Raw genomic sequence first — 45661 nt, forward strand, 5'->3', positions numbered from 1 at the left:
CCCGGGGCACTTTTAAGACTCTTCCAATTCACAAGAGCGTTATTAGCCGTCAGCATGACGGGTCGCCTGGCGTGCACGCCTTACCGCTGCATTCGTTGCGCCAGTCCGTGTGAGGAATGCCGTCAGCTTTGCAAATCGCGCCTTGGCGCGGCCCGCAAGCCAACGGTATCCATTCGATGCAGCAACCCATGAAAGTCCTCGTAATCGACAATGACAAGATCTCGGCCGAAGCACTGAGCCACACGCTTGCCGAGCAAGGCCAAATCGTCCACATTGCCACCGATGGCGTAAGCGGCCTTCGCATCGCAAAAACGTTTCCCTACGACCTGATCCTGCTGGATGTACAGCTACCGGTCATGGACGGTTTCACCGTGCTGCGGGAACTGCGCAAGGAAAGCAATGTGCCCGTGCTGATCGTCTCGGCCCGCGACGAGCTGCAAGCCCGCGTGCAAGGCTTGAGCGAAGGCGCGGACGACTACCTGGCCAAACCCTACGCCACGTGCGAGCTCGTTGCGCGGATGAAGGCCATCAGCCGGCGGTCCTCGCCCACCGACGACGCCGGCGCGCAACATGTCTTGCGCGTGGGCGACCTTGAACTTCAATTGCTAAGCCGCAAGGCCTTGCGCGAAGGTCAGCGCATCCGGCTCACGGCGATTGAATTCGCGCTGCTTGAACGACTGATGCGCAAGCACGGCGAAGTGCAATCCCGCATGAACCTGGCCGCGCATGTCTGGGGCATCAATTTCGACCGTGGCACCAACGCGATCGACGTTGCCGTGCGCAGGCTGCGCATGAAGATGGACGACCCCTTCAGCACGCGCCTGCTGCATACCGTGTGGGGCCTGGGTTACGTCATGGAACAGCGGGACCCGCCGAACTGACGCGCCTGGCGCGTCAGTTCGGCATCGGCTAGCCATCAACGCGCCATCACATCATCATGGCGCCGTGGTCTTCACGGGCCACGGCGCGCGGCCGAAGGTAGCGGCCCGTGCCCGGCTCGCCCTGCACGCGGCTGCCGTCATACACCAGTTCCCCGCGCCGCCACGTTCCAAACACATGCACGGTATAGGGCCGGCCAAACGTCTCGGTCTGCTGGGAGGCCGAACGGCCCGGCGCCAGCACGACGAAGTCCGCGTCCTTGCCGATATCGAACGACCCCTTGCGATCGTCCAGCAAGAAATGTTCGGCGGGCTTTTGCGACAACAAGCGCACCACCAGCGACGGCGACAGGCCGCGCGCTTCGCAACCCGACCACAGCGCGGGCAGAAGCAGGTCGGGCCCGTAGTCGACCGTGGGCGCCGGCCCGTCGCCGCCATCGTCGCTGCGCGCCTGATAGCCCGACGACACGAAAGTGCACATGTCAGTCGCCAAGCGCCGCCACAGCGCATCAACTTCCACGCGCGGACGCAGCAGCGGGTAGTCGTCCGCCGTGCCGCCAAACTGCTGCAACGCGTCTTCGGTGCTCATCATCAGGCTGCGCAGGCTGGTTTCAATGGTGACCCAGTGCCCGGCCTGGCGGTAACTGGCGCACAAGGCATAGCCCTGTTCGGACCACACGTCGGCGGCCTGCATGCGCACGCCGGCCGCCGCGCCCACGCGGCACAGCAATCGCGTCGTCAAGCCTTCGATCAGCGGCAGGTTGGCGCGGGCCAGCACTTCCCTGCCCGGCCTGCCGGCTTCCAGAAGCCGCCGCGCATTGCGGCTGGCGGTCAGACGCGCATGGTTGTGCATGCTGCACGCCAGCCCAAAGCGCGCAATGCCCTGAAAAGCCTGAAGCAAATCACTTTCGTGATGCGCAAATCGCTGCCGTTCGGCCTCGAACGTGGGGATGGAAAACGCGCAAACGCCGCCCCGCGCCAAGGCGTCCGCCGCGTCCAGGCCATGTTCGGTGTTGACGGTGCCGGCCACCGCCACATCCACATGCGCATCACGGCCGATGCGCGACACCATTGCGTCCAACTGCGCGCGGCTGGCTATCACTTCGGCATGTTCGTAGGGCATGTCCACCAGCGTCGTCACCCCGCCCGCCGCCGCCGCTCGGGACGCGCGGCCGATGCCGCAACCGTCTGCCCAGCCCCCTATATAAGTACGGCTATCAACGGCGCCCGGCAGCACCCACAGCCCGCGAGCATCCACCTGATCGCGCGCGGCGGGCGGGCTGTGGCTGCCCATTGCCGCAATCTTGCCGTCCACGATACCTAACCAACCGTCTTCCAGAATGCTATCGGCGCTGACCAGCGAACCGCGTATCACCATGTCGAAATCGCTCATTGTTTTCTTCTTGTCGTGAGAGCACACGCTGGCCCCGATCCCCGGGGACGCACGCATGCGTAGCGTTGATCGAACGCTGGCCTGCTCCCCGCGGAAGTGGGCCACCGGATACTACCGGGCAGGCGCCAGATCCTCCTTCCGGCGCCGCTTCGTCAGAACACTTGCCAATCGTCTTGAAGGTCGGCGCCGGCACCGGCCGCCTTGGGTCGTTGCAAGGCCACGCGGTGGCGCGGCGCGGGGGCCATGGCCTGAACCGGTTCGCGCGTGGCGGGCATGTCGATCACCACGCGCGGCGACACGGTGAAGATGGCGACGGTTTGCGCCAGGCCTTCGGCCTGATCGCGCAAGGCCCGCGCGGATGCCGCGGCCTGCTCGACCAGCAAGGCATTCTGCTGCGTGGCCTCGTCCATGCTGGACACCGCCAGGTTGACCTGGTCGATGCCTTGCGCCTGCTCGCTGGACGCGGCGGCGATTTCACCCATGATGTCGGTCACGCGGTGCACGGCGTTCTCGATTTCGCGCATGGTGGCCCCCGCAAGCTCCACCTGTTGCGCGCCCGCCTGAACCCGGCCCGCGGAATCGGCGATCAACTGTTTGATTTCACGGGCCGCCAACGCGCTGCGTTGCGCCAGCGCGCGCACTTCGCCGGCCACCACCGCAAAACCCTTGCCCTGGTCGCCGGCGCGAGCCGCCTCAACGGCGGCGTTTAGCGCCAGGATGTTGGTCTGGAAGGCAATGCCATCGATGACCGACACGATGTGCGTGATCTTGGCCGAACTGGCGCTGATGTCCTGCATGGTGCCGACCACGTCCGCCACCACGGCGGCGCCGCGCCCGGCCACTTGCGACGCGCCTTCGGCAAGCTGGTTGGCGCGCAGCGCGTTGTCGGCGTTTTCCTTGACGGTTACCGCCAGCCGACCCATCGATAAGGCCGTTTCTTCCAGGGTGGCGGCCTGCTGCTCGGTACGCGACGACAGCAACACATTGCCGTCCGCAATGTCGTGCGTACCCCGGCTGATCTGCTGCACGCCTTGGCGGACGGCGGCCACCGTCTTGGCCAGGCTGGCCTGCATGCGTTGCAGGCCAAGAAAAAGCTGACCGATTTCATTGTGGGATTTGATCTCGATAGGGTTGGTCAAATTGCCGTCGGCAATGCTCTGGAAGTGGGCCCCGGCACGCAGCAAGGGACGCAGCACCGACCGGCTGACAAACAGCGCGGCGCCAATGCTCTGCAACACGGCGGCGGCCAAGAGGGCCGCGATCAGGGTATTGGCACGCAGATGCTGGCTGGCCGCGGCAGCCACAAAGCCATTGGTTTGCGCATCCACATAGGCCAGGTAGTCGGCCACCTCGTGGTCAAAGGCCAGGTGGGCGCCCTGCACCGCATCCATTTGCAAGGCGAAGGCGCGCGCGTCCTGGTTGCGCATGGATTCAAACTGTTCAGAGGCCAGCGCGTCGTAGTGTTTGAACGCGGCCGCAACAGGCGCGGCTTTCTCTTGCAGCGCGGGCGCGCGGACCTCATTGGAGAAGGCCTCGAAGCGCGCGCGCGAACGGCGCCACAGATCTTCGGCGCGGGTGGCGTCGGCCTCGCTTTGCTGGGTGCGGCCGACCTGCCGGTTGATCATGGCGGCGTCCATCGCCAGCCGCGCGCGCAGCATCAGGGTGTAGGCCTCGTAGGCGGGCACGACACGCATCGAATAGGCTTCGTTGACCTGGCTCAGCTTGGCGTTGCTGGACCGCGTGTCCAGCCAGGCCGCGCCGTTGGCGGCCAACATGCCCATAAAGAACAGCGCGAGCAGAATGCCCAAACAGCTGCGGATTTTCAGATTGGTGAACATACGACCTCGACGGAATTCATGGCCCCTGGGGCTGCGGCCTGGCGCCAGCGGGAAACCGACGCGCTTGGCCGTCCATCGCACCCGCCTGGCCGGACGAAACGACTGTATCCCAGCACTCTGGACAAATCGTTAACAAATGAATGACATTTCCGTCACTGCTAAATCGAGGTCTGCGTGGTAATTCGCGTCCCTTGGTTTGCCGCTTAGACCGCTGCGTAGACCGCCGCGTAGACCGCCGCTTGGTCCACCCTTTGGTCCGCCTGTTCGCCCGCCCCCTTGGCCCGCGCCCGCGATCAAGGCATCGGGCATTTGGCCGATACCCGATGCCCCGGCCCCGGCACACCCTGGGACCTGCCCGCCGCAACGCGGTTTGGCTCCTACTGAACCCCCCATCTGGACCTAGCGTTCTGCCCCTATCCGGGCAAACTGGCACCAGGCCGCACCGGCACAAAGCCGGTCGCGTCGGGGCGCGGCCCACTCTCTCTCGGAGATCACCATGAACGCGATTTACCGCCTCATCCGCCGCTGCACCCTGGCCGGCCTTGCCGCCGCGCTACTGGCGGCGCCTGCCTACGCGCAGACCAAGCTGGTCGTCGGCTACCAGCTCATCGTCGGGCCCTTCCTGTCCGCCATCGCCGACGGCAGTTTCGACAAGGCCTTGAAAGACGCCGGCTACCAGGTCGACTGGCGCCAGTTCACCTCGGGCGGCGACATTTCCACGGCGCTGGCCTCGGGCAATGTGCCGGTGGGCGTGCTGGGTTCAACGGGCATTACCTCGGCCGCCACGCGCGGCGTGGACCTGCAACTGTTCTGGATCCTGGACAACATCGGCAAATCCGAGGCCCTGGTGGCGCGCAACGGCTCGGGCATCAACAGCACCGCCGACCTCAAGGGCAAGCGCGTGGCCACGCCGTTCGTATCGACGTCGCACTTCCACCTGCTGGTGGGCATGGACCAGGTCTGGAAGATCAACCCGCGCGACGTGCGCATCCTGAACATGCAGCCGCCGCAGATCGTGGCCGCCTGGCAGCGCGGCGACATCGACGCCGCCTACGTGTGGCCGCCCGCGTTGACGGAAATCGAAAAGACCGGCAAGGTCATTGCCGACTCCGAAGCCATCGGCCGCGCCAGCGTGCCCACGTTTGACGGCATCGTCGTGGACCGCGCCTGGGCTGCCAAGAACCCGAAGTTCATGGCCGCCTTCACCAGCGTGCTGGCCAAGTCTTACGCCGACTATCACGCCAATGGCGCCAAGTGGACGCCCGAGTCGCCCGAGGTCAAGGGCATTGTGCGGCTGATCGGCGGCAAACCGGACGACATCGTCAGCGCGCTCAAGCTGCTGGTGTTCCCGACCGCACAGGAACAGGCGTCGCCGACCTGGCTGGGCGGCGGCAAGGAATCGGGCGCGGTGCGGGCGCTGGACGCCAGCGCCAAGTTCCTGAAAGACCAGAAGCAGATCGACCGGGCGCTGACCGACTACAGCCCGCACGTTACGGACCAGTACGCGAAGGCCGCGGCCAAGTAGCCGCGCGGTCTTTGCCCTGCACGCCCGCCTTGCCGCGGGCGTGCCGTCATAAGGGGAATCCGCATGACCCAGCCATCCCAACCCGCCGCCTTGGCCTTGCGCGCGGACCACGTCGGCGTCACCTACCCCGGCATGCATGACAGCGGCCCGGTGGTGGCGCTGCACGACGTCAACCTGACCATCGAGCCCGGCGAATTCGTGGTGGCGCTGGGCGCGTCCGGCTGCGGCAAGACCACCTTGCTGAGCCTGCTTGCCGGGTTTCTGTCACCAACCGAAGGTGAGATCACGCTGGGCGGGCGGCCCATTACCGGGCCGGGCGCCGAGCGCGGTGTCGTGTTCCAGAAGCATGCGCTGCTGCCGTGGCTGAATGTGCTGGAGAACACCGAGTTCGGCCTGAAACTGCAAGGCGTGGACAAAGCCACACGGCGCGCCCGCGCCCGCCGCAACCTGGAGCTGGTGGGCCTGCAGGACTTTCACCGCCACATGATCTACCAGTTGTCCGGCGGCATGCAGCAGCGCGTGGGCATTGCCCGCGCCCTGACCTGCGACCCCGCCATGCTGCTGATGGACGAACCGATGGCGGCGCTGGACGCGCTGACGCGGGAAACCATCCAGGAGCTGCTGCTGGACATCTGGCGCCAGACCAACAAGATGTTTTTCTTCATTACCCATAGCGTGGAAGAGGCGCTGTTCCTGGGGTCGCGGCTGATCGTCATGTCGCCGCGCCCAGGCCGCATCACACACACCTTCACGCCGGACTTCAACCGGCGCTACCTGGAGACCCGCGATGGCCGCCGCATCAAATCCAGCCCCGACTTCATCGCCATGCGCGAGCAAGTCCTTGGCATCATCTACGGCGACGAGCTTGCCGCCCACGAGCCCGCTCATGCGTAAAGCGCGCGGCGGCCACAAGCCCGCGGCGCCCGGCAAGGTGTATGGCGCGCCGGGCGCGGGCTACAGCAGCCACATCAGCCTGATCACCACCATCGCGCTGATCGCGCTGTGGTTCCTGGCCACCAGCACGGGCTGGGTCAAGCCGCTGTTCCTGCCGTCGCCCTTTGCCGTCTACGACAAGTTCATCTCGGCCATGACCGACGGCGTGGCCAATTCCACGCTGGCCGAACACGCCATGGCCAGCCTGACGCGGGTGTTCTCGGCGTTCTTCCTGGCCTGCGTGACGGCCGTGCCCATCGGCATATTGATGGGCGTGAACCGCTACGCGCGCGGCATCTTCGACCCGCCCATCGAGTTCTACCGCCCGCTGCCGCCGCTGGCCTACCTGCCGCTCATCATCATCTGGTTCGGCATCGGCGAATTTCCGAAGATCCTGCTGATCTACCTGGCCATCTTCGCGCCGATGGCGATCGCGGCGCGCGCCGGGGTGCGGTCGGTATCCATCGAACAGATCCATGCGGCCTACGCCATGGGCGGCACGCGGATGCAGATCGTCTGGCACGTGATCCTGAAAGCGGCCATGCCCGAGATCTTCACGGGGCTGCGCATCGGGATCGGCGTGGGCTGGACCACGCTGGTGGCGGCGGAAATGGTGGCTGCCGACCGCGGCCTGGGCTTCATGGTGCTGAACGCCGCGCAGTTCCTGGCCAGCGACATCGTCATCATGGGCATCATCGTGATCGGCGTGTTCGCCTTCGCGTTCGATCTGCTGGTGCGCTACGTGGAAAAATTCGCCATTCCGTGGAAGGGGCGCGTCTAAACTGCCGGCAGGGCAATCCCCCATTCCGTCCCATTTTGGCGTCCTCTATTCTGGGGAGCGGATTGCGCGGCCCCCGTCTTGGGGGCCCGCGCCGCCTACACAAGGAGCCGTCATGTCCAGCCAGGCCGCGATGCAAAAGCCTGTGTTGTGGGACCGCTTGTTCGAACGCGAAAGCGCGCCCAACCTCAGCCTGCAAGGGCGGGTGCGGCAGATGCTGGTGTCGGCCATTCTCAGTGGCCACCTGCCGCCCGGCATGCCCGTGCCCTCCAGCCGCCAGTTGGCCGACCAACTGCGCATTGCGCGCAACACCGTCGTCTTCGCCTACCAGCAACTGGTCAGCGAGGGGTATCTGGTGTCACGCGAACGCAGCGGCCATTTTGTCTGCGATTCCGTCATGCAAGGGCATTCGGGGTCGGCCGGCGAAGCGGCGGCGGGCGTATCCCCTGCTGACCACCCGCAACAGATCCGCTGGGACGAACGGCTGCGCTTTCGCCCGTCGCGCCAGCGCAATATCAGCAAGCCGCAAGACTGGCAGAAGCAGCCCTACCCCTTCGTCTACGGGCAGTTCGACCCCGACCTGTTTCCCACGGCGGAATGGCGCGAGTGCTGCATCAAGGCACTGTCGGTGCTGGACATCCGCAGTTGGGCGCCCGACCTGATCACCCACGACGACCCCGCGCTGATCGAACAGATCCGCACGCAAGTGCTGCCGCGCCGGGGGGTGTGGGCCGACGCCGAAGAAATCGTCATCACCGTGGGCGCGCAGCATGCGCTGTATTTGCTGGCCGACCTGCTGGTCAACGAAGACACGGTGGTGGGCATGGAAGACCCCGGCTACCCCGATGCCCGCAACATCTTCGCCAGCCACACGCGCCATCTGCTGCCCATGCCCGTGGACGAAGGCGGCTTGTGCACGGGCACGCACCTGCTGGGCTGCGACTATGTCTTCGTGACGCCGGGCCATCAATGCCCCACCACCGTCACGCTGTCGATGGAACGCCGCGAAACCCTGCTGGCCCTGGCGCGCCAAGCCGACAGCATGATCATTGAAGACGATTTTGAAAGCGAAAGCCGCTGGGGCGAAGGCGCCATCCCGGCCTTGAAAAGCCTGGACCGCGATGGCCGCGTTATCTACGTGGGCAGCCTGGCGAAGTCGTTCGCGCCCGGCTTGCGCATCGGCTATATCGTCGCGCCACGCGAGCTGACGCGCGAACTGCGCGCGCTGCGCCGGCTGATGCTGCGCCATCCTTCAGCCTACATCCAGCGTGCGTTTTCGCTGTTTATTTCTCTGGGCCACCACCATTCGCTGCTGCGCAAACAATCGCAGGCCTACCAGAAGCGCGGCGCCGAACTGACCCAGGCGCTGGCCCGCCACCTGCCCGACTTCACCCCCACCCCCATCACCGGCTCGTCGTCCTGCTGGCTGCAAGGCCCCCCGTGGCTGAACGCCGCCGAATTATCAGAAGCCGCACTGGCCGAAGGCGTGGTGGTGGAACCCGGCGACGTCTTCTTCATGAACGGCGCCAACGCCCCCGGCAATGTCTTGCGCGTGGGCTTCACGTCGATCCGCCCGGAACTGATCGAACCGGGCATCGCGAAACTGGCGCAAGTGGTGCGCCGATTTCGGTTGCGGGCGGCAGCTTAGGGGGCAAAGACAGGCCCTACAAATGCTCATCCCGCAGGTGATACCAGCGGTACAGCAAGCCCTGCCCCAGCCGTCTGAACGGGGCGAACAGATGGCCGGGTAGCGGGGAGTCGTAGATGGGCAGGTTCCACGGGGCGCCGTCCTTGCCCATCATTCGCTGGGCAAGCCGCTTGCCGGCTTGCGCGGAGAACGCCACGCCGTTGCCGCCGTAGCCGAAGGCGTAATACACCGGTTGGGCGGGGTCGGGCTGGGTGACGCGCGGCATCATGTCGTGGCTGACGTCTACCCAGCCCCACCACGAATACGCCACTTCGACGTCACGTAGCGACGGGAATTTCCGGGCCAGGCCTTCGCGCAGCAGCGCCAGATGGCGCGGGTGTTGCGCGTCGGCGCCGTGCAGGGCGCTGCGGCTGCCGATCTGCATGCGGCCGTCGGGCAGCAGGCGGTAGTAGAAGCGCAGTGTGCGAGTGTCGGTGATGAAGACCGTGCTTTTCAGGCCGGCGGCGGCGCGTTCGGCGTCCGTCAGCACGCGCGTGACCATGGAGTTGGACAGCACCGGCATGATGCGGTTGTCCAGCAGCGGGTTCACGCCCTGCGCGGTGTAGCCACCCGTGGCGAAGGCCACGCGGCGGGCGCGCACCACGCCGGCGGGGGTGCGCAGCAGGATGGCGCCCTTGTCCCTGCGCCAGCTCAGCACCGGGCTGGACGGATGCACCCGCACGCCCAGCGCACGTGCTTGGCGCAAATAGCCGTACGCCAGTTTCAAGGGATGCACGCCCACGCCGTCGGGCTCGTGCATGGCGCCGACCGCCTCGTGGTCGTGGACGTAGCGCTCGCGCAGCTCGGCCTGGGTAAGCATCCTGGCGTCGTAGCCAAACACCTCGCGCATCACGCGCGCTTCGTTGGCCAGGAACGCCATTTTCTTCTGGCGATGGGCCGTGTACAGGTGCCCGCCCGGCTGCGCGTCGCAGTCCACCTGCGCGACCAGGCTTTTCCAATACTCGAAGCCTTCGCGGATTTCGGCGTCCAGGCGCTTGGCGGTATCCAACCCCCAACGGCTGATCCATTGCGACCGGTACAAGCGTCCTGACGCATTTTGCCCTTGGCCCCCGTTGCGGCTGGTGCAGCCCCACACGGCGCGGTTGGCTTCCAGCACCAGCGCGCGCACGCCGAAGTCGCGCGCCAGGGTCAGCGCCGCCGACAGACCGGTAAAGCCCGAGCCCACGATCACCACATCGGCATCGACGTCGCCCTGGATGGGGCCATCGTCTTCGGGCGGCGCGCCGGCCGTGGCGACCCAGTAGGTGGGCGCGTAGTCCTGCCCCTGCCCGGGTGGCGACACCAGCGGGTCGTAGGTGGGGTTGTAGGTGGCGTGGTGGGCCAGCCCTGGGACAGCGGCCCGCGCGGCGGCTTCCGGCGTCGGGCGTGAAGGTTCGAAGGACATTTGGGTATCCATGCGCGTCTCACGCGCGCGCGGGCAAGGCCGGGCGCTGCTTGCGGAACGCATTCTTCACGCGGATCTTGCCGTCCTGGAACGTGAAGATGTCGACCATGTCCGCCTCTACCCGCGAGCCGTCGGCGGCGGTGCCGGTGAACGTGCATTCCGACACGCCGCGATCGCCCGCGACCCAATGCCGGCCGTTGTTCCATTTCGCGTCCGGGAAGTTCTTCCAGGCCGCCGCGAAGGCCGCCCGCACCGCGTCGGTGCCCGCGTGCCGGCTGCCGCAGGCGTCGGGGCCGCCCACGGTTTCGAACACGCAGTCTTCGCTCATGAAGGCCATCAAGGCGTCGATATCGTGGCGGTTCCAGGCGGCCGCGAATTCGGCCAGCATGTCGGCGGTGACGGTGTTTTGCATTGCCTACCCCTTTACTTGAAAGGCCGGCGCGAAGCGCGCGCGTGCGTCTGGACTCAAGGTACGTGGCGGGGATGGCAGGGTCTAGAACCAGACACGGGGAATCGGTTGCACCAGAACCGCGCGCGCGGCAAGACGGCGGTGGCTGGTGGCTTGAAAAAGCTGAGGTTGCTGAAGTTGCTGAAGTTGCTGAGGTTGCTGAAGTTGCTGAAGATGCCGAGCCTGCATCAAGCAGCGCGTGCCGCCAGCATCGCGCGCGCGTGCAGCACGGCAATGGCGCAACTGTTGACGCGCGCCTGCACGGAATCGGACCGGCTGGTCAGCAGCACCGGCCCGCGCGTGCCCAGCACCAGGCCGGCGGTGCCCGCGCCCGCCAGCCAGGTAAGTTCCTTGTAGAGCATGTTGCCCGCTTCGATATCCGGCGCCAGCAGAATGTCGGCGTCGCCCGCCACCCGCGACTCAATGCCCTTTTCCCGCGCCGCATCGCGCGAGATGGCGTTGTCGAACGCCAGCGGGCCGTCGATGTCGCCGCCCCGGATCTGCTGGCGGTCGGCCATCTTGGACAAGGCCGCCGCATCCAGCGTGGCCGGCATGGCCGGGTTGACGGATTCCGTGGCGCACAGCACCGCCACCTTGGGCCGGCCGATGCCCAGCGACTGCGCCAGGTCGATGGCGTTCTGCGCAATGTCGGCCTTTTCCATCAGCGTGGGCGCGATGTTGACCGCCGCGTCCGTCAGGATGAAGAGCTTGGCGTAGGCCTCCACAGCCATCACGAAGGCGTGGCTGATGCGCCGATTCGTGCGCAGGCCAGATTCACGCGACACCACGGCCGCCATGAAATTATCGCTATGCAGGCTGCCCTTCATCAGCATCTGCACCGCGCCGTCGCGCGCCAGCCCGGCCGCCGTCTGCGCGGCCAGCCGTTCATCGTCGGGCGTGTCGACGATGTCAAAATCCCCCGGCCGCAAGCCTGCTTGCTCCAAGCGCTCCAGCAGCTTGCGCGCCGGCCCCACCAGCACCGGCTCGATGTGGCCGGCCCGTTGCGCCTGGACCGCGGCCTCAAGGCTGGATGGGGACAAGGGATACGCCACCGCCGTGCGCAGGCGCCCCGCCGACAGCGCGGCATCGCGCAGCGGCGCGAACAATCGATCGCTAGCCATATAGACCGTGCTCCCAGAGCCAGGAAACGAACGCCCGGCGCGAAGGCGCCGGGCGCGGACACCGCCTGCGGTCAGCGCCGTGCGGGATCAATCGGCAAGGGCACTTCGCCCGCCTGGAACGGCTGGTTCACGTAAGGCTTGTACTTGTCCAGGAAGCGCACCGGCTGCTTCAGGGCGTCGCGCCGGAAGGGATCGCCCAGTTCCTGGCTGACCATCATTTCCAGCACGGTGGTCTTGCCTTCGGATTGCGCCTGGCAGGCGGCCTGCAACGCCGCGCCCACCTGGTCCGCGTGCTCGACGCGGATGCCCTCGGCCCCCATGGCGCGCGCCAGTTCAGAGAAGTTGGGATTCAGCAGGTTGCTGCCCACGAAGCGGCGGCCGTAGAAGTCCACCTGGTTTTTCTTTTCAGCGCCCCATTGGCCGTTATGGAAGACGACGGCGGTGACGGGAATTTTCTCGCGCACGCAGGTCAGGAGTTCCTGGAAGCTCATGCACCAGGCGCCGTCGCCCACATAGGCCACGGCCGGCCGGTCGGGGCGGCCCAGCTTGGCGCCGATCAACGCCGGCAGCGCGTAGCCGCAATTGCCAAAGCTCATGGCGGCCAGCATGGAGTTCGGTTCGTCAAAGCGCAGGTAGCTGTTGGACACCGAGCAGATGTTGCCGATGTCGGTGGACACCATCACATGCTTGGGCATGGCGCGTTCAAGCTCGCGCAGCATGCGCCGGGGGTGCATGCGGCCGCCGCCTTGCTCGATGATGTCCAGGCTCCAGTCGTCGCGTTCGTGCGACCAGCCGTCAAGCTCTGCTTCCCAGGCCGCCTTTTGGGACGCAATGTCGTCGCCGCGCGCGGCCTTGGTGCGCACGCACGCGACCTCGCGCGATTTGAGCTTGGCGGTCAGGGCGGCGGCGGCCGGCTTGGCGTCGCCGCAGATGCCCACCGACACCGGGCGCACCAGCCCCAGCATGCGGTGGTCGGCATCCACCTGGATGATGCGCGCGCCTTGGGGCCAGTAGTCCAGCCCATGCTGGGGCAAGGTGCCGAAGGGCCCCAGGCGCGTGCCCAAGGCCAGCACCACGTCGGCCTGCGACAGCAGTTTCATGCCGGCCTTGGCGCCCTGGTAGCCCAACGGCCCGCACCACAGCGGATGGCTGGCGGGAAAGGCGTCGTTGTGCAGATAGCTGGTGACGACCGGCGCGCCCAACAATTCGGCCAGCGCCACGCATTCGGCCTGGCCTTCCGAGAACAACACGCCGCCACCGGCCACGATGACCGGGAACTTGGCCTCGGCCAACAGGCGCGCGGCCGCTTCCAGGTCTTCTTCCGAACCCGGCCCGCGCCGGATGCGGCGCGGCTCGGGGATGGCCACATCGATTTCGCCGTAGAAATAATCGCGCGGAATGTTCAGTTGCGTCGGGCCGCGTTCGGCCAGCGCGTTGTCAAAGGCCTTGGCTGTGAATTCCGCCATGCGGTCCGGGCGATTCACGTGCGCCTGGTACTTGGTGATGCGCGAAAAAATGGGCAGTTGCTCGGTTTCCTGAAAGCCGCCCAGCCCCATGCCGGCCGTGCCGGTTTCGGGCGTGATCGCCACGACGGGGCTGTGCGCCCAGTAGGCGGCGGCCACCCCGGTCACGAAATTGGTGATGCCCGGTCCGTTCTGCGCAATGCAGACGCCGTGGCGGCCGGTCACCCGCGAATAGCCGTCGGCCATGTGGGCGGCGCCTTGTTCGTGCACGGTGGGCACAAAGCGGATGCCCGCGGCGGGGAACAAGTCCAGCGCGTCCATGAAGGCCGAACCGACAATGCCGAATACGTCTTTGACGCCCTGCGCGACCAGCGTCTCAACGAACGCTTCACTGGGGGTCATGTGTTGCTTGCTGCTCATGGTCTCTCTCCTGGCAGGCCGGCGCCGTGGGAGGCTTGCGGAAAAGCTTGCGTGAGGCTCGCTTCGTGCTTGCATCGTGGCCGGGGTGATTCGATACTGCCGGAGAAATCCCGCGTTTCCCATACCACCGCGTTCCATTTTCTGCAAAATCCGTGCAACGCTGCCCCCACCGCCGCCGAATCTTCAAATATTGAAAGATGAAAGACGAATCCTCCGCCGCCTTGCGCGCGCTGACCCTGCTGGAACAGGTGGCCCAATCGGACGCGCCGGTATCGCTGGCGGCGCTGACCGAGGCCACGGGCCTGCCCAAACCGTCGGTGCTGCGCATACTGACCCGCCTGGTCGATGCCGGCATGCTGCTGCGCGAGCCCGCCGGCAAAAGCTATGTCAGCGGCCCACGGCTAAGCGCGCTGGCGCGCGACACCTTGCTGAATTCCCCGCTGCGCGGCGAACGCCATCGCATCCTGGACAGCCTGGTGGACGAGATCGGTGAAACCTGTAACTGCACCATGGTCGACGGGGACGAAGTCATCTACCTGGACCGCGTGGAAACCGCCTGGCCGCTGCGCGTGAACCTGCAAACGGGGTCGCGCGTGCCCCTGCACTGTTCGGCCAGCGGCAAGCTGTTTCTGGCCCACATGCGGCGCGAAGCGCGCGCGCGGCTGCTGGCCGCCGCCCCCCTGCCGCGCTATACGCCCAACACGCTGTGCGACGTGGACGCGCTGGAACAAGAGCTGCGCGCCATCCGCAAGGAAGGCGCCAGTTTCGACCGCGAAGAATTTTTGCTGGGCATAGTCTGCATGGCGGTGCCCATTTTGCGGGGGGCGCGCGTGATTGCCGCCGGGGCGCTGCACGCCCCGGGGGCGCGGCTGTCGATCGACGGCGCGCGCGCCTGGCTGCCGCGCATGCAAGCGGCCGCCCAGGCGCTTGCCGGCACCTACGAATCAGAAGGCTAGGGCCTGGCCATGGCAGGCTTTACACTGTCGGTCGACTTTGTTTTTTAGCGGATTTTGCAATCCGCCATATTGTGACCAACACGCCCTTTTCCACCCTGCCCCTCTTGCCCACCCTGCTCGACAACCTGCAAAGCCTGGGGTTCGAGCAAATGACGCCCATCCAGGCGCAAAGCCTGCCGCTGATCCTGGAAGGCCGCGACATCATCGCGCAAGCCAAGACCGGCAGCGGCAAGACCGCGGCGTTCGGCCTGGGCGTGCTGCAAAAGCTGGACACCACCACGCTGACGCCGCAAGCCCTGCTGGTTTGCCCCACGCGCGAACTGGCTGACCAGGTCGCGCAGGAATTGCGCCGGCTGGCGCGCCTGATTCCCAACGTCAAGATCCTGACCCTGTGCGGCGGCGCGCCCGCCCGCCCCCAAGCCGAATCGCTGGCGCGCGGCGCGCACCTGGTCGTGGGTACGCCCGGCCGCATTCAAGACCACCTGGAACGCGGCAGCCTGGACCTGACCGGCCTGACCACGCTGGTGCTGGACGAGGCCGACCGCATGGTCGACATGGGCTTCTACGACGACATCGTCGCCATTGCCTCGCATTGCCCCACCAAGCGCCAGACGCTGCTGTTTTCGGCCACCTACCCGGACAACATCCGCAAGCTCAGCGCGCGCTTCCTGCGCAACCCGGCCGAGGTCAAGGTGGAAGCGCAGCACGATTCCAGCCGCATCGAGCAGATCTTCTACGAGATCGACGGCAAAGACCGCCTGGACGCCGTGGCCCGCCTGCTGGCGCATTTCCGCCCGGTATCCACACTGGCCTTCTGCAACACCAAGGTCCGCAGCCACGACCTGGTTGAACGCCTGCAGGCCGACGGCATCAGCGCGCAAGCCCTGAACGGCGACCTGGAACAACGCGAACGCGATGAAATCCTGATCCAGTTCGCCAACCAAAGCTGCGCCGTGCTGGTGGCCACCGACGTGGCCGCCCGTGGCCTGGACATCCAGAACCTGGGCGCCGTGATCAATGTGGACGTCACGAAAGACACCGAAGTGCACGTGCACCGCATCGGCCGCAGCGGCCGGGGCGACCAGAAGGGCCTGGCGCTAAGCCTGTGCTCGCCCGACGAGATGCGCTGGGCAAACCTGGTTGAGCAATACCAGGGTTCGCCGTTGAAGTGGGGCGACATCAAATCGCTCAAGCCCAAGGCCGACCGCCCCTTGCGCGCCCCCATGGTGACGCTGTGCATCCAGGGCGGCAAGAAAGACAAGCTGCGCCCGGGCGACCTGCTGGGCGCCCTGACCGGCGACGGCGGGCTGACGTTTGAACAGGTGGGCAAGATCAACATCACGGAATTCAACGCCTACGTGGCGCTGGACCGCCAGATTGCCAAGCAGGCGTTTTCGCGGGTGTCCAACAGCAACATCAAGGGCCGGCGCTTCCGCATGCGCTTTCTTGAGGAATTCTGATCCTGGGCTTGACCGGATACGTTTGGGCAGACGTCGCGCGCCGCATCGCGATGTCAGCGTGACGAAAACTTGATGATTTCGCTGGGCATTTGCAATAATGGCGCCGCTTGACGCAGCCGCCACGCTTGGCGCGAGACGGTGTGGACTTGGAACCAATGGTTCGCGGTGGGTTCCAACGAAGCCTTGTCCCTTATTAACCATCACAAGAGAAACTCACCATGATCAAGTCCGACGATACCGGCAAGCTGATCCTGCGCCTGACCCTTGGCATTCTGATTCTGCTTCACGGCCTGTCCAAACTGATGGGCGGCGGCGTAACGGGCATCAGCGGCATGCTGTCTTCGCATGGCCTGCCGGGCTTTCTGGCCTATGGCGTCTACGTGGGCGAAATCATCGCGCCCGTGCTGCTCATCATTGGCGTCTACACGCGCCTGGGCGCTTTGATCATCGCCATCAACATGGTGGTTGCCATTTTGCTGGCGCACACCGGCCAATTGGGCAGCCTGTCCAATAACGGCGGCTGGGCGCTGGAACTGCAAGGCATGTTCCTGTTCACCGCGCTGGCGCTGGCCTTCATGGGCGCCGGCCGTTTCAGCCTTGCCGGCAACGGCGGCCGCTGGAACTGACGCCAGGCGCGCCATGCGCCATCGCCGTAACGCCGCATGACGTGGCGTTACGCAACACGGGGCCGCTCACGCGGCCCCGTTGCTTTTGCGGCAAAGATTGATACCAACGACATGCGCCGTCACGCAGGCGCAAACATCGGTCACGCGAAAGCTGTTTCGGATCGATTACAAAGACGAACCGCCGTCATCCGGTATGGCCTAATCCTTACCAGCGCACCCAGGGCGTAAGCCACGCCTGGCGCAGGTTGGGAGTCATGAAAAATGAAAAAGAGCCTTCTGTTGATGATGGTGATGGCCAGTTCGCTGACCGGTTGCGTCGTGGTGCCCGCCCGCCCGGCCCACTATCGCCCCGCGCCGGTCTATTACACGCCGCACTACTACTACCCCGCGTATCCCGCGCCGCATTATTACTACCGTGGATATTGACCGTCGCGTTATTGACCCTTGCGTTATTGACCGTCGCGTTATTGACCGTCCGTTGCGACGTGTCCCAGGAGCTGCCATGACGCCCTCTATCCGGATCTCCCTGCTTCGACCCGCCGTGGCCGCCGTTGCGCTGCTGACGCTATGCGCCGGCGCGATGGCGCAAACCTACGCGCCGCCCCCTGCGCCCGCCGCCCCCGCCTATGACGGCGGCGACCCCGCCAACGCCAATCTGGCCTTGGTGGACCGCAGCCCCGAACCGCCCCCACCCCTGCCCGTCTACGTGCAACCGCCCGCGCCGGCCGATGGGTACATGTGGGTGCCCGGCTACTGGAGCCGCAATCAGTACGGCTTTTTCTGGGTGCCCGGCGCCTGGGTGCTCGCCCCCTACGCCGGCGCGCTCTGGACGCCCGGCTACTGGGGCTTCACCAATGGCCTGTATGTGTGGAACGCGGGCTATTGGGGCCCCCACGTCGGCTTTTATGGCGGCATCAACTACGGCTTCGGCTATGTGGGGCTGGGGTATGTGGGCGGCTACTGGAAGCGCGACCGCTTCTACTACAACCGCTCGGTGACCAACGTGAACGTCACCCGCGTCACCAACGTGTACAACCACACCGTGGTCGTCAACAACATCGATAACCGCCGTGTCAGCTATCACGGCGGCCCCAACGGCATCCGACGCGCGGCGGACCCGCGCGAAGTGGCTGCCCGCAAGGACCGCCACGCGCCGCCTACCGACATGCAACGCCGCTACGTACGCGATGCCGGCAGCAACCGCGCGCAGTTCTACGACCACAACAAGGGCCGCCCGCCACAAGCCTTCGTGGACCATCGCGACGATGGGCGCCCCTCCCAAGGGCCACGCCCCGGTGGCGACAACAAGCGCCCCGACGCCGATCGCGGCAACAACAACCCAAGTCGCGGCGATCAGGCGCGAGGCCCGGGGCCATCGCAGGGACGCGACGTGTCGCAGCGGGATCAACAGCAGCGGGATCAACAGCGTGGTCCGCAGCAGCGTGATCAACAGCAACGTGAGCAACCGCGTGGCCCGCAGCAGCGCGATCAACAGCGTGACCCGCAGCGCGATCAACAGGCTGCCTCGCAGCAATCGCGCCAACAACAGCAGCGCGATCAGCAGGCTCGTCAGCAGCAGCAACAAGATCGACAGCAGCAAGCACGCCAGCAGCAGGAGCGCGAGCAACGCCAGCAGCAAGGCCGCGAACAGCAACAGCAGGCACGCCAGCAACAGGCACGGGAACACCAAGCCCGGGAGCAGCAGGCGCGTCAGCAACAAGCGCGCGAACAGCCCCGACAGCAGGCGCAAGCGCGTCCGCAGCAAGAGCGTCCGCAACAACAAGCGCGCCCGCAGCAAGCACGTGAACAACCCCAGCAGCGCCAGCAAGGCGGCGGCGAAGGCCGGGGCGGCCGCCCGAATCGGGACTGAACTGGACCCCCGGGCGCGCTCGCACTACAGTAGGCCTCTTGCCGCCTCCGTCTGCGCGCCCCACTGATTTTTGGAGACTCCCATGAAGCGCCTTGTACCTTGCCTGATGTTCTGCGGCCTGCTCGCCGCCGCGTCCGCCCAGGCCGCCTTGAATGTCGGCGCGCCCGCTCCAGACTTCAGCACGCAGGCCTCGCTGGGCGGAAAGGTCTTCACGTTCAAGCTGAACGACGCGCTCAAGCAAGGCCCGGTCGTGCTGTATTTCTTTCCCGCCGCGTTCACGCAAGGCTGCACCATCGAAGCGCACAACTTCGCCGAGGCCACCGACGAATACAAGTCGCTAGGCGCCACCGTCATCGGCGTATCCACGGACGACATTGATACGCTGAACAAATTCTCGGTCAGCGAATGCCGTGGCAAATTCGCCGTGGCGGCCGATGGCGACGGCAAGATCATGAAGGCTTACGACGCCGTGCACGACAAGCGCCCGGAATACGCACAGCGCGTGTCGTACGTGATTTCGCCGGAAGGCAAGATCCTGTATGAATTCACGGACATGAGCCCCGAATCGCACGTGGCCAACACCATGCGCGCGCTGCGGGACTGGAAGGCCAAGCAATAAGCGGTCAGGAACAGGCCGCCAAAAATAAGCATCCAAAAAACAAGGCGCCCGAAAGGCGCCTTGTCATTGAAACGATAGCCCGGCCTAATTGAACGGCCATACCGTGGGATGCGACCCAGGCGGATTCGACGGGCGTGTCCAGCGGGCCGGCGTTTCGGAAAAACGCGCGGGGTGGCGTACGGCCACCAATTCGCCAAAGCCCGATGCTTCCGTATCCAACAAGCCATCAAAGCCGGGCATGCGGCCGTTGAGTCCGCCATCCACCCTGCCCAGGCCACGCAGCCAATGCGCGGTTTGCGCAAGCGATACCCGAACGTGCCAACTACCGCCTTCAGTCGCCTGGCGGGCCAGCGCCACCTGCGCGCCAAACGCCATCAGGTAGCCCGACGCATAGTCCAGGATCTGCATGGGCAAGGGCTTGGGCGCTTCCTGGCCCGCTGCCTGGGCTTCGGCATGGTTGAAGCCCGTGGCGGTTTGCACCAGCGAATCGAAACCGCGGCGGTTGGCCCAGGGGCCCTCGTTTCCATACGCGGTCAGCGACACATACACAATGCCCGGGCGGATACGCGCGGCGTCCTGCGGCCCAAAGCCCAACGCGGCCAAGCCGCCCGGCCGGTAGCCCTGCACGAACACGTGCGCGCTGCGCAGCAAATTGCCCAGGGCGATACGTCCATCGGCGGTGTCCAGGTCCGCCTGCACCGAGAGCTTGCCCCGGCTGGTTTCTATGATGTTGTCGATATTGGGCAACTGCGGCGAATTCACCAACATCACGTCGGCGCCATAGGCAGCCAGCGTGCGGCCACAGACGGGGCCGGCGATGATGCGCGTCAGGTCCAGTACCCGGATGTCTTTCAGCGGCCGCGCGCCATGGCCGTACTTGGGCAAGGGCCGGGGGTCGGCCTCGCCGATGCGTTCGACCGTCAGCAAGGGCTGGGCGGCAATGGCCTGGCCCTGCGGATGCCGGTCCCATTCGTCAAAGCTGCGCATGGCGGACACCACCAAGCCCGCATCGGCGGCCACCTGTTCAAAGTCCAGCGCTTTCCAGCGGCCCAACGCGGCTTCCACCGTTTCGCGCGTGGTGCCTTCGCCCGTGGGGCAGCCCAAGAGCGCCAGCGCGCCGTCGCGGTGATGGGCAAAGTTGGCATGGATGCGAACCCAGCCCCCGTCGCCACAGCGGTACAGGCCGCTGATGGGGTCCCAGATATTGGGCGTGACGCCGTTGATCGTGAAGTGGCCGCGGCATTCCTGGGCGGCGTGCAGCATGTCGATGCTGACCTGCTGACGCGTCCCGCCGCGCAGATACCAGAGTTCAGCCGCGGCCAGCGCCGCTGCCGCCATGCTGGTTTGCGCGGCCGCCCCCACCGCGAAAGAAGACGGAAACACGGGAGCGGCGCCAGTCAGCGCCACGTGGTCCAGCGACTCGCCGGGCAAATCAAGTGAACGCCACAATGTCTGCAGGGCGTCGCGGGAGGTCGTGCCGGCGGATGTGCGTCCTCGTAGAAAGGACGGGCGAAGGTCCATCAGATTTCCCATAGCGTTCAACTTTTCTTAGTCGTTGAACTGATTACAAGGCGGCGACCCGAGCGCGTCAATACAAGACTTGGGGCAGCGTGTTTCACGGTTTGACCGTTATCGGGGCCCTAGCGGGTGCGGCAGCCGCGCGGCGCCGTCACATCTACTCGTAGTTTTTACATCGTCTTCCAGGCCACTGGCCAATATAGAATGCCAGCCTCGACGGTCAGCCGTGCTGTCCGCCCTTTTTTTGCCCTGGACCCGCCATCCATGAATACGCTGCTCTGGCTGCGCACCGACCTGCGCATGCACGACAACCCCGCGCTGGCCGCCGCCGCCGAAAACGGCACGGTGACCGCCCTGTTCCTGGCCGCGCCCGAGCAATGGCGCCTGCATGGCGACGCGCCGGCCAAGGTGGACTTCTGGCTGCGCAACCTGCATGAACTGTCGCGCAGCCTGGGCGAGCGCGGCATTCCACTGAAGCTGCTGACGGTGGCCGACTGGAGCCAGGCGCCCGACGCCATCGCGGCCTTCTGCCAGGCGCACGACATCGCCCAGGTGCACGCCAATACCGAATGGGCCATTAACGAACGCCGCCGCGATACGGCCGTGGCAGGCGCCCTGGACGCGATCGGCGTGGACTGGACGCTGCATCATGGCGCGACGCTGCTGCGGCCCGGCACGGTGCTGACCGGCAAAGGCGAGTGCTATCGCGTCTACACCCCGTATGCGCGCACCTGCCGTGAACGCCTGCGCACAGCGCCCATTGCCGCGCTGCCCGCCCCCCGCGCGCAGACCCCGCCGGACTGGCAGGCGGACCCCTTGCCCGACGCCTTCGACGGCTTTGCGCCGCCCAGCGACGCCGTGCGGGCGCTCTGGCCCGCGGGCGAGGCGGCCGCCGGCGACAGGCTGGACGCCTTTACCGATGGCGTCATCGACGCCTACAAGGATGAACGCGATTTTCCGTCGCTACCCGCCACCAGTTGCCTGTCGCCCTATCTGGCGGCGGGCGTGCTGTCCCCCGGCCAGGCGCTGCGCGCGGCGCTGGCGGCCAACCATGGCGAGCTGGACAGCGGCAAGGTGGGAGCGGCTACCTGGATCAATGAACTGCTGTGGCGCGAGTTCTACCAGCATCTGCTGGCCGCATACCCGTCGCTGTCCATGCACCAGCCCATGAAGCCGGAAACCGCCGCCGTGCCGTGGCGTGACGCGCCCGACGACCTGCGCGCCTGGCAAGAAGGCAAGACGGGTATCCCGATCGTGGACGCGGCCATGCGCCAGTTGCTGACGCTGGGTTGGATGCACAACCGGCTGCGCATGGTGTCGGCCATGTTCCTGTCGAAGAATCTGCTGATCGATTGGCGGCTGGGCGAAGCCTGGTTCATGGCGCATCTGGTTGACGGCGACCTGGCCGCCAACAACGGCGGCTGGCAGTGGAGCGCGTCCACGGGCGCCGACGCGGTGCCGTACTTCCGGGTGTTCAACCCGCTGTCGCAATCCAAGCGCTTTGATCCGCGTGGTGTGTTCCTGCGTGAATGGCTGCCTGAACTTGCGCACCTGGATGACCAGGCCATTCACGACCCCAGCCCCATGGAGCGCGCGGCGGCTGGTTACCCGTCGCCCATCGTGGACCTGGCCCAGAGCCGGCTGCGGGCGCTGGAGGCGTTCGGCAACTTGCCGGCTGCGTGATCGCGGGCCGCCAGGCGTATCAGGATCCCGCCGCCGCCGGCTTGTCCAGGCGCCGGATGAACACCTGCAATTCCTTTTCCACCTGCTTGTCGCCACGCGCCTGAGCCGCCGCCATGCCGCTGTTCCAGGCGGCGCGCGCGCCGTCCTGGTCGCCCTGCCCCAGGCACGCCTTGCCCAGCCATTTCCACGCCACCGAATAGGCGGGGTCAAAGGCCAGCGCCGCGCGCAGGTGCGTTTCGGCTTCAGGAAAACAATCCTGTTCGGCATAGGCCTTGCCTAGCGAAAACCGCAACAACATGTTGTCGGTGCCCTTGGCCAGCATGGCCTCCAGGCGTTCGATCATTCCTTCCATCTTTGCGCTCCTATCGCTTGCAGCCCTAGCTTGCGTCCTGGGCTTGCATCCATCCTTTGCGCCCATCGCTTGCAGGCCTGCACAGCGGCAATGATAGGACGGCGCGCAAGCCGGTCGGGGCAATGGCCCCATCGCACGTCCGGATTAAGCCGACGCCACAACAAGCGGTTTCCTTGCGTTTCAACGCGCCCCGTCCGGGAATGTTCGGGTGGATTATCGTGTCAGACGTTTTGTCGCCCTAGAGAGGTTTGCTTCATGACGCGATTGCGAACAGCACTGCTGAAAGTCGTGCCCATGCTGTGGTTGCCGCTGGCTGCCGCTGCCCATGCGCAGCCCACCGAGCACGACGTCGCGTTGGTCAACCGCATTACCTGGGGCGCGACCCCGGCCGAACTTGCCCGCTTCCAAGAGATGGGCGCGCAGCGCTATCTGCAAGCCCAACTGCACCCTGACGCGCAGGCGAAGCTGCCTGCCCCGGTGCAGCAAGGCATTGACGCCTTGTCCATCAATCACCAGTCTGAACAAGACGCGCAGGCCGTGCAGCGCAGCATGCGCCAAGACGCCCGCAAGCTCGACCCAGACGCCAAATTGCAGGCCCAACGCGCCGCGCGCGCCATCTCGCGGCAACGCGCCGACGACACCGCCCAGCGCGCCGTTTGGCGCGCGCTGTATTCGCCCAATCAATTGCAGGAACAGATGACGTGGTTCTGGATGAACCACTTCAACGTGTTCGCCGCCAAGGGCGACGTTGGCACCTACCTATCGCAGTACGAAGACCGCGCCATCCGCCCGCATGCCCTGGGCAATTTTCGCGACATGCTGCGGGCCACGGTCCGGTCTCCGGCCATGCTGGTCTACCTGGACAACACCCGCAATATCGCGGGCCAACTCAACGAGAACTACGCGCGCGAACTCATGGAGCTGCACACCATGGGCGTGAACGGCGGCTACACGCAGGGCGATGTCCAGGAACTGGCGCGCATTCTGACGGGCCTGGGTGTGCACAACAGCAACAAGGCGCCCAAGGTCAAGCCCGCGCTGCGGGGCGATCTGGTGCAAGACGGCCTGTTCCTCTTCAACCCGGCGCGCCATGACGACGGCGACAAGGTTTTTCTGGGGCACAAGATTCGCGGTGGCGGATTGGCGGAAGTGGATCAGGCCATTGACCTGCTGGCGCGCCACCCGGCAACGGCGCGTCACGTCAGCGCCAAGTTGGCGGCCTACTTCGTGGGCGAATCACCGCCGCCCGCGCTGGTCGATCGCATGGCCAAGACGTTCCTGGCGCAAGATGGCAACATCGCGGCCACGTTGCAGACCTTGTTCGCGTCGCAGGAGTTCAAGCAGTCCCTGAAGGCGGGCGTATTCAAGGACCCGGTTCATTACGTATATTCGTCGTTGCGCCTCACCTACGCCGACCTGCCGCCTATCCGCAACCCGAAGCCGGTGCTATCGATGATGCGCCAGATGGGGCAAGGCTTGTATCAGCGCCAGACGCCCGACGGCTACCCGATGTCGAAATCAGACTGGTCCGGTTCCGGTCAGATGACGCAGCGCTTTGAAATTGCCCGCAGCATTGCGGGCGGGCCCAAGGTCTTCTATCGGACCATCGACCCTAACGCGCCGGCTGATCCGCCCAAGCCGGTTGAACTGCCCAAGATTCCCCGGCTGCTCGATGCCGCCCAGGGGCTGTTCCCAACCTTGTCCCAGGCCACGCGCGATGCGATCAGCCAGGCCCGCAAGCCCGTGGACGCCAACACCTACCTGCTGGCCTCGCCAGAGTTCATGCGCCGCTAGGAGACCTCATGGATCGACGCCGCTTGCTTCAAATGATGGCCGCCGCCCCGTTGGTACTGGGAGGCAGCCGCCTGTACGCGGCGCCCGCCGCCTCGGGCAACCGCTTGCTGATTGTGTTCATGCGCGGGGCTTACGACGCCGCCAGCCTGCTGGTGCCCACAACCAGCGACTTCTATTACGAAGCGCGCCCCAGCATCGCCATCGGCCGGCCAGGCTCGGGCGATGGCGCCGCCCTGCCCCTGGCGGACGGCTGGGGCCTGCACCCGGCGTTGGCCGACAGCCTGCTGCCCTTCTATCGCGACAAGCAGTTGGCCTTCGTGCCCTTCGCGGGCACCAACGACCTGAGCCGCAGCCATTTCGAAACCCAGAACGGTATCGAGCTGGGGCGCGGCGCCAAGCAAGACGGCAACTACCGGTCGGGGTTCCTGAATCGCCTGGCCACCACTTTGGACGCGGCGAGCGCGGCGCGCGCCCAGCCGGCGGCCTTCACATCCGAAGTGCCGCAAATCTTCAGGGGCGAGGCGCGCGTACCTAACGTTGATCTGGGCGGGGCAAACCGGAAGTCGCGCCTGAGCGCGGCCGACAACCGCGCCATCGCCGCCATGTATCGCGACACGGACCTGCATGCGTCCGTGGACGAAGGCCAGCGCATCATGGGCGCCACGCGCCAGGAGCTGGAAGCCGAAATGCAGGCGGCCAGCGGCAACGCGGTATCCACCGACAAGCTGGAAAAGGAAATTCGCCGCATCGCCCGCTTCATGACCGACCGCTACAACCTGGGCTTTGTGGACGTGGGCGGATGGGATACCCATGTCGGCCAGGGCGCCGCCACGGGCGCGTTGGCCGGCCGCTTCGGGCAGCTTGGCCGCGCGCTGGCCGCTTATGCCGATGCCATGGGGCCGGCCTGGGAACAGACCACCGTGGTCGTCATCAGCGAGTTCGGCCGCACGTTCCGCGAAAACGGCAACAAGGGAACCGACCACGGCCACGGCACGGTGTACTGGGTGATGGGCGGAAATGTACGGGGCGGACGCATCGCGGGGCGGCAGGTGCCGGTCAGGCACGACACGCTCTTCCAGGACCGCGACTACCCCGTGCTGAACGAATACCGTGCCGTCTTCGCCGGCCTGTTCACGCGCTTGTACGGCCTGGACCGCGCGCGGTTGGCGCGGGTGTTCCCGGGCGTGGCGCCTATCGACCTAGGACTGGTCTGATATTTGCCCCGAATCCCCTTGCAGCCGGTGCACGCCATGGTGCTGGTCGGTACCCGTAGCGCTACACTCGACGGTTGATTGGCACGCTGGCGCGCCCGCGTACAGCCGCCCGATACAGGAGCCCGCATGAGCACCATTTTCGATTTCTCCGCCCGCGACATCCAGGGGGCGGACCAAGCTCTGAACACCTATCGCGGCCGTGTGCTGCTGGTGGTCAACGTGGCGTCCAAATGCGGCTTCACGCCTCAGTACGCGGGCCTGGAAGAGCTCTACCGCTCGCTGCGCGACGACGGCTTCACGGTGCTGGGCTTTCCGTGCGACCAGTTCGGCCATCAAGAGCCGGGCGACGAAGCCGAGATCCGCAATTTCTGCTCAACGCAGTACGACATCACGTTCCCGCTTTTCGCCAAGATCGACGTCAACGGCGCCGACGCGCATCCGCTGTATCGCTGGCTCAAGGGCGAAAAGCCCGGCGTCTTCGGCACCGAAGGCATCAAGTGGAACTTCACCAAGTTTCTGGTCGGCCGCAACGGCCAGGTCATCAAGCGCTACGGGCCCACCGACACGCCGGCGGGCCTGAAAGACGACGTGGTGCAGGCGCTGTCCGCGCCGGTCTGACGCTGCCCCTTCGCTACACCGCTGCTGCCCGGCAGCGCAAACGCTAGCGCAAAGGCGGCAGGCGGCGGCGCACCGTATGCGCCTTGACGATGGCGGTATTGGTTTCGGCGAACTCCGTTACCCGCTCCAGGATGCCATCCAGGTGCGAGATCGACCGCAGCACCACCCGGGCGATGAAGCAATCGTCGCCCGTCACCTTGTCGCATTCGACAAATTCCGGGATGTCATTGATCAGCCCTTCCACGTGGCGCAATTGCCCCGGCAAGGGCCGGATACGCACGATGGCTTGCAGGGTATAGCCCAGCGCTTCCGGATCCACATCCAGCGTGTAGGCGCGGATCACACCGGATTCCTCCAGCCGCCGCAGCCGGTCCGCCACGCTGGGCGCCGACATGCCCACCTGCCGCGCCAGGTCTGCCGTGGTGGTGCGCGCGTTGGCCGACAGGGTCTGCACCAGGCGGCGGTCGATACCATCCAGCACAGGGCTTTCGTTTTTTAGGTCATTTTGCATAAATTTCACCAAAATGAAGGCGTGGCATTCAAAGCACCACACGATGATCATATAGCCGGCTTGATCTGCCTGGGATAATTTCTCCATCGAAACCATGGCCAACAGCGTGATCAACACGTGGCCCCTCGGAGAGTCCCCATGTCCCCCGCATCCGAACGCCTTGGCCTGGCGCAAATGGCCGCCGCCATGACCTTATCCGGCACGCTAGGCGTGTTTGTTCTGGAGTCCGGCCAAAGCGCCTGGAACGTCGTCTTCTTCCGGTGCGTCTTCGGCGCCCTATCCCTGTTTCTATATTGCTGGGCGCGCGGCCTGCTCAAGCCCGGCCTGTTCACCAGGAAGACGCTGGCCTTGGCGCTGGTGGCCGGCGCCGCTCTGGTCATGAACTGGGTGCTGCTGTTTTCCGCGTACCGGCTGGCGTCCATCTCGTTGGCTACCGCCGTCTACAACGTACAGCCGTTTTTCCTGATCGGGCTGGGCGTGCTGTTTCTTGGTGAGCGCCCGTCGCGCGGCAAGCTGGCCTGGTCGGTGGTGGCGTTCGCCGGCCTGCTGCTGGTGCTGCGCCTGACGGACGCGCAGGCACCGGGCGGCGCGTATCTGTCGGGTCTGTTGCTGGGCCTGGGCGCGGCCGCGCTGTATGGCGTTACGGCGGTCATCGTCAAGCACTTAAAGGGCATCCCGCCGCAAGTGCTGGCGCTGGTACAGGTGACGCTGGGCGCCTTCATGCTGCTGCCCATGGCGGACTTCAACGCGCTGCCCGCCGCCCCCTTGCAATGGGGCTATCTGGTGGCGCTGGGCCTGATCCACACCTGCTTGATGTACATCCTGATGTACTCGGCCATTCAAAAGCTGCCGACGACGTCCACCGCCGCGCTCAGTTTCATCTACCCAGCCGTGGCCATCATGCTGGACTTGGTGGTCTACGGGCAGCGCATGGAACCGATGCAAGTGGTGGGCGTGGCGATGATCTTCCTGGCTGCGGCCGGCGTCAGCCTGAACTGGACGTGGCGCCTGCCCGGGCGGCCCCGCCCCGGCGCCGGGGCCGCGTAGTGGAAAGAAACCCGCTTCCGGCCCCGGTTATTCGGGGCCGTGCCCGACGCCTGCCGCTATCATGGCTTTCCACCCGCCGGCCCGGCCGGCGGCGCCTTGATTCCCAGGACGCACCCCATGATCGATCTCTACTACTGGACCACCCCCAACGGCCACAAGATCACGCTGTTCCTTGAAGAAGCCGGCCTGCCCTACAAGATCCACCCGGTGAACATCAGCCGCGGCGATCAATTCAAACCTGAATTCCTGGCCATCGCGCCCAACAATCGCATCCCCGCCATCGTCGACACGCAGCCCACCGACGGCGGCGCGCCCATCCCGCTGTTCGAGTCCGGCGCCATCCTCTTGTACCTGGCCGAGAAGACCGGCCAGTTCCTGCCCACCGACGTGCGCGGTCGTGCCGAGGTCTCGCAATGGCTCTTCTGGCAGATGGGCGGCCTGGGCCCCATGGCCGGCCAGAACCACCATTTTTCCGGCTACGCGCCCGAACGCATCCCTTACGCCGTCGACCGCTACGTGAAGGAAACCAACCGCCTGTACGGCGTGCTGAACAAGCGCCTGGCCGACCGCGAATTTGGCGCGGGCGACTACTCCATCGCGGACATGGCCGCCTACCCCTGGATCGTGCCGCACGCCAAGCAGGGGCAAGACCTGAACGACTTCCCGCACCTGCAGCGCTGGTTCAACGCCATTGCCGCGCGCCCTGCCACGCAGCGCGCCTATGCGCTGGCCGATAGCGTCAACACAACGCCCTCCATCAGCGACGAGGAGTCGCGCCGCATCCTGTTCGGCCAAACCGCGCAGAATATCTCGCGCTGACCAGCAGGAGCCCGACCATGTCCGCCCCCAAATTGGTCTTTCGCCGCGCGCGGCAAGAAGATTTGCCCCACATCGTCGCCATGTTGGCCGACGACGAGTTGGGCGCCGCGCGCGAAGACACCTCGGTGCCGCTCAACCCCCGCTACACGGCGGCATTCGCCGCCATCGCCCAGGATTCCAACCAGTTCCTTGCCGTCGTCGAGCAAGGTCAAGACCTGGTCGGCTGTTTGCAGTTATCGTTCATACCCGGCCTGTCGCGGCTGGGCCTGTGGCGCGGCCAGATCGAAAGCGTGCGCATTGCTTCGGCGGCGCGCGGCCAGGGCCTGGGGCGCGCCATGTTCGAGTGGGCCATTGAACAATGCCGCGCCCAGGGCTGCGGCCTGGTTCAACTGACCACCGACCGCGCGCGCCCCGATGCGCGCCGGTTCTATGAAAGCCTGGGCTTCAAGGCCAGCCACGACGGCATGAAGCTCAGCCTCTAGTTTTTGATATTGATTTCGCAAGGAGCCCCCCATGCATGGTGAATACAAAGTCCCCGGCGGCAAACTGGTCGTCGCGGATCTCGATGTGCAAGACGGCCGCCTGGCCAACGTGCGCATCAGCGGCGACTTCTTTCTTGAACCGCCCGAAGCGTTGGAGGCCATCAACGAAGGCTTGAACGGCATGCCCGCCGACGCCGGCGAGCTGGAACTGGCCGTGGCCGTGCAATCCGCCCTGCCCGCTAACGCCGAACTGTTCGGCTTTTCGGCCGAAGCCGTGGCCGTGGTGCTGCGGAGGGCGCTTGCATGACGCGCACTGACTGGAACGACTACGACTGGCAACTGATCCACGAAGGCCCGCAAGCCCCGTCGCTGCACATGGCGCTGGACGCCGTCATTACCGACGAAGTCGGCGCGGGCCAGCGCCCGCCCACGTTGCGCATCTGGGAATGGGCCGCCCCCGCCGTCGTCATCGGCCGTTTCCAATCCCTGAAAAACGAAGTCGACCCCGACGGTGCACAGCGCCACGGCATCGAAGTCGTGCGCCGCGTCAGCGGTGGCGGCGCCATGTTCATTGAACCGGGCAACTCCATTACCTACTCGCTTAGCGCGCCGCAAGCCCTGGTGCACGGCATGAGCTTCCAGGAGTCGTATGCGTTCCTGGATGCCTGGGTGCTGACGGCGCTGCAAGGGCTGGGCATCAAGGCCTGGTATCAGCCCTTGAACGATATCGCGTCCGACATCGGCAAGATCGGCGGCGCCGCGCAAGCCCGCCGCGCCGGGGCGGTGCTGCACCACGTGACCATGTCCTACGACATCGACGCCGATAAAATGGTCGAAGTCTTGCGCATCGGCCGCGAGAAACTTTCCGACAAGGGCACCACCAGCGCCAAGAAGCGCGTCGACCCGCTGCGCACGCAAACCGGCCTGGCGCGCGAAGTCATCATCGACCGCATGTTGGAAACTTTTGCCGGCCTGCATCGTCTGACTCCGGGGCAAATCGGCAGCGACACGCTGGCGCGCGCCCAGCAACAGGCCGACGAGAAGTTCTCCACGCCGGAATGGACGGGTGTGGTGCCTTGACGGCAAGCCTTAGATTTTGTGGAGGTAGTTCAATGCGTCGCACGTTCACGCCGCAAGGCGCGATAAGCGGTTTGATCCTGGGTGCCGCCCTGCTGGCACTGGGCGGCTGCGGCAGTACGCCGCCGTCCAACATCACCTTGGCCGAGCCCGCCTCGACCACGCCCGAAAAGGTGGGCGACCTGTCCACCGAACGCATCAAGTGGGCGTCGAGCAAGCCGGGCTGCGAAGGCGATTGCCCGCGCATTGAAATCGACAGCGTGGCGTTTCCCGGCATCCCCAAACTGAGCGCGCTGGTGGACCACGTGCTGGCCTACATGACCGGCACCGACGCCAACCGCCGCGGCCCCTACAACACGCTGTCGGAATACACGCAGTATTTCTGGTCCACGGCGCGCCCGCGCGACGCGACCTATTTCAAGGCCTCGGTCAAGGATACGGTGGGTGACATCGTGTCGATTGAACTGCACACCGAACAGTTCCTGACCGGCGCCGCGCACGGCATTCCGGCCACGCAGTATCTGAACTGGGAGCGTTCACGCGGCCGCGTAATGAGTCTGGACGAAGCGCTGATACCGGGCCGCCGCGCGGAATACGTGGCGGCGCTGAAAACCGCCCACGCCAAATGGCTGGCGCAAAACCCCGACGCCAAGCGTGATCCCGCTGCCTACAACAAGATGTGGCCGTTCCAGGAAAGCGACAATTTTGCGCTGACCCGCGAGGGCATGGTGGTGAAGTACGACGCCTATTCCATCGCGCCCTACTCGCATGGCGAACCGGAACTGAGCATTCCGTACGCCGACTTGCGCGGCGTGTTGAAGCCAGAGCTGTTATTGCCCACGTAGGCAACGCCGCACTCACCCTTTTGACATGACATGACCGGCGACGGGCGACCGGCGACGGGCGGCAGCCCATTGCCGGTCATTGCTTGCGCCAGAGGCCGCAGGGCCTGCTGAAGCCCACGGTTCAGGTGAGCGGACTGAGGATGGAGCTAGGGAGGTGGCCGCTTTTTTCGCGTCTGTGGCCGGGTAAGACGCCCAGTCCGCTCAGTACAACCGCGGCATGAAAGCACCGGCGGCGCGCGTTTTGCTTGCCGCCGGCTGCCTTGCTCGCTTAGAAGCGGTGGCGCACACCCACGATGCCGACGGTGCTCTTGACGCCGTCAACAAACGCGAAGTCGGTGGCGTACGAACCCAGCGCGTACAGGTTGGTGCGCTTGGACAGGTTGTACGTGTAGCCGATGCTGTAGACGTTCATCGTCGACTCATTGCCGGCGGTCAGCGGGTTGCCGTTGGGGTCGGCACGCTGCCACGACGCCATGATGCTGCTGGCGCCCAGCGGCACGGTCAGGCCCACCAGGTACGAATTGGCCTTGAAGCCCGACACGGCCACGTTCGTGCCGAAGCCGCTGGCCGTGGGGCTGCCGCTGCCAAGCGCATTGATGCTTTGGCCGGTGAACCAGCCGTCGCGCGTCTGGCCGAAGCCCAACGCCAGCTTGACCACTTCGAAGTCATAGGCGCCGGCAATCGACCACGACTTGGGCGTGGCGTCGTTGCGCAACTGATTGGCGGGGTTCAGTTGGTCGTAGGTGGCGGCCACGTTCAGCGGGCCGTTCACGTAGCGCAGGCCAGTGGTGATGGCGCGGGTGTTGTCGGCGGTCTTGAAGCCGGTTTGCGCGGTGGTGGTGTCAGACGCGTTGAACGAGTAGCCGACGCCAAACTGGAAGCCGCTGAACGACGGGGTCGAGTACTGCACCATGTTGTCGTAGCGGACGGTGTTGGCGGCGCTGAAGGCCACGCCCACGTTGGCTTGGCCGTAGCTGCCGCCGAACGGATCGATGGCTGCCAGGTACTTGGACGCGATGTTGGTCTGACGGCCGAATTCCAGCAGGCCCCAGGAATCGGCCTTCAGGCCGACGGTGGCTTGGCGGCCGAACAGGCGGCTGCTTTGGCCCGATGTGCCGTTACCCGAATTGAAGCCGCTTTCCAGCGTGAACACGGCGCTCAGGCCGTCGCCCAGATCTTCGGCGCCGCGCAAGCCCCAACGCGAGCCGCTCGACACGCCGTTGGCCATGCCGACCTTCGATTCGTGATAGCCGTCGCCCTTGATGCGCTGGTAGCCGATGCCGGTATCGATCAAGCCATACAAGGTCACCGAGGTTTCGGCGTGGGCCACGCTGGATACGGCGGCCAACAGCGCGGTTGCGAGCAGAGTCTTTTTCATTACCTATTCCTTAGATTGAACATGCATGCGCAGCGGGAGTGCTTGCATCGCAAGCGGCGCGTGGCGCATGACAGAAACGAATTCTAGGGACGCAATGTGTCAGAAATTTATACGCGAGCGGCCGGGGCGTCGATTGGCAATAAAAAAGCGCGGCTGTGGCGTGCGTTCCACATTAGCACTGAATTGCCGCGTGCCACAGCGTTGTCACAGTCGTCGGGGTCATGCGTTGTTTCGCCGCAATTTGCCCCAGTTCGCCGCCAAATGGAAATCGCCCCAAAATGGAAATCGCCCCTTGCGGGGCGATTTCCGGTTTTGTCTACCTCTGCCTCCTCGGCGATACGTCAGGAACGCATCGCTGAGTTTTCATCACGGATACAGGCCGCGCACCTGGCGTGCTTGCAGAATGCGTGTGCAAGCCACGATGAACGCCGCCGTGCGCAGCGTCACCTTGTGTTCCTTGGCCACTTGCGACACGGCGCTGTAGGCTTCGCGCATGATGCGTTCCAGGCGCTGGTTGATTTCTTCTTCGCTCCAGAAGAAGCTGGAGAAATCCTGCACCCATTCAAAGTAGGACACCGTCACGCCGCCGGCGTTGGCCAGCACGTCCGGCACCACATACACGCCGTGTTCAAACAGGATGTCGTCCGCTTCCGGGGTGGTCGGGCCGTTGGCGCCTTCCACCACAACCTTCGCGCGCACCTTGGTGGCGTTTTCAGCGGTGATCTGGCTTTCCAGTGCAGCCGGGATCAGGAATTCGGTTTCCAGCGTCCAGAACTCGTCCTTGTCGAACGCCTCGCCGCCCGAAAAACCACCCACGCCGCCGTGTTGCGACACGTGCGACAGCAGCTTGTGGACGTCCAGCCCGGCGGCGTTGTGCACCGTGCCGGTATGGTCTTGCGCGGCAATGACCTTGGCGCCGGCTTCATGGAACAGACGGGCGGCGGTGCCACCCACGTTGCCAAAGCCCTGCACCACCACGCGCGACTTGGAGACGTCGATGTTCAGGTCGCGGGCGGCTTCGCACGCCACGACGAACACGCCACGGCCGGTGGCTTCCACGCGGCCCAGGCTGCCGCCCAGGGCGATCGGCTTGCCGGTGACCACACCGGTGGCGGTGGCGCCTTCGTTCATGGAATACGTGTCCATCATCCAGGCCATGGTCTGGGCGTTGGTGCCGACGTCGGGGGCGGGAATGTCCTTGGACGGTCCGATGATGACGCCGATTTCGCTGGTGTAGCGGCGGGTCATGCGTTCCAGTTCGGAGTGCGACAACGTGCGCGGATCAACGCGGATGCCGCCCTTGGCGCCGCCATAAGGCAGGTTGACCGCGGCGTTCTTGACCGACATCCAGGCGGCCAGCGCCATGACTTCGGACAGGGTCACGTCTTGGTGGAAGCGCACGCCGCCCTTGCCCGGGCCGCGCGACACGTTGTGCTGCACGCGATAGCCTTCAAAGTGGGCGATGGTGCCGTTGTCCAGTTCGATCGGCACATCGACGATCAAAGCGCGTTTCGGACGCTTCAGCGTCTCGACCCACCGACCCAAGGTGCCGAGATACGGCGTGACCCGGTCGACTTGTTGCAGGTAATTACCCCAAGGACCGAGGTCATCGGCATTCAGATAAGACGGCAAGACATGGGTGGGAGTGTGAGACATGAGCATGATCTCCTGACAAAGTTGCGCCATTTTATCCACTAAAACTATAGCGTCCCCATTTAAATACTAAATATTTTAAATAGGGGCGCATTGTTGTGGTGGATACCGTACGGGTCACAAGCCCGGCTCGAAAACTGCCCTATCCTATGCCGCCAAAACGGAAGCGTCCAGCCTCGGGCGACCGCAAGCCGCACCGCGCAAAGCCTCGCCGCTCACCGATGAAAAAAGGGGCAGCCTCGATAGAGAACTGCCCCTGCCCCGGCCGTTGCCAGCTTTGCCAGCTTCGCCCGGTTCGCCCCTGTATGGCGGCTCATGCGCCCCTTAGGGCGCTACCGCGTCAAGGCGTCATCAGATGCCAGGCCAACCTGGCCGCGGCGCGCGCGCCATGGCCGTCCACGTCAAAACGCGGACTGTATTCCGCCATGTCGGCCAGGCGCAGCTTGCCGCTGGCCTTGACGCGCAACACGATTTCTTCAATGACGGCCATCGGCACGCCATAGGGAGCCGGCGCCGACACGCCGGGCATGACCGCCGCCGGCAGCACGTCCAGGTCGATCGTCAGATAGACGTGGCGCACGCGCGCCAGCAAGGCGTCGACGTTGGCCAGGCGCGCGTCCAGATGGCGTTCCTGCATGTCGCGGTCTTCGACCCACACGGCGCCCACTTCGGCGGCCCGCGCGTACAGGGCCGGCGTATTGGCCAGCCGCGAGACACCCAGGCACGCGTATTGCAACGCCCGCCCCCGCGCTTCGCAGTCGCGCGCGATCTGATCGAACGGCGTGCCGGAACTGCCGGGACGGCCGGTGCGCAGGTCGAAGTGCGCGTCCAGGTTCAGCACCAGGACCGGGTCGGTGTCGCCCCGGGCTTCCAACCAGCGGGCCAGGCCTTGGAAACTGCCCCAGGCAATTTCATGGCCGCCGCCCAGCACCAGGGGCCGGGCGCCCTGCTCCAGAAGCTCGGCCACGCGCAGCCCAAGCTGCTCTTGCGCGGCTTCCAACTGGTCGCCCTGGCAGACGACGTCGCCGGCGTCCAGCAAGCGGGTCAGACCATGCGCGGGAAGCCCCGCCATGAACTTGCGGATGCCGGCCGGGCCTTCGGCTGCACCCACGCGCCCCTGATTGCGCGCCACGCCGGCGTCGCAGGCAAAGCCCAACAACACGGCTTCGCCCGCTTCCACCTGGCCCGAGACGGGTTCGACAATATGCGCCAGTCGGCGGGTGTCGCCCTGCTCGGCGCTGTCGTCGCGCGCCTTCCACAGGCTCTTATCCAGTTGCGGCACGCTCATGTCGCCGCCCCCTTGCTCAGCACGGCTTGCAGGAATTCCCGCGTGCGCGGCTCGCGCGGCTCGGTGAAGATCACCTCGGGCGGGCCGGATTCCAGGATGACGCCGCCGTCCATCACCGCCACCACGTCGGCCACGTCGCGCGCAAAACCCATTTCGTGCGTCACGACCATCATCGTCATGCCTTCGCGGGCCAAGAGCTTCATCACTTGCAGCACCTCGCCCACCAACTCGGGGTCCAGCGCCGACGTCGGCTCGTCGAACAGCATGACCTTGGGCTGCATGGCCAGCGCGCGGGCGATGGCCACGCGCTGCTTTTGCCCACCCGACAGGCTGGCCGGCATGGCCGCCGCCTTCTGCGACAAGCCCACCTTTTTCAGCAGGTCTTCGGCCAGCGCATTGGCTTCGTCGCGGCCCAGGCCACGCAGCTTGCGCGGCCCCACGGTCACGTTGTCCAGCACCGACAAATGCGGGAACAGGTTGAAGCCCTGGAACACCATGCCCACCTGCATGCGCAGTTGGTTGAGCGCCGCTTCGGGCAACAGCGTGCCTTCGTCCAGCAAGGTCTGCCCGCAGATATCCACGGTGCCCGCCTGGGCCACTTCCAGACCATTGCAGCAGCGCAGCAAGGTGCTTTTTCCCGATCCGCTGGGCCCGATCACCACGACCACCTGCGAAGGCAGCACGTCGAAATCGATGCCCTTCAGGACGGCATGGTCGCCAAAGGACTTTTCAAGGCCGCGGATACGGATCATTTCCTGCGGTTTGCCAAACTGGTTCATTGCACCATCCCCCCGGCGCGCAGGCGATGTTCCACCCTGCGCAAAATCAGCATGGCGGTGGTCGTCAGCACCAGATAAATCAAGGCCACCACCAGATAGGTTTCCAGCGAGCGATACGACACGCTGATGATCTTCTGCCCTTCGTGCATCAGATCGTGAATGGTCAGCAGCGAGACCAGCGCCGAATTCTTGATCAGCGCGATGAACTCGTTACCCAGCGGCGGGATCATGCGCACCACCGCCTGCGGCAGGATGATGACGCGCATGGCCTGGCCGGACGACATGCCCAGCGAACGCGCCGCCTCGGTCTGCCCGCGGTCCACCGACTGGATGGCGCCGCGCACGATTTCCGACACATAGGCGCCCGAATACATGCCCAGGCCCAGCACCCCGCAGGCGAACGCCGGCAAGGTCAGGCCGAACTGCGGCAGGCCGAAGAACCAGATGAACAACTGCACCAGCAAGGGCGTGCCGCGAAAGAACAGCAGGTAGACGCTGCACAGGTTGTAGACGATCCAGCGCTGCGGATTGAGCCGGCCGACGCCGACCAGCAGGCCGATGACGCAACCCAGCAGCAAGGCGCCGGCAGTCACCTCGACGGTGACCACCGCGCCCCGCAGCAGCGCGTCGAAGTCGGCGAAGACGGGGGCGAATTCCAGGTTCATTTCTTGGGAGCCTCGAACCACTTGTTCACGATGGCCTGGTACGTGCCGTCACCCTTGATCTTCTGCAGCGCGGCGTTCAGCTCGCGGGTCAGTTCGGGCTTGTTCTTGGGCACGGCGATGCCGTAGTCCTCGGTCGTGATCTGATTGTCCAGCACCGTCAGGTCCTTGGTGCTTTGCGCGAACAGCTTGGCGGCCGGCTTGCCGGTCACGGCGGCATCGGCGCGGCCGATCTGCACCAGGTTGAACATTTCCTGGTTTTTCTCGACTTCCACGCGCTGCACGGCCGGGAAATGGTCCTTCAGATAGTTGACCGACTTCGTGCCCACCTGCACCGACACCTTGCGGCCGTCCAGATCCTTGAGCGTCTTGATGGGGCCATCGGTCTTGGTCAGCACGACCAGGCCGCCGGCGTAGTACGGGTCGGTGAAATCCACCACCTTGGCGCGCTCGGGCGTGATGTAGATGGCGGACACGGCAATGTCGGCGCGCCCGGCTTGCAAGGCGGGAATCAGGCCCTTGAAGTCGATGTCGATCCATTCGACCTTCTTGCCCATTGCGCCGGCCAGCGCTTCAACCAATTCAATGTCGAAACCGGTGCGCTTGCCGTCTTTGACAAACTCCATCGGCGGAAAGGTGGCGTCGGTGACGGCGCGGATGGTTTCCTGGGCGTGCGCGGCGCCCGCGCTCCAGGCGAGGCCCAGGGTCAGGGCGGCGGTCAGCAGTGTGCGGCGAGTGGTCATGGTCAGTCCTATGCGTAGGGATACGGCAGTGGGTACGTCGGAAGGTTGAAGCCGGGATGCGGTACAGCGTGGAATTCGGGGGAAGATCAGGTCAAGGGTGGTCAGTGGCAAGGCGCGCCGTCAGTGTCAGTGCACCTTCAGCCGTTCAGAGATGCGGCGGGCCGCGGCGACGGTCATGGCGATCAGGGCGTCCGGGCGTTGGGCCGCGCGCGTGGACGGCGCCATCAGCGTGATCGAGGCAACCGCCTGGTTGGGGCGCTGGAAAATCGGGACGCTGACACCCCATACGCCGGCGTCCACTTCGCTGTCGGTGACGGCATAGCCCTGCCCGCGTATCAGCTCCAGCTCGTCGCTCAGGCGGGCGGCGTCCACGCCGGCCTCGGCGGCCAGATAGTCCAGCGCGGTCTGCAAACGGGCCAGCGGCATGAAGGCCAAGAGCGACTTGGCGGACGCGCCCCGCGCCAGCGGCAGGCCACGACCTTTCGTGAAGGAACAACGCAGCGGGTGCTGGCTTTCGACCATGTCCAGGCAAACGGCCTGGTCTTTGACGGCGACCAGCAGGCCGATGGTTTCGCCGGAGGCGGCGGCCAGCGCCGCCATGTCGGGCTGCGCTTCGTGGATCAGGAAGGAAGATTGGTCAAAGCCCCAGGCCAGTTGCACGCACAGCGGCCCCGGGCCGTATTCCCCTTCGTGCTCGGCCACGAACCCCCAGCGCTTGAGCAAGGCCACCTGACGGTACAGGGTGCTTTGCGCCAGGCCGGTTTTTTCGGCCAGCGCGGCAATCGTCAGGGGGCCATCGTGCCGGGCCAAGGTGGCCAACACGTACAGGACACGATCCGCGCCCGCCCCAACCGAGGGTTCCGACATCAAACTCAGCTCCAAGCAATGAGGGGCCGAGATTATCAATTTGTGGTGGTTCGGCTTTGATTTATTCCCGAATACTGAGAATAAGCAGGGAAAACCCCAGATAAGTACGAAAAATAGGTACAAAAAAAGACCGCTTGGCGGTCTGGTGGGGGTGTCGCGTTGGGGTCGCGTTGGGTCGCGTTCTGGTCGAGTTGTGGTCGAGTTGTGGTCGAGTTGTGGTCGCGCTGGGGTCGCGCTGGGGTCGCGCTGGGGTCGCGCTGAAGTCGCGATCTTGCCGCGTTCGGCAGTTTTGAGAACGCCCCAGGCGATCACCCGGGGCGCCAGATATCCCGCAATCAGGGCGCGGCGGGCGTGTCGTAGTTGTTCAAGCGCACGCCGGACACGCCGCCCACGCTGGGCGTCGTCGGGGCGGGCGCCGCGGACGGCGCCGGCTGCGCGGTAGCCGGCGTGGCCGGCTGCAAGGCGGGTGCCGCAGCGCCTTCAGGCTCGACCGGCGCCCCCCCTGCCGCGCGGCGAGCGCGCTTGGCGTCATCCGCCTTGGCCACCAGGGAAGTCAGGTAAGTCGCCAACGACGCCGACTTGCCGTTGCGGGCCCAGTCGGCGGCGCTTTGGTTTTTCAGGTCGCGGGTGGTGACGTCCGCCCCAGCTTTCACCAGCAGGTCCACCATCTCACGATTGCCGCCCAAGGCGGCCATCATCAACGGCGTTTCGCCGCCCGGCGCGGGTGCGTTGACCATGGCTTTCTTGCCCAGCAGCATGCGCGCCATCTCCATCTGCCCCTTGGACGCGGCATAGTGCAGCGGCGTCCAGCCCAGGCGGTTGACCTGCGCCCCCCGGGCGATCAGCTTCTTAGCGCGTTCCGTCTGGCCGGCAATCGCCAGGTACATCAGCGGCGTCTCGCCGGCCGGGTTCTCGGCGTTGACGTCGGTGCGCTTGTCCGCCGCGATCACGTCAAACACCTTCCACGCGCCGTCCACCACCGCGCGCATCAAAGCGGGCTGGCCGTTCTGGTAGCGGACGTTGGGGTCGGCGCCTTGCGCCAGCAGGCTTTTGACGTCGTCCGGATAGTCGTTAGCCACGTACACCCACCAGTCGCCTGGCTTGGCGGCGTGCGCGGTCGGCGCGGCAAGCCCGATGGCCAGCGCCAACAGCGCCCCTCGGCAGCGCGACAGGAACAAACGGGAAGTCAGCGTGCGAGTGGCCATGGCTATCCTAGAATCAACATTAAAGTTTTTAAGTGAACTTATTTCTTTATCTTATTGAAAAGATTAAAGAAATTGTCCGTAGACGCACGCGCCACGTCCGCTACCGGAATGCCCTTCAGGTCGGCAATTTTCTCGGCCACGTGGATAACCTTGGACGGGTCATTAAGCTTGCCACGATACGGCACGGGCGCAAGATACGGCGAATCCGTTTCGATCAGCAGGCGGTCCAGCGGCACCTTGGTGGCCACTTCGTGCACCACCTGGGCGTTCTTGAAGGTGACGATGCCCGACAAGGAAATATAGAAATTCTGGTCAAGCGCGGCCTGGGCCACTTCCCAGTTCTCGGTGAAACAGTGCATGACGCCGCCCACTTCCGCCGCCTTTTCTTCCTTCAGCATGCGCACCGTGTCCTCGGCGGACGCGCGCGTATGCACGATCAGGGGCAGACCAGTGTCGCGCGCGGCGCGGATATGCCGGCGAAAGCGTTCACGTTGCCAGTCCAGCGGTTCCGACAGGCGGTAGTAGTCCAGCCCGGTTTCGCCGATGGCCACGACCTTGGGGTGTTCCGACAGGCGCACCAGTTCTTCCGGAGACGGGTCGGGCGTGTCTTCGTAATCGGGGTGGACGCCCACCGAGGCCCATAAGTTGGCGTGCGGCTCAACCAGGGACATCAGGCCAGGCCATTCGGGCATGTTCACGCTGACGACCAGCGCGTGGGTGACCTGGTTGGCGGCCATGCGGTCAAGAATGCCGGGAAGATCGGCCGCCAGCTCGGGAAAATTCAAATGACAGTGCGAATCAACGTACATGATGTGACTACATAAAGTGACCGCGGCGCCTGGCCTGGGGGCAGGCAAAACGCCGCTGGATCAGAGACTTACGCCTGGCAGGATAGCACCACGCGTTGCAGGGTGGCGTGCGCGAAAAGCTTGGCGTTCAGGGGGTGGGTGGCCAGCGCGCGCTGCCGCGTCAGCCAGCGCGCGGCCTCGGCCACGCGGGCCGTGTTCATGCGCGCGGCAACCTGGGCCACGCCCGTGGCCAGCGTGGGAAAGTAGCGTACGGGCGCGCCGGCGCTGGCCAGCATCAGGTCTGTGTATATCCGCTGCAAGGCGTCGATCCATTCACTGGCGGGCACCTTTTCCAGGCTTTCCGCCAAAGTCCCGACATCGGGCGCCTGCCCTTGCGCCAAGGGGCTGATCAATTGCGACAGCCAGGGCGGGCACGGCGTGTCACCGGCCTGCGCCAGCCGCAAGGCGGCCAAGGGAGCGCCGCCTGCCGCCGCCAACCATTCGCGCGCCGGCTCCACGTTCTGGGCGCGCAGCCATTGCAGCGCGGTATCGGGGTCCGGCGCCGGCAGGGGCAAGCGACGGCAGCGCGACACCAGGGTCGGCAGCAGGCGGTCAGGCGCGTCGGCCACCAGCAGGAAAACGGTATGTGGCGGCGGCTCTTCCAGCACCTTGAGCAAGGCGTTGGACGACACCACATTCAGCGCGTGCGCCGGGTACAGCAAGGCCACACGCCATCCGCCACGGTGGGTAGCCGTGTTGAACCAGGATTCCAGCGAGCGAATCTGGTCGATGCGGATTTCCTTGGACGGGGCGCGCTTGGCGGTGCCCGAGGCGGGCTCGGCGTCCTCGGCAGGTTCGGCGGCATCCGCCCCCTCTTCCACGGCGACCGCTTCGGGCCGGATGCGGCGCAGATCGGGGTGGTTGCCGCTGGCAAACCAGGCACAGGCGGCGCAGTGCCCGCAGGCCAGGCCGTTCTCAGGCGTCTCACAAAGCAGGCTGGCGGCGGCGGCCACGGCGAAGTCCAGCTTGCCGATGCCGGCCAGCCCATGCACCAGCCAAGCATGCGCGAAACGGTCGCGATTGCCCAGCCAGGCGCGCGCCGTCTCCATTTGCCAGGGCAGAAACTGGGGTGCGCTCATGCCGCAGCCGCCAGCAGCGCCCGCAGCCCGGCTTCAAGATCGGCCCGAACCTGGGCGATGGACTGGGTGGAATCAACGATATGGATGCGGCCCGGGTCGGCCTTGGCGCGCGCGTGATAGGCCTGGCGGGTGCGTTCAAAGAACGCCGCGCCTTCGCGCTCAAAACGGTCGGGCTCGCGGGCATCGGCCAAGCGGGCGCGCGCCACTTCCAAGGGCACATCGAAGAGCCAGGTGCGGTCGGGCTGCCCCGCCCCCATCCATTGCTCCAACACCGCCACGCGCTCGGCGCCCAGTTCGCGGCCACCGCCCTGATAGGCGTAGGTGGCATCGGTAAAGCGGTCGCACACCACCCAGGCGCCGCGCGTCAGCGCCGGCTCGATCACCTGGCGCACATGTTCGCAGCGGGCCGCGAACATCAGCAGCGTTTCGGTATCCAGGCCCATTGGGTCCGTCAGCACCAGGGCGCGCAATTTTTCGCCCAAGGGCGTGCCGCCCGGTTCGCGCGTGGAGATGACTTCCAGACCTTGGCCGCGCAGGAAATCCGCAATCCAGACGGTGTGCGTGCTTTTGCCCGCGCCGTCAACGCCCTCCAGCGTAATGAAGCGTCCGCGAGAGGTCATTGATCTTGTCCTTGTGCTGATTCGGGGGTGGATCCTGAGGCGGAATCCGGGCTGGCGTCGGCTCCGGCAGCGGGTGCGGCGGGAACCGTGACCGGTGCAGTGGCGGGCGGCGTCGCCGGCGTGACGGCGGGCGCGGTGCTGGGACGGGTGTTCTGCCCCAGGATGTAGCGCGACACGTTGCGATTGTGCCCCGACAGATTCTCGGCGAATTCGCTGGTGCCGTTGCCGCGCGACACAAAGAACAGGTACTTGTGCTGCTCGGGCTGCACCGCCGCCAGCAGCGCGGCGCGGCCCGCCGCCGCAATCGGCGTGGGCGGCAAACCCGGCCGGGTGTACGTATTCCAGGGCGTATCGGTCTGCAGGTCGCGCTTGCGAATGCGGCCTTGGTAGGCCTCGCCCATGCCATAGATAACAGTCGGGTCCGTCTGCAGCAGCATGCCGATCTTCAAGCGGTTCGTGAACACGCCGGCGACGCGGCGGCGCTCGGGGCCATGCCCGGTTTCCTTTTCGACAATGGACGCCAGCACCAGCGCTTCGTAAGGCGTGGCCACCGGCAGGTTCGGCTGGCGCTTGGCCCAGGTGTCTTGCAGGATGCGCTGGCCTTCCTGGTAGGCGCGGCGCAGCAGGTCGTAGTCAGTGCTGCCGGGCGTGAAGACATAGGTGTCCGGAAAGAACAGGCCTTCCGGATGCTTGATGTCTGAACCCAGACGCGCCATCAATTCTTCATCGCTGACGCCGTCCAGGGTTTGTTTGACGTCGGGGTTATCGCGCAGCGCCTGGCGAATCTGGCGGAACGTCCAGCCCTCCAGGAACGTGATCTGGCGCTGGGTCATGTCGCCGCGCGCCATGCGTTCCAGCAGCAGCCACGGCGTGTCGCCGTTGATAGCCTGGTAGCCGCCCGCCTTCAGCAGCTTGTCCTGCTCGGACAGGCGAGCCATCCAGACGAATCCGGGCTCCCAGATCGGCACGCCCACGGCGTTCAGCGCGCGCGCGACGGTGCGCGGGCTGCTGCCCGGGTCCACCACAAAATCGATCCTGTCAGCCGACAGATGCATAGGCCGATGCATCCAGCTCCAGGCGGCGCCCACCGCTGCCGCGGCGGCGATCACGATAAGCAGGAATGACCACAAGACGTAGAAACTGAGTCGCTTTTTCATAAGTCCCGGAAGTTTAATGGATCGCGAGAATCTGGCGCGGCAAAAACGGGGCCAGCGCCCATGGCACGGCCCTTTGCCCATCGGGGGCATGGGCCATTGCCTGCGGGAAGGCGGCTATCATCTGCACTTTGATGACGTGATCACACCGCCGCCATGCACGCTTTCTATTCTTCGATTCCCGTCCGCGCCGAAGGTTGCGCGCCATGCGCGCCGCTGGATGACTTTCTGGTTTTCAGCGCGTCCGGCGCCGATGCGCTGCCTTTCCTGCACGGCCAACTGACGCAAGACGTCACCGGCCTGCCCGCTGATGCCGCCCGCCTGGCGGGCTATTGCACGGCCAAGGGCCGGCTGCTGGCCACCCTGGTCATGTGGCGCGCCGCCCCCGGCGCGGAAGATGGCCCGCAACTGTACGGCCTGGTACGCCAGGACCTGTCCCAAGCCCTGCTCAAGCGCCTGTCCATGTTCGTGCTGCGGGCCAAGGTCAAGCTTGCCGCCACCGCGCTGAACGTGGCCGGCGTGCAGGCAACAAACGAACAGGCCGCCGCGCTGGAAGCCGTCACCGGCGCCTTGCCGCGCGCGGACTGGCAGCGGGTAGACCTGCCGTCCGGCACCTGGATCGCCGCTCCCTCGGCGAATGCCCAATTGCGCTGGTGGTGGATTGCGTCCGACGAACAGCTGGAACAGTCCCAGGCCTTGGCCGGCGTGCTTGGCCTGGCGCCCGCCTCACAATGGCAAATGGCGGATCTGGCCGCCGGCATCCCCTGGATTGCCACGGCCACGCAGGACGTATTCATCCCGCAAACCGTCAACCTGGAACTGGTGCAGGGCGTGAGTTTCACCAAGGGCTGTTATCCGGGCCAGGAAGTGGTGGCGCGCAGCCATTACCGGGGCACCGTGAAGCGGCGCATGGCCTACGGCACCATCGCCGACGCCAACGTGCAAGGCGCGACGCTGGCCGGTGTGGACGTATTTGACGCCACCCAGCCGGGCGAGCCCATTGGCCGCATCGTGGATGGCGCCAGTGACGCGGGCGTGGCCGCCGTGCTGTTCGAGACCACGCTTGCCGCGCTGCCCCAGGGCGACCTGCGGCTGGGCGCGGAAGACGGCCCGCGCATTAGCACCACGCCGCTGCCCTACTCTATTACGCCCTGAACCAGCGTTCCAGCGGGCTGCCTGCCAACCCGGCACCCCGCTGGCAGTCTGCCAACCCGGCACCGGCAGCCTGCTCACCCAGCATCCAGCAACGGGCGGCCGCGCTAGACCGCCACGCCGAACAACGCGCCTACCGCCGCGGTGGCCGCCATGGCGAACGCGCCCAGAATCGTCACGCGCAGCGCAGCGGGCCCCTTGGGGGCTCCGCCCGCCCCCGCGGCCAAAGCGCCTAGCGCGGCCAGGCACACCACCGATGCGCCGATCACCCAGGCGATCAAATGCGGCAGGGGCGCCGTCACGGCAACGACCAGCGGCAAGGCCGCCCCGGCCGCGAACGAAGCGGCGGACGCCACCGCCGCCTGCACGGGCTGCGCGCGGTTATGCACGGAAATGCCAAGTTCGTCGCGCGCATGGGCATCCAGCGCGTCGTGGCGGGTCAGTTGCTGCGCCACCTGCGTCGCCAGATTGCGCGTCAGGCCACGGCCCACATAGATGTCGACCAGTTCGGCCAGCTCTTCTTCTGAATTGCCTTTCAGCGACCGCTGCTCCATCCGCAGGTCGGCCGCCTCGGTATCGGCCTGGGACCGCACGGACACATACTCGCCGGCCGCCATCGACAAGGCCCCTGCCACCAGCCCGGCCAGGCCCGACGTCAGGATGGCGCCATGCGAGGCTTGCGCGGCGGCCACGCCGGTAATCAGGCTGGCCGTGGACACGATGCCATCGTTGGCCCCAAGCACAGCGGCGCGCAGCCAGTTGCTGCGGAAAATTCGGTGGTGTTCTTTTGCAGGCATTGCCCTGTACCCATACGACGCGCGACAAGCGCGCCCCGCGCCCCCCCCCGCAAGGG

Annotated in this window: 44 protein-coding genes; 22 read left to right on the forward strand and 22 right to left on the reverse strand. The window is 65.7% G+C overall.

The features are described from left to right. Positions 1 to 188 precede the first annotated feature (188 nt). Positions 189 to 881, forward strand: a complete 693-nt coding sequence (locus ACE04A_RS05005; protein WP_259248191.1) for a response regulator — start codon at positions 189 to 191, stop codon at positions 879 to 881. A gap of 46 nt (positions 882 to 927) precedes the next feature. On the opposite strand, the gene ACE04A_RS05010 is transcribed toward ACE04A_RS05005, so the two are convergent. Further along, complete coding sequence (locus tag ACE04A_RS05010; RefSeq protein WP_448715815.1) at positions 928 to 2271, reverse strand: amidohydrolase family protein; 1344 nt, start codon at positions 2269 to 2271, stop codon at positions 928 to 930. A gap of 152 nt (positions 2272 to 2423) precedes the next feature. Beyond that, positions 2424 to 4109: a methyl-accepting chemotaxis protein gene (locus tag ACE04A_RS05015; RefSeq protein WP_448715814.1), complete on the reverse strand. Its 1686-nt coding sequence runs from the start codon at positions 4107 to 4109 to the stop codon at positions 2424 to 2426. Between the two features lie 496 nt (positions 4110 to 4605). Here ACE04A_RS05015 and tauA point away from each other — a divergent pair, with 496 nt between their 5' ends. From tauA to pdxR, 4 genes are all read left to right on the forward strand, one after another. After that, on the forward strand, positions 4606 to 5634 hold the full coding sequence (gene tauA / locus ACE04A_RS05020) for a taurine ABC transporter substrate-binding protein (protein WP_259248211.1): 1029 nt from the start codon (positions 4606 to 4608) through the stop codon (positions 5632 to 5634). Positions 5635 to 5697: 63 nt separating this feature from the next. After that, positions 5698 to 6528, forward strand: a complete 831-nt coding sequence (locus tag ACE04A_RS05025) for a taurine ABC transporter ATP-binding protein (RefSeq protein WP_268078280.1) — start codon at positions 5698 to 5700, stop codon at positions 6526 to 6528. Then, positions 6521 to 7348, forward strand: coding sequence for an ABC transporter permease subunit (locus tag ACE04A_RS05030; RefSeq protein ID WP_259248214.1), 828 nt, complete (start codon positions 6521 to 6523; stop codon positions 7346 to 7348). The genes ACE04A_RS05025 and ACE04A_RS05030 overlap by 8 nt, the downstream gene beginning before the upstream one ends. 112 nt (positions 7349 to 7460) lie before the next feature. Then, complete coding sequence (gene pdxR / locus ACE04A_RS05035; RefSeq protein ID WP_259248215.1) at positions 7461 to 8993, forward strand: MocR-like pyridoxine biosynthesis transcription factor PdxR; 1533 nt, start codon at positions 7461 to 7463, stop codon at positions 8991 to 8993. 16 nt (positions 8994 to 9009) lie between these two features. On the opposite strand, the gene ACE04A_RS05040 is transcribed toward pdxR, so the two are convergent. From ACE04A_RS05040 to xsc, 4 genes are all read right to left on the reverse strand, one after another. Continuing rightward, positions 9010 to 10449 (reverse strand): NAD(P)/FAD-dependent oxidoreductase, encoded by a 1440-nt coding sequence (locus ACE04A_RS05040; protein WP_448715813.1) that lies wholly within the window; start codon positions 10447 to 10449, stop codon positions 9010 to 9012. Between the two features lie 7 nt (positions 10450 to 10456). Further along, positions 10457 to 10849: a nuclear transport factor 2 family protein gene (locus tag ACE04A_RS05045; protein ID WP_448715812.1), complete on the reverse strand. Its 393-nt coding sequence runs from the start codon at positions 10847 to 10849 to the stop codon at positions 10457 to 10459. 224 nt (positions 10850 to 11073) lie between these two features. Further along, entirely contained in the window at positions 11074 to 12006 is a 933-nt protein-coding gene (locus ACE04A_RS05050; protein WP_485819907.1) for a bifunctional enoyl-CoA hydratase/phosphate acetyltransferase, read from the reverse strand. A 71-nt stretch (positions 12007 to 12077) separates the two neighbouring features. Further along, positions 12078 to 13889: a sulfoacetaldehyde acetyltransferase gene (gene xsc, locus ACE04A_RS05055; protein ID WP_448715811.1), complete on the reverse strand. Its 1812-nt coding sequence runs from the start codon at positions 13887 to 13889 to the stop codon at positions 12078 to 12080. Positions 13890 to 14086: 197 nt separating this feature from the next. On the opposite strand from xsc, the gene ACE04A_RS05060 reads away from it, so the two are divergent. The 6 genes from ACE04A_RS05060 (at position 14087) to ACE04A_RS05085 (ending at position 19420) form a co-directional block, all read left to right on the forward strand. Beyond that, complete coding sequence (locus tag ACE04A_RS05060; RefSeq protein ID WP_485819908.1) at positions 14087 to 14845, forward strand: IclR family transcriptional regulator; 759 nt, start codon at positions 14087 to 14089, stop codon at positions 14843 to 14845. Between the two features lie 71 nt (positions 14846 to 14916). Beyond that, positions 14917 to 16305 carry an ATP-dependent RNA helicase DbpA gene (gene dbpA / locus ACE04A_RS05065; RefSeq protein WP_259248224.1) on the forward strand — a complete coding sequence of 463 codons (1389 nt, stop codon included), beginning with the start codon at positions 14917 to 14919 and terminating at the stop codon, positions 16303 to 16305. A gap of 218 nt (positions 16306 to 16523) precedes the next feature. After that, complete coding sequence (locus ACE04A_RS05070) at positions 16524 to 16931, forward strand: DoxX family protein (RefSeq protein ID WP_259248226.1); 408 nt, start codon at positions 16524 to 16526, stop codon at positions 16929 to 16931. 261 nt (positions 16932 to 17192) lie between these two features. Continuing rightward, entirely contained in the window at positions 17193 to 17357 is a 165-nt protein-coding gene (locus ACE04A_RS05075; RefSeq protein ID WP_164741246.1) for a hypothetical protein, read from the forward strand. Positions 17358 to 17433: 76 nt separating this feature from the next. Continuing rightward, entirely contained in the window at positions 17434 to 18801 is a 1368-nt protein-coding gene (locus ACE04A_RS05080; RefSeq protein WP_448715810.1) for an adenylate cyclase, read from the forward strand. 82 nt (positions 18802 to 18883) lie between these two features. After that, positions 18884 to 19420, forward strand: coding sequence for a peroxiredoxin (locus ACE04A_RS05085; protein ID WP_230694382.1), 537 nt, complete (start codon positions 18884 to 18886; stop codon positions 19418 to 19420). An 84-nt stretch (positions 19421 to 19504) separates the two neighbouring features. Here the strand turns inward: ACE04A_RS05085 and ACE04A_RS05090 are convergent, their stop codons facing one another. Further along, positions 19505 to 20953, reverse strand: coding sequence for a CoA transferase (locus tag ACE04A_RS05090; RefSeq protein ID WP_485819909.1), 1449 nt, complete (start codon positions 20951 to 20953; stop codon positions 19505 to 19507). A 249-nt stretch (positions 20954 to 21202) separates the two neighbouring features. Here ACE04A_RS05090 and phrB point away from each other — a divergent pair, with 249 nt between their 5' ends. Continuing rightward, entirely contained in the window at positions 21203 to 22621 is a 1419-nt protein-coding gene (gene phrB, locus ACE04A_RS05095) for a deoxyribodipyrimidine photo-lyase (RefSeq protein WP_448715808.1), read from the forward strand. A 19-nt stretch (positions 22622 to 22640) separates the two neighbouring features. Here phrB and ACE04A_RS05100 read toward each other — a convergent pair whose 3' ends face one another. Further along, positions 22641 to 22973 carry a hypothetical protein gene (locus ACE04A_RS05100; RefSeq protein ID WP_485819910.1) on the reverse strand — a complete coding sequence of 111 codons (333 nt, stop codon included), beginning with the start codon at positions 22971 to 22973 and terminating at the stop codon, positions 22641 to 22643. A 255-nt stretch (positions 22974 to 23228) separates the two neighbouring features. Here ACE04A_RS05100 and ACE04A_RS05105 point away from each other — a divergent pair, with 255 nt between their 5' ends. From ACE04A_RS05105 to ACE04A_RS05115, 3 genes are all read left to right on the forward strand, one after another. After that, positions 23229 to 24767 carry a DUF1800 domain-containing protein gene (locus tag ACE04A_RS05105; protein WP_448715806.1) on the forward strand — a complete coding sequence of 513 codons (1539 nt, stop codon included), beginning with the start codon at positions 23229 to 23231 and terminating at the stop codon, positions 24765 to 24767. An 8-nt stretch (positions 24768 to 24775) separates the two neighbouring features. Next, complete coding sequence (locus tag ACE04A_RS05110; protein WP_448715805.1) at positions 24776 to 25981, forward strand: DUF1501 domain-containing protein; 1206 nt, start codon at positions 24776 to 24778, stop codon at positions 25979 to 25981. Between the two features lie 126 nt (positions 25982 to 26107). Then, positions 26108 to 26599, forward strand: a complete 492-nt coding sequence (locus ACE04A_RS05115) for a glutathione peroxidase (RefSeq protein WP_448715804.1) — start codon at positions 26108 to 26110, stop codon at positions 26597 to 26599. 43 nt (positions 26600 to 26642) lie between these two features. Here ACE04A_RS05115 and ACE04A_RS05120 read toward each other — a convergent pair whose 3' ends face one another. Then, positions 26643 to 27110 carry an Lrp/AsnC family transcriptional regulator gene (locus ACE04A_RS05120; RefSeq protein ID WP_100857713.1) on the reverse strand — a complete coding sequence of 156 codons (468 nt, stop codon included), beginning with the start codon at positions 27108 to 27110 and terminating at the stop codon, positions 26643 to 26645. A 138-nt stretch (positions 27111 to 27248) separates the two neighbouring features. Here ACE04A_RS05120 and ACE04A_RS05125 point away from each other — a divergent pair, with 138 nt between their 5' ends. The 6 genes from ACE04A_RS05125 to ACE04A_RS05150 all read left to right on the forward strand — a co-directional run bounded on the left by ACE04A_RS05125 (position 27249) and on the right by ACE04A_RS05150 (position 31380). After that, on the forward strand, positions 27249 to 28157 hold the full coding sequence (locus ACE04A_RS05125) for a DMT family transporter (RefSeq protein WP_259248255.1): 909 nt from the start codon (positions 27249 to 27251) through the stop codon (positions 28155 to 28157). Positions 28158 to 28274: 117 nt separating this feature from the next. After that, positions 28275 to 28976 (forward strand): glutathione S-transferase N-terminal domain-containing protein, encoded by a 702-nt coding sequence (locus ACE04A_RS05130; protein ID WP_485819911.1) that lies wholly within the window; start codon positions 28275 to 28277, stop codon positions 28974 to 28976. Positions 28977 to 28993: 17 nt separating this feature from the next. Further along, positions 28994 to 29458 carry a GNAT family N-acetyltransferase gene (locus ACE04A_RS05135; RefSeq protein WP_448715802.1) on the forward strand — a complete coding sequence of 155 codons (465 nt, stop codon included), beginning with the start codon at positions 28994 to 28996 and terminating at the stop codon, positions 29456 to 29458. A 31-nt stretch (positions 29459 to 29489) separates the two neighbouring features. Next, a complete protein-coding gene (gene lplB, locus ACE04A_RS05140; RefSeq protein WP_259248262.1) occupies positions 29490 to 29765 on the forward strand; it encodes a lipoate-protein ligase small subunit in 276 nt (91 codons plus the stop codon). Then, a complete protein-coding gene (locus tag ACE04A_RS05145) occupies positions 29762 to 30538 on the forward strand; it encodes a lipoate--protein ligase family protein (protein WP_100855514.1) in 777 nt (258 codons plus the stop codon). Before lplB ends, ACE04A_RS05145 begins: the two co-directional genes overlap by 4 nt. A 32-nt stretch (positions 30539 to 30570) precedes the next feature. Beyond that, positions 30571 to 31380 (forward strand): RsiV family protein, encoded by an 810-nt coding sequence (locus ACE04A_RS05150; RefSeq protein WP_448715801.1) that lies wholly within the window; start codon positions 30571 to 30573, stop codon positions 31378 to 31380. A 268-nt stretch (positions 31381 to 31648) separates the two neighbouring features. Here the strand turns inward: ACE04A_RS05150 and ACE04A_RS05155 are convergent, their stop codons facing one another. The 12 genes from ACE04A_RS05155 to mltG form a co-directional block, all read right to left on the reverse strand. Next, positions 31649 to 32758 (reverse strand): porin, encoded by a 1110-nt coding sequence (locus ACE04A_RS05155; RefSeq protein WP_279996913.1) that lies wholly within the window; start codon positions 32756 to 32758, stop codon positions 31649 to 31651. A gap of 366 nt (positions 32759 to 33124) precedes the next feature. Further along, the gene (locus tag ACE04A_RS05160) at positions 33125 to 34414 is read right to left on the reverse strand and encodes a Glu/Leu/Phe/Val family dehydrogenase (protein ID WP_100855511.1); all 1290 of its coding nucleotides are present in this window, start codon (positions 34412 to 34414) and stop codon (positions 33125 to 33127) included. A 337-nt stretch (positions 34415 to 34751) separates the two neighbouring features. Further along, a complete protein-coding gene (hutG, locus tag ACE04A_RS05165; protein WP_448715799.1) occupies positions 34752 to 35699 on the reverse strand; it encodes a formimidoylglutamase in 948 nt (315 codons plus the stop codon). Next, a complete protein-coding gene (locus ACE04A_RS05170; protein ID WP_100855509.1) occupies positions 35696 to 36478 on the reverse strand; it encodes an amino acid ABC transporter ATP-binding protein in 783 nt (260 codons plus the stop codon). Before ACE04A_RS05170 ends, hutG begins: the two co-directional genes overlap by 4 nt. Next, entirely contained in the window at positions 36475 to 37143 is a 669-nt protein-coding gene (locus tag ACE04A_RS05175) for an amino acid ABC transporter permease (protein ID WP_050446522.1), read from the reverse strand. The genes ACE04A_RS05170 and ACE04A_RS05175 overlap by 4 nt, the downstream gene beginning before the upstream one ends. Further along, complete coding sequence (locus ACE04A_RS05180; protein ID WP_279996910.1) at positions 37140 to 37883, reverse strand: transporter substrate-binding domain-containing protein; 744 nt, start codon at positions 37881 to 37883, stop codon at positions 37140 to 37142. The genes ACE04A_RS05175 and ACE04A_RS05180 overlap by 4 nt, the downstream gene beginning before the upstream one ends. A 126-nt stretch (positions 37884 to 38009) precedes the next feature. After that, on the reverse strand, positions 38010 to 38750 hold the full coding sequence (locus tag ACE04A_RS05185) for an IclR family transcriptional regulator (protein WP_100855507.1): 741 nt from the start codon (positions 38748 to 38750) through the stop codon (positions 38010 to 38012). A gap of 335 nt (positions 38751 to 39085) precedes the next feature. Continuing rightward, positions 39086 to 39955, reverse strand: a complete 870-nt coding sequence (locus ACE04A_RS05190) for an ankyrin repeat domain-containing protein (protein ID WP_279996909.1) — start codon at positions 39953 to 39955, stop codon at positions 39086 to 39088. A gap of 38 nt (positions 39956 to 39993) precedes the next feature. Next, entirely contained in the window at positions 39994 to 40764 is a 771-nt protein-coding gene (locus ACE04A_RS05195; RefSeq protein WP_259248275.1) for a TatD family hydrolase, read from the reverse strand. A 68-nt stretch (positions 40765 to 40832) separates the two neighbouring features. After that, the gene (gene holB, locus ACE04A_RS05200; RefSeq protein WP_259248277.1) at positions 40833 to 41882 is read right to left on the reverse strand and encodes a DNA polymerase III subunit delta'; all 1050 of its coding nucleotides are present in this window, start codon (positions 41880 to 41882) and stop codon (positions 40833 to 40835) included. After that, a complete protein-coding gene (tmk, locus tag ACE04A_RS05205) occupies positions 41879 to 42502 on the reverse strand; it encodes a dTMP kinase (protein WP_448715798.1) in 624 nt (207 codons plus the stop codon). Before tmk ends, holB begins: the two co-directional genes overlap by 4 nt. Next, the gene (gene mltG / locus ACE04A_RS05210) at positions 42499 to 43659 is read right to left on the reverse strand and encodes an endolytic transglycosylase MltG (protein ID WP_448715797.1); all 1161 of its coding nucleotides are present in this window, start codon (positions 43657 to 43659) and stop codon (positions 42499 to 42501) included. Before mltG ends, tmk begins: the two co-directional genes overlap by 4 nt. 153 nt (positions 43660 to 43812) lie before the next feature. On the opposite strand from mltG, the gene ygfZ reads away from it, so the two are divergent. After that, positions 43813 to 44811, forward strand: a complete 999-nt coding sequence (ygfZ, locus tag ACE04A_RS05215; RefSeq protein ID WP_259248293.1) for a CAF17-like 4Fe-4S cluster assembly/insertion protein YgfZ — start codon at positions 43813 to 43815, stop codon at positions 44809 to 44811. A 104-nt stretch (positions 44812 to 44915) separates the two neighbouring features. Here ygfZ and ACE04A_RS05220 read toward each other — a convergent pair whose 3' ends face one another. Beyond that, positions 44916 to 45605 (reverse strand): VIT1/CCC1 transporter family protein, encoded by a 690-nt coding sequence (locus ACE04A_RS05220; protein ID WP_279996904.1) that lies wholly within the window; start codon positions 45603 to 45605, stop codon positions 44916 to 44918. Between the last annotated feature and the right edge of the window lie 56 nt (positions 45606 to 45661).

The sequence above is a fragment of the Achromobacter colocynthidis genome (assembly GCF_057334535.1).

Excerpts from the sequence above, each read along its gene's own strand:
- ACE04A_RS05170 (WP_100855509.1), bottom strand. The coding sequence starts at position 36,478 with ATGAACCAGTTTGGCAAACCGCAGGAAATGATCCGTATCCGCGGCCTT.
- ACE04A_RS05100 (WP_485819910.1), bottom strand. The coding sequence starts at position 22,973 with ATGGAAGGAATGATCGAACGCCTGGAGGCCATGCTGGCCAAGGGCACC.
- hutG (WP_448715799.1), bottom strand. The coding sequence starts at position 35,699 with ATGAGCGTGCCGCAACTGGATAAGAGCCTGTGGAAGGCGCGCGACGAC.
- xsc (WP_448715811.1), bottom strand. The coding sequence starts at position 13,889 with ATGAGCAGCAAGCAACACATGACCCCCAGTGAAGCGTTCGTTGAGACG.
- ACE04A_RS05005 (WP_259248191.1), top strand. The coding sequence starts at position 189 with ATGAAAGTCCTCGTAATCGACAATGACAAGATCTCGGCCGAAGCACTG.
- ACE04A_RS05070 (WP_259248226.1), top strand. The coding sequence starts at position 16,524 with ATGATCAAGTCCGACGATACCGGCAAGCTGATCCTGCGCCTGACCCTT.
- ACE04A_RS05155 (WP_279996913.1), bottom strand. The coding sequence starts at position 32,758 with ATGAAAAAGACTCTGCTCGCAACCGCGCTGTTGGCCGCCGTATCCAGC.
- ACE04A_RS05040 (WP_448715813.1), bottom strand. The coding sequence starts at position 10,449 with ATGGATACCCAAATGTCCTTCGAACCTTCACGCCCGACGCCGGAAGCC.
- ACE04A_RS05130 (WP_485819911.1), top strand. The coding sequence starts at position 28,275 with ATGATCGATCTCTACTACTGGACCACCCCCAACGGCCACAAGATCACG.
- tauA (WP_259248211.1), top strand. The coding sequence starts at position 4,606 with ATGAACGCGATTTACCGCCTCATCCGCCGCTGCACCCTGGCCGGCCTT.
- ACE04A_RS05115 (WP_448715804.1), top strand. The coding sequence starts at position 26,108 with ATGAGCACCATTTTCGATTTCTCCGCCCGCGACATCCAGGGGGCGGAC.
- mltG (WP_448715797.1), bottom strand. The coding sequence starts at position 43,659 with ATGAAAAAGCGACTCAGTTTCTACGTCTTGTGGTCATTCCTGCTTATC.
- ACE04A_RS05180 (WP_279996910.1), bottom strand. The coding sequence starts at position 37,883 with ATGACCACTCGCCGCACACTGCTGACCGCCGCCCTGACCCTGGGCCTC.
- ACE04A_RS05190 (WP_279996909.1), bottom strand. The coding sequence starts at position 39,955 with ATGGCCACTCGCACGCTGACTTCCCGTTTGTTCCTGTCGCGCTGCCGA.
- ACE04A_RS05080 (WP_448715810.1), top strand. The coding sequence starts at position 17,434 with ATGACGCCCTCTATCCGGATCTCCCTGCTTCGACCCGCCGTGGCCGCC.
- ACE04A_RS05195 (WP_259248275.1), bottom strand. The coding sequence starts at position 40,764 with ATGTACGTTGATTCGCACTGTCATTTGAATTTTCCCGAGCTGGCGGCC.
- ACE04A_RS05110 (WP_448715805.1), top strand. The coding sequence starts at position 24,776 with ATGGATCGACGCCGCTTGCTTCAAATGATGGCCGCCGCCCCGTTGGTA.
- ACE04A_RS05050 (WP_485819907.1), bottom strand. The coding sequence starts at position 12,006 with ATGGCTAGCGATCGATTGTTCGCGCCGCTGCGCGATGCCGCGCTGTCG.
- ACE04A_RS05175 (WP_050446522.1), bottom strand. The coding sequence starts at position 37,143 with ATGAACCTGGAATTCGCCCCCGTCTTCGCCGACTTCGACGCGCTGCTG.
- ygfZ (WP_259248293.1), top strand. The coding sequence starts at position 43,813 with ATGCACGCTTTCTATTCTTCGATTCCCGTCCGCGCCGAAGGTTGCGCG.
- ACE04A_RS05075 (WP_164741246.1), top strand. The coding sequence starts at position 17,193 with ATGAAAAAGAGCCTTCTGTTGATGATGGTGATGGCCAGTTCGCTGACC.
- ACE04A_RS05030 (WP_259248214.1), top strand. The coding sequence starts at position 6,521 with ATGCGTAAAGCGCGCGGCGGCCACAAGCCCGCGGCGCCCGGCAAGGTG.
- phrB (WP_448715808.1), top strand. The coding sequence starts at position 21,203 with ATGAATACGCTGCTCTGGCTGCGCACCGACCTGCGCATGCACGACAAC.
- ACE04A_RS05120 (WP_100857713.1), bottom strand. The coding sequence starts at position 27,110 with ATGCAAAATGACCTAAAAAACGAAAGCCCTGTGCTGGATGGTATCGAC.
- ACE04A_RS05090 (WP_485819909.1), bottom strand. The coding sequence starts at position 20,953 with ATGGGAAATCTGATGGACCTTCGCCCGTCCTTTCTACGAGGACGCACA.
- ACE04A_RS05150 (WP_448715801.1), top strand. The coding sequence starts at position 30,571 with ATGCGTCGCACGTTCACGCCGCAAGGCGCGATAAGCGGTTTGATCCTG.
- tmk (WP_448715798.1), bottom strand. The coding sequence starts at position 42,502 with ATGACCTCTCGCGGACGCTTCATTACGCTGGAGGGCGTTGACGGCGCG.
- ACE04A_RS05010 (WP_448715815.1), bottom strand. The coding sequence starts at position 2,271 with ATGAGCGATTTCGACATGGTGATACGCGGTTCGCTGGTCAGCGCCGAT.
- ACE04A_RS05135 (WP_448715802.1), top strand. The coding sequence starts at position 28,994 with ATGTCCGCCCCCAAATTGGTCTTTCGCCGCGCGCGGCAAGAAGATTTG.
- ACE04A_RS05125 (WP_259248255.1), top strand. The coding sequence starts at position 27,249 with ATGTCCCCCGCATCCGAACGCCTTGGCCTGGCGCAAATGGCCGCCGCC.
- ACE04A_RS05085 (WP_230694382.1), top strand. The coding sequence starts at position 18,884 with ATGAAGCGCCTTGTACCTTGCCTGATGTTCTGCGGCCTGCTCGCCGCC.
- pdxR (WP_259248215.1), top strand. The coding sequence starts at position 7,461 with ATGTCCAGCCAGGCCGCGATGCAAAAGCCTGTGTTGTGGGACCGCTTG.
- ACE04A_RS05160 (WP_100855511.1), bottom strand. The coding sequence starts at position 34,414 with ATGTCTCACACTCCCACCCATGTCTTGCCGTCTTATCTGAATGCCGAT.
- holB (WP_259248277.1), bottom strand. The coding sequence starts at position 41,882 with ATGAGCGCACCCCAGTTTCTGCCCTGGCAAATGGAGACGGCGCGCGCC.
- lplB (WP_259248262.1), top strand. The coding sequence starts at position 29,490 with ATGCATGGTGAATACAAAGTCCCCGGCGGCAAACTGGTCGTCGCGGAT.
- ACE04A_RS05145 (WP_100855514.1), top strand. The coding sequence starts at position 29,762 with ATGACGCGCACTGACTGGAACGACTACGACTGGCAACTGATCCACGAA.
- ACE04A_RS05045 (WP_448715812.1), bottom strand. The coding sequence starts at position 10,849 with ATGCAAAACACCGTCACCGCCGACATGCTGGCCGAATTCGCGGCCGCC.
- ACE04A_RS05060 (WP_485819908.1), top strand. The coding sequence starts at position 14,087 with ATGAAAGACGAATCCTCCGCCGCCTTGCGCGCGCTGACCCTGCTGGAA.
- ACE04A_RS05015 (WP_448715814.1), bottom strand. The coding sequence starts at position 4,109 with ATGTTCACCAATCTGAAAATCCGCAGCTGTTTGGGCATTCTGCTCGCG.
- ACE04A_RS05025 (WP_268078280.1), top strand. The coding sequence starts at position 5,698 with ATGACCCAGCCATCCCAACCCGCCGCCTTGGCCTTGCGCGCGGACCAC.
- ACE04A_RS05185 (WP_100855507.1), bottom strand. The coding sequence starts at position 38,750 with ATGTCGGAACCCTCGGTTGGGGCGGGCGCGGATCGTGTCCTGTACGTG.
- ACE04A_RS05105 (WP_448715806.1), top strand. The coding sequence starts at position 23,229 with ATGACGCGATTGCGAACAGCACTGCTGAAAGTCGTGCCCATGCTGTGG.
- ACE04A_RS05220 (WP_279996904.1), bottom strand. The coding sequence starts at position 45,605 with ATGCCTGCAAAAGAACACCACCGAATTTTCCGCAGCAACTGGCTGCGC.